This window comes from Yoonia sp. GPGPB17, from assembly GCF_037892195.1.
Classification (GTDB): Bacteria; Pseudomonadota; Alphaproteobacteria; order Rhodobacterales; family Rhodobacteraceae; genus Yoonia.
This window is the reverse complement of record NZ_JATACI010000002.1, coordinates 3,766,321-3,818,915: the sequence shown is the minus strand read 5'-3', so window position 1 is coordinate 3,818,915 and position 52,595 is coordinate 3,766,321. Positions and strand designations below refer to the sequence as shown.

Sequence of the window (52,595 nt, the reverse complement as noted above, 5' to 3'; positions counted from 1 at the left end):
AGGTAAGCTAACGACAATGGACTGCACATCTTGCAGTTGGATGACTTTGAAGGTCAGAATGTAAATGAATGAAATCAACAAGAATGCGAATACTACCCGGCCGGGACGACTAAAGGCGTCCGGTTTGCTTCGATTGTATGCGAAAACTACGATCAAGAACGCGGGAATGATCACGAAATAACTCAGCGTTGAGCTGTTTTTGACATATACTGAAGCGATCTCGGCCATGCCACAAAAACCAGAGAATGCCGTGCTTTCTGGCCATGTCCGAGCCTGAACAAGCATCAGTGTGTTTGTTTCTTGACCTCCGTTCCAGAACATATGGATTGATGAAAACCATTTGTCCAAAACCTCGGCAACTGCCGCGCCTGAACCAGATAGCTCTCCAGATGGTTGAACACGGGTTATCATCCAAAATAGGACAAGCAGTACAAAAAGGATCGTGCTTTCTATTAGAAGGTGACGAGAAATAAAATTTCTCATGGCAAGAATTTCCTATACAAAAACGTTCGGAACCTTGCCACTTAGGCAAGACGAGGCAGTTCAAAAAAGCTATCTATCAGGCTCCCAACCATCGTTGGGCATCAGAATCAGTATGCGATCTTCAATCAATGCATGTACAATGGCTGGATATTCGAGATTTTTCAATCCTTGGTAGTGCTAGGAGCGATACTGACTGTGGCCTCTACAATAGATTGCCATTCTAAGATTTTTGGGGAATTGAGTCTTTCGTTCGAAATAGGAAAAGCCCTTGTGGTGCGCGTGTCACGATCTCAGACTTGTACGCCCCAATCATCGTCTCAACACGTTCCTTTGATGTCGTTACTGTCAGAACACGAAAATTCTTGATGCCAAAGTGCTCGACATGCAGTTTGCGTTCAAATGTGTCGGCGTAGGAGTGCAGCTTACGCGCAAACGAAGTCTGCCTGATGTCGCGGCGTGTGATCGGCATCGTGCCGCGATCTATTTCGACCATGAAGTAGGCCTTGTTCTTCCCTTCTGGCCGGTCGGTGTAGTGCAGTCCAAAGATGATATCAGGCACGATTGCTACGTCATGCCACTGATTGTTCCAGTGGATACGGGTTTGCCAACGAACCGGGTGGCGTTTGCGGCGCGTTGCCTCTGGTGAAGCCGTCAGCATGTCATCTTTCGTGATAATGCGTATGTTCCCTGCATCGCGGCAGGCCGTTTCAAGTGACACCATGAAATCGGATATTCCCAATGTATGCTCGACGAATTTTTCTTTGACCCGCCGATTTTTCTCAGTCCAATAGACGTCTGGAAGGGCCATCTGAAACCGGTTGGAAAGAAGTTCAGCGCCTTCGTTTCCTAGCGCATAGATCATCGGTCTTTTGTCTGCATAGGCCAATGCCATCATCTGGGCGCGAGGGCGGTCGATGTATTTTGCGTCGTAGAGCTCCCTTAGACGTCGAGTAAGCCCTTGGCGGCTCGTACCACCAGTGAGGGCCAGCAAGTGATCGGTGGTTAGGAAGCGATGCTGTTCCAAAGCCCTGAGTATTGTGATGTCCCGCTCGGTCAGCTGGATTGTGGCAGCTTTGCTGCGCCTGAAACGTGATCTCTTCCCTGTCATGGCTGAATTATACCGCAGCGTGTTGGATCCGTTGCCCCCACAGGTGTTGGCATCTGCTGGAAACCAAACCGTGTTTTTCCCGTCACGGCCTCACTCCTTTGAAAATATGGTATAATTATTCAATGAATGAATTTATCAAACACATCTTGGAGCTGGAAAACGAAGAGCTCACATATGATCAGTTTGCTGAGCTACACGAGATCTGGCGTGTCGTGAGCGAAGTGTACTTTACCCAAATTTCAAACAAAGGTGATATTTTGAATGCCGCTGGCTGGTTGGAGCGACAGACGAACAAACCAAGCTAACCGAACATTCTTTTCCATCTGGCAACCGTTGCTGTAAAATCTTCATAGTCGCTATTGAAGGTTAGTGTTTTCCTTCCACACTGAATGCACCGGGTACCTTCTGCTTCTGTTTGCTCGCGCTTGCAGTGTCCGCATAACTCTGTCTGGCGGTCTGAATTGGCCATCGATGATCTTCCTGTTCCAACTGTTATTGGCAGGATAGACATCTTTCGGCTTACCGACCTCCAACACGTGTTGACGGCGCGAAAGAACGTTTAGGTGAGAAACAACGGGCGTTGCCCAAAGCGGGTTCGCGTGTTGCGGACAACGCGGTCATAGCTGTTGGTTGTGATATGTCCGTATGGAACCAATATCTTTTCAGGCTGGCGGCGCTCGCCGTCCTTTAGTGTGACGGCCAATGCCTCTCCCCGTCCTGTGGCACGCAGGCTACTGGCTGTGTGTGGGTTTGTCTCAACGGCAAGTTCTTCGGCGTCTTTTCCCGATAGTGCAAACAGTAGCAGTGATCCGACATTCCCGAGGATCGCTTGTTTGATGCGTGGTGACAATTGATCGAGATATTGATGCGCCACTGTCAAGGAGAGCCGATATTTTCTGGCTTCTGAAACAATGCTGTCGAAGGCGTCCGTCGTGAAATTTTGAAACTCGTCGATATAGAGGTGAAAGTCTTCCCTTTCTTCCTCAACCAATTCAGCGCGTTCCATCGCGGCCTGATAGATCGATGTCGTGAGCAATGACCCCAGTAGGTTTGTCATGTCTTCACCCAGGCGTCCCTTTGATAGGTTCACGATCAAGATCTTCTTGTTATCCATCATATACCTGAGATCAAACCCTTTGCGGGTTTGACCTAGGATGTTGCGCATGATCGGGTTTCGCATAAATGCACCCACCTTGTTCAACACAGGTGCTATAATTTCAGCCCGCAAGCGCGGATCGTAACCGGCAAACTCGACCTGCCAGAAGTCTCGCACGATAGGATCTGAGACGTGAGATAACACGCGCTGTTGAAAAACCGGGTCGGTCAACATCTTGGACACATCCAATAAGGTCATCGGCTTCCCTTCCGGTGCTTCCATGAGGGCAGCAAGGGTGTTGGCCAAGACATGTTCCATACGTGGCCCCCAGCTTTCTCGCCAGATAGATCGCAGGCTCGCGATGATATTAGAGGTTGCGACCGCATGAAGGTGCTTTGGAACACGCCCGAGTGGATTGAACGCAAGTGGATGGTCGAAATCCGACGGGTTGAAGAAAACGACATCTCGCATACGCGACCGAGGGACTGCATCGGCGATTGCCTCTGCCAAGTCCCCGTGCGGGTCGATCAACGCGATGCCTTTGCCCCGTTCGAGATCTTGCAGAATGCAGGATTTCAGGAAAGTTGTCTTTCCGCTTCCGGTTTGCCCAATCACGTAGACATGCCGCCGCCTGTCTTCTTGGGACACCGACAAAAGCTCATCAGCTGTGCTGGCTGTGCGGTATCCGAAATGCAGTTGGCTTGGGGTGTGGTTCATACGCCGAAAACAGCGCAGGGTTCATACCAACGACGGGTTGTCGGTGAACTGCGACTGGCAGATAGCCTGCGCTGGTTTCGAGGAAAGAAGCACACATTGTATCATGTCCACTTACTTAATTCTCCTGAGAGGTTTCGGCTTCACTTAGCGATTACGGTGACTTATTATCGATCCCGCCAAGTTCCTCATGGACGGAGAACCCGGATGCCAGCCACTTCAATTAGTGTCAAAATTCTTGGCAATGCAGTGAAGCAATATGATGATGAGATTGGCAACAATCACTTGACTCTTTTCGCTAGCATGGAAGATGACCAAGGAATACCTCTTCCACCTGGAGGGAGAACGGCTGTTCCATCGGGAATCGCTTTGGATCTCCCTGATCTTTACGAGGCCGTAGTAACTCCCTGCCCAAGTCTAGCCGAAAAATTGGGGGTTACGGTTCTGAACAATCCTGGCACCATCGATCCCGACTTCAAAGGTGAGATACAAGTACTTCTCATTAATCTAGGCGGAGAAAAAGTAACCATAGGTCGTGGAGATAAGATTGCAGAACTTCGCACTAGGCCGTTTGTTCGGGCCGATTTTCAAGAGGTCGATGAGCTGTCGCCATCTGTAAGGGGCTCAGACGGCCTTGGCTCGACAGGCGTCTAGATTCAATTTTGTGAGTCAGTGACAAACAGTAATTAGATTGAATTCATGACCACATTTGGCTGATCTCTTCGATAGTGCTTTCCACCGGCTTCGTGCCCGAAACCAATCTAACGTATGGTAAATCGGCTATGTCATCGACTTGGAATCTCTTGTCGAGCGCTCTTATCTTAGCAATCGACATCGTTTCGTTTTTCTGTGCCTTTATTTCGTTGAAACGGGAGGTTTCTTGGTCGGGTCGAGCCGTACATAAAATAATGAGTAGATCGTCGCCAAGCTCATTCTTAAACCTCTCAGCAAGCTTGAGAGGGCGTAAGCCGTCCAAAACGACTGGTGCGCCAGCCATCATTTTGCCAAGTAGTTCAAGGTAGAGTTCCTCGCCGTCATTGGCATCCATCAGGGACTTCCCGTACTCTCCCAAGTTCTCGCGTTCGGTCAACTTTTCGGGGCTCATTGCCTTCATTGTGTCTGAAACTGACAAATACCTGTAGCCTTGCGCCTGCAATCCCTTTGAAATTGTTGTTTTTCCAGAGAAGGTCCGCCCGGCTACGATAATAAATTTTGGTTTCTTTTTCAGGGGCGCTGGCACTAGCGTTGCTGGCGTCGATGGCCGTTTAATTCGTTCCTTTGCAGGCTGCCTTTAAACATCTTCAGTATGACTTCATTTTCGTCTATGCCAGAAACAACTACAAACGTTTTAGCGTTGGGTCTGTTGAGCACACTCTGTACTCCATCTTTTTCAAAGTACGTCGCACGAGCCCGCTTTAAATTTGAAGCGAAATTCATCCTGCCAGATTGCATCAAGCGATGAATCAGTTCGTTTGTTTTAGGTAGCCGTCCAACCGAAGATAATACTTCTTCGCGAGTTCGTTCCGAGTAGAAACTCAGTTCCCCATGACTTTCCAAGTCTCGGAAGACATCTATTAGCAGTTCCTCATCTTCGAAGAAATCGAAATCACCAGAGAACACAGCAACGCTCCTTGCGCCACTCAAGTAGTTGGCCATGAGATTGGCAGCATCCTTGTTCAGCTCAGTAAGTGTGTGCTTGCGAACAGAGGCTGTTTGGCCAAAGTAGGCCTTAATCTTGTCTGCAAAAACATAGTAAACTGTGCTGGCGGCCAGGAAAGATCCAAGCAATTCGAGTAACCAAACCTTATATTTGGCCAGCTCTTCCGGGTTCGAAACATCAGTTGTGCGAGAAAACTGAGCCAGATTGATGACTATCTGATCAGAAAAACTCATGAATTGTATGGCAAAATATAATACTGCCGCTATTGGCATTAGGACAAATGCAGCAATCGATAAGCTCTTACCAATTATTCTCTTTGCTCCAAGGAGGCGTCTCCGTATTGCCAGTTTCTTTACGCCATTTTGTAGTAGTCTTAGAGCCCAAGGACGTGGGTCTTTGGGGTTTTCTTCTGCGAGCTTCTTATAAGTCTCGCTGAGCCTCTTGATTTTTCCAGCCTCGTCAAACTGAAAGTACATGTACCCAAAAACTACTTGGATGACCTTCTTTTCTTTGTGGTAGAAGCGGCTATAGAAAGCACATGAACTCCAACCTTCGCCAGCTGTGACCAAGTGGTGATCGACCTGGAGGCCAGACTGTCGTTCCCTGTTTTTGTCCCAATAGGCACCCACTTCGGCATGCCCGTTCATGTCTGATTTGTTGCTAATCGAATAGATTAGGTCTTCAGTGGTAATGCTTTTCAGAAGTTCGAAGTCGTGCGACCTCCAGGACGAAAAGTACTTATCTTCCGCTCCGCTTGTGCCCATATGCCCCAATAACCTTTAATGTTTTTTGTTGAAAGAGTTCGGCCAGTTCGTCGCTCAATTCGAATGTGGATTGAACAATATCCGTGCCATAGAAGCGATCACCGGCCTGCCCCAACAGCTCGGTAATAGTTTCTCGATAGTCTGCAATTACGAAGCGGGATGGCAACGCATCGACTATTTCTTGAAAGCTATGATTTTCGGCAAGCAACTCGCATAGGCTAAAGCTCATTAGGGCAATATGTTCGTCAGGTACTTTCCAGTTCGGGAATGATGCCGATAGGAATTGTGGTTGCGTAACAAAGGATGGTTTGTTGCCAAGGCTTTTTTGTTGCTGCAACAATTTGTTCGGCATCGCGATCAAGGCAAACAGAGTTCTTAATATGCTCCGGTCTCGGCCCTACAATCGAAGTCCATGCCAAAGCGGCGGTTCCAGTGCCACAACCGATGTCAACAAATGGTGCAGCAAGGAACTTCACCGGCAATCTATGAAGCACAAGTAGAAATTTTAGATAGTTGCGCTCTGCATAGAGCGAATTGAACATGGACAGCTCGCTGCCCGGTATTGGAGCATAAATGCTATCAGGTTGCTCTACCTTTTTCTGGAAACTTACACGATCATTTTCTGTCAACACGCACGGGTCAAAGACTAGGGGTCTAGTCTTCCAAAAGATGTCTTCGACAGCTCGTGGGATGCTGGTCAGGTGATCAGCTCCAAAGGTTTCTCTCAGATCGCTCAAGTTCGGAGGCCTCATATTCTCCCGAGTAACGGCAAACTTTGGGGATAGCTAGGAATCTGCACTACGCGTGCTCACCTTAGTGAGGAACAATGACTTCTGCTAGTGCCCAATAGTTCTAGCGGTGCGTTAACGGCAAAGCGTGTGTGGTACAATCAGTTGCCCCTTATTTTATGGAGCAATCAACTATGACCTGGGTGAATTTTCAAACCGTCCGTGAGAACTTGGACGTATCCGCGGTGCTGTCGCACTACGGTTTTGATGTGAAACCAAACGGGCAGGATCAGGTTAAGATCTGCTGCCCGTTCCACGATGACCACAAGCCGTCATGTGGGCTCAATCTAAAGAAGGGCGTGTTCAACTGTTTTTCCTGTCAGGCAAAAGGCAACATCTTGGATTTTGTCGCTCGGATGGAAGGGTTTGATCCTGACCAGCCACGTGAACTGCGCAAGGCTGCCGTTCTGGCTTGTGAGCTCTTCAAAATTGATGGTGGATCGAAAGACGTACCAGCGGGTGACCAACCCAAAGCGAAGGCGCGAGGCACACAGACTGGGAAACGTCCAAAACGAACCGACACAGCCGCTGGCGGAAGGGCAGGTCCAACTCCCAGCTCAAAAGCTGAAACGACGTCTCAGGGCGCAAATTTGGGGTCTGAGGCAGATGTCATAAACCCACCGCTGACTTTTGAATTAAAGCTTGAACCGGAGCACTCGTTCTTGAGTGATCGCAGGATAACGAAAGAGCTCGTTCAGGAATTTGGTCTTGGCTTTGCCAAGCGTGGTTCAATGGCGGGGCGGATCTGCTTCCCCGTACACAACGAAGAGGGTGACCTGATCGCATACGCTGGTCGGTTGGCGTCTGACGATCAGGACGACGATAAACCGCGCTATCTCTTGCCCAAGGGGTTTGAAAAATCTTGTGTGCTTTATAACTTGAACCGTGTGATCGCGAAGCGAGAGCAATTGATCGTACAGGGTGAAGATGTCGGCGATGCCGTTGTCATCGTCGAAGGGTACTGGTCAGTGTTGCGACTGCACGCAGTAAGCGTGCCGGTCGTCGCGAGTTTCGGGGCCAGCTTGTCCCCTCAACAAGTCAGCCTGCTTGTTCAAGCAGGCTTCCGAAACGCAGTCTTGATCTTTGATGGCGACGAAGGCGGTCGCAAAGGAAGCGAGCAGGCGTTGCCAGTTCTGGCAACGCGCCTGTTTGCAAAAACCGTGTCGCTCGAAGATGGCGTTAAGCCGGATGAGATGAGCGACGAAATCGTAGCAGAGCTGCCCCGATATGTGCGTTAGCCATATCGCTGGGTTGCGATGAAACGGTGGGGTCTCCATGTGGAGACCCCTTTTCTTTTCCCGCGTGAGCGGGGGCGTTGGGTGCGCCGAGGTTCCTCGGCAAGGGCACCCAACTATTCGCCACCGATTGTCGAAGGTGCCAAAACCGCCGGTGGGTTCATCACCCGTGTTTTGGACTACGCAAAGCGGGATGCAGGCAAAGTCGAGCTGCTGGCGGAACGCTTTGAAATCCAAAGGGTGTTTGACCAAATTCAACAGACATTTGGGCCTCACGCAGATGCGGAAGGCATTCGACTGGACATCAAATGCACCTACGCGGAACTCACCTCCGATGCGCATCTGCTTTGGGAGGCCTTGTCCAACTTGGTTCAAAACGCCATCCGCCTCAGCGCCAAAGGTGAGTTGGTCAAGGTTCAAGCGTTGGAAACCGACGACGTGCTGGTCATCATGATCGCTGATCAAGTCGCCACTGGTTCCAACGTGATCGGGCAAGCTGGCTTTGGATTGGATATCGTCAAACAGATTGCGCAGCTTCTGGACGCACAGTTTGAGCTCCAACCCAATCGTGCCGAACTGCGATTTGCCAAGCAAGGTCATGAGCACGCCTGAGCTGCCGCGAAGAAAAAACACCAAAGAACTTTCCCCAGAAAAGTTTCTGGGGGAATTTTCCTAGGAAATTTCTGCAACCGAGGTCGATTTAGGGGATTTCCGCATCCCATCTAGGGGATATCCGCACACACGGCCCGCAAAAACTCTGCCAACTGTTTCCCCACAAAAATTTCTGTGGAGGGGAAAATGCCCAAAGGATTTTGGACAAGCGCCTATATCGGCGCGGTGGTGGCCATCAATTGGCTGTTCGTTGTGGTGCCCATGATACCCGTGTTGGAAACGATGTTCCCGCCGGTAATGCTGGTCGTGGGCTTTGTGTTTGTGTTTCGAGATTTCGCACAGCGGGAGATTGGGCATTGGGTCGTCATCGCCATGCTGGTTGCAAGTGGCATCAGCTACTTCATGTCAGCCCCGGTTGTGGCTCTGGCCAGTGTGACGGCTTTTCTGATCTCTGAAGCCATTGATTGGGCCGTTTACACGTTCACGCGCAAGCCATTGTCCCAACGCATTCTGCTGTCATCTGCCGTTGCTGTTCCGAAGTGTCGTATCTGAAAGCTCTAAAATATGTTTCCATTGTAATTTTCCTCATTAAAACAGCCTCTTGGCTTACTTAGACTCTGACGCCTTGGCGAAGGAAAATCATTATTCACGTGAAGGTTTTTTCAGGAAAATCAGTGTTTGGTTGGTTCGACCAGATAGTGGTCTGTATCTAGTGTAAAGCACGTGGGCCAAAGCGGGGTTTTCCAAAACACGCGATCCGCAAGCCGGTCTTCACTGACGCGGATTTCCTCGAGGAAACCCATCCAACACAGTGGGCGCAGCACCTCGGATGATAGGAACCAACGATGATCACGATGCTCCCGTTCAAAGGGGTCATCCGGCTCGTCCATCCCATATAGAGCTTTGACCAACTGCGGTTCCGTCATGCCCTCATGGGCTTCAACGTTGATGATGTTCAAAAAGTCCCGCCAATCCCCAGGTGCTTGAAAATCGATACGGCTCATCCGGCCATGATTGTAACGGAACAAAAACTGCTGGGTCAGTTCCCCAAATAGCTGCCCACGATGCTGCGCCAGCTGCTTGATACTTTTGGACAGCTGAAACTTGCCCTTCACGTGCCGACCCCATTTGGCAATGGTCATCACATCATGGATCACCATTACCGGCGGCACGTCCCATTCGTTTAGTACCTTTTGGACCCGCAGCAGTTTTTCCTCTGAATACGTAGGCCAGTTGAAATTCCGCGCACCCCAATGGGCAAACTTGCGATTGAACAGTTTGGTTTGGGTCAAGCCGACGCCGCCGTTTTCCTCAGCATATCGGATTGTCTGTTCCAACGCGTAGAGCAGCTTGGATCGGTCCAGCAGGGGGTCATCATCAGGGATGGGGTTGAGCTTGATCATGTTGGGAAACTGGCGCTAGCTTAACGGGGACGCAAGCAACCAATTCAAAGCGCATGGAAATCGAAATCACAGGGCAAGACGAGCTGATCATTAAACGGTTGTTGGAAACCGGGGCGTATTCGGATCGCGCTTCCGTTGTAAATGCGGCTTTGGAGGCACTGGAGCGACGCGAAAAGCAGACAGCTTTGGATGATGCAATCCAACGGGGTTTGGATAGTGGTGTGGATGAAAGCATCAGCTGGGCTGACTTAAAAGCAGAGGCCAAAACCAGCATGGACAAGTAAGAAAGAACTCGTGAGAACTTTCCGCAGAAAATTATTTGGCAGAATTTTCCCGGGAAAACCTACAGCACCTCAACCGCGCTTCGCTTTTGCTCATCCGAAACATCGATGTACCGTTGCGTGGTGGTCAGCTGTTTGTGTCCAGCAAGCTCCATAATTACTTTCGGCGAAATGCCAGCATGCGCCATGCGCGTGATGAACCAGCGCCGTCCACTGTGTGAGGACGCATCTTCAATCCCAGCGGCATCAAACACACGGGCAAAAGCTTGGACCATGCTGTTGGGCGTGAAGTGTCCACCCTTTTGGGACTCGATCACAGGCCGATCAGGTGCCCTCCAGCGATCCAGCTGCGCCCAGTAGGTGGAAAGCTCCTTCTGCAGCTTAGCGTTCAAGTGCACCTGCCGCGCTTCCTTTGCTTTGGTGTTCTCAGCTTTGAGGTAGAACATTGCTTTGGGTTTGAGGTCACGATCCAGCACATCCGCCCATTTTAGTGAGGCGATCTCGCCCACGCGCATGCCAGCGTAGTGGGAAAGCATAAGCATCAACCTGTTGCGCTTGCCGTTCTGCATGCTTGCGCAGATGGCCATCACGCGCTTCAGTTCCTCAGAAGATAACACTTTTGCCTGTTTCATCTATTCTCGCCAAATAATTGAAACATAACGTTTTCCTGACTGTGTGGGATTTTGTTATGTTGCCATCTGACGAGTAGAGCGACCGTTTTCTGGCGCTCAGTGTTTCCAACTGCTTAGGGCTGAACAGCAGGAAAATTATATTTTGTTATGTTGGGAGGAATTGGTGGTGAGATCGCATTTTTCCAATGCAGCCGTTCACACTGAGCGCGGCGGACTCAACAAATGAGCCCACAGTGCAAAATGCTGCGCCGTGTTCAAATGGCCGTGAAACGCGGAAAGCCGCCATTGGCCTTTGCAAGAGGGGCCCTGACCGGACGTTCGCCCATCTCTCTCAATGCTGCCGCGCGCCCCGCTAAAGCCGCCGTTCGCTGTTATCGGCGACAACAATACCGGCAACAAGCTTTCTGAACCAAGTCTGCATGCGGGATCGGTCTGCGCCACGTCCCCAAATCAGCTTCGATTGGACTGTTGGCACCTCAAACGGCAGTTCAAACAGTGTGACCGGAAGCTCCCTGTCCGCCTTGGCTGCCAAACGCCGTGGCAAGACCGCGATGACATTTGTCTCCACAACAAGCGGTGGGAGCGTCGCGAAGTTGGACACACTGACAGCCACATCGCGAGTCAGGCCTTTGGTTGCCAACACCTCGTCAATGATGCCTTTTCCATCCGATCGGTGCGAAAGAAGCGCGTGTTTGTGCGATAGGAAGCCGTCGAGTGTAACAGGTCCATTCAAGATGGGATGATCGAACCTGGCGATGCCTGCAAAGGGCTCCTCACACAGGACCTGATGATGAAACCGCGTAGGAATGTCGGAAATTGGCGAAAGCGCCAAGTCTGCGTGACCGGCATCCAAGTCGTCGGCGATCTGACCTCGAACCAGTCCCAGGGTCTTAAGACGGATGCCTGGCGCTGACTTTCGCAACGCGCGCACGATTTCTGGCACCACCGTCAATTCCATCAAGTCGCTCGTGAGAAGTGTGATCCCGCCTTCGTGAGTTTGGGGATCGAATGCGGTTGCAGCACTCAAGGCGTCTTCCGCAGCGATAATGGCGGCTCGTACATGGTGTGCGGCGTCCAAAGCCACTTGGGTCGGCATCATGCCACTGGGTGTTCGCACAAAAAGATCATCGTCAAAGAGGGCGCGGAGCCGAGAAAGTGCGTTGCTCATCGAGGGTTGCGCCAGGCCAATCCGTTCTCCGGCTTTGGTGACGCTGCGCTCAGCCATGACGGCGTCAAAAACCACCAGCAGGTTTAAATCTGTATTGCGAACATTCCTCATAGCAATGGAGCTTATGGGAAATATCAATTGGATCAATTCTTTAAGTTGTCGCTAACTTGATTGTGTCCGCCCCAAAGCAAGGAGATGATCGATGTCCGCAAACTGCCGATTTTTCATACAAACATTAACCGGAACTGCAGTCGCCCTGCTCATGAGCCTCTCAGTGACCGGCGCAGCCATTGCCGACGGGGATGAGCCAGCATGGGATGAGTTTTCATATGAACCCTATCCGCTGGCGCGGATTGCCGATGATACGAGCCGCTATGCTGAAGCCACTCCGCAAACCCTGAAGGTAAGCCAACATGGCGAAATCGAGTACCTCGGGTTTGGCGCGTTTGGCACGCATTGGTTTGTGGAAGCGGATGGGCCTGTCTGGCATTTCGTGACTGCAGGTGACCCGGCAGATGAAGTCGTGCTGATGGTCCACGGCTACCCCGACACATGGTGGGCCAACGCCGAGGTTATGGCTCTTTTGTCAGACGAGTATTACGTGATCGCGGTTGATGTCCTGGGCTATGGTCAGTCGGACAAGGGCCCTGAGGTGGACGTGAGCTATGCAGGCGCAGCAGGAAGCTTGGCTGCTCTGCTCGACAAAATTGGGGTCAGCGCCTTCAACCTCATAAGCCATGATCGCGGCACGATTGTGAGCGAAAACCTCCTCGCGATTGACGGCATGAGCGACCGTGTTTCCGCTTATGTGCGGATGCAACAATCGTTTGATAAGCCACACGGTTTGCCGCGTCCCCCTCACGCTGCGATGGCCTCGGTCGAGTTTCAAAGCCAAGAAAACCTCGCTGGCACAGCCTATTCGAGCAATTACGGGTCAGTTCACTTTCCAGAGCGGTTCCTTCAGCGCCTGAATTGGGAGTTTAGCTTTCCTGGTACACCAGAGGCGGCCGCGCGGACCTTTCAAGGCACCAGCTTTGACATCGAGCTCGCTTTCAGGATGGAAAACGTCATTCCAAAGATGACGATGCCTGTCCTTTTGATCCAAGGTACAGACGATCCCGGGCAAAAGGCGGAAGAGTACATGACATCGGCTGATCTGCTTCCAGATGCCCGTGTTGCCTTGGTCGCGGCGAACCACTTCCTGCATGCGGAAGATCCCCACATGGTTGCGGACCTTGCCCGAGAGCTCTTCAGCAGCGGCAATGCCAACCGACCAGACAGGGTCTTCTCGCACCCAGTGAACTTCCAGTTTCCCGCGAAGAACTGAGGTCGCCGATGCCCTACGTTTTCATGGCACTTAGGGTGCTTCTCACCGTGATTTTTGTTGCCGCTGGCGGCGCAAAATTGATCGGCGTCAGCATGATGGTCGAAACCTTTGATGCGATTGGTTGGGGGCAATGGTTCCGTTACCTCACCGCTTCTGTGGAACTGGGTGCCGCGGCAATGCTCTGGGTCCCTTTTCTGAGTGTTCTGGGGAGCAGCATGCTCTTTGCCACAATGATCTGTGGGGCGCTGTTCCACATCTTTGTCATTGGCCCGTCGGCGGTTCCGGCGCTTGTCCTGGCTGTCCTTTGCTGCATCCTGTTTTGGATCGACCGCGCAAGGCTTGAACTCTTCATGGCCCGGTTGGGTTTTGCTTAGTGCCAAGCCCCCGAACACCGGCGTCTCCAAACGCGCATCCGCTGCGCGTTTGGATCGGTTGCCTCGCACTAGCGCGGCGTTTCTCATCTCTGCATCGCCAACCGCAAAATGCGATCTCCACCCCATCACAAGAGGAGCTTTTATGTCCGCACGTAAATCCCTTTCCGCCGTTGCTGCCCTAGCGTTATCCGCAGGAGCCGCGACGGCTGATATGCCTCAATCATTTGGCATTCTTGAGTTTGGTCCAGACAACACCCTGTTTGTGGCCGATTCCGCCGGTGGCGCGATCCACGCCTACGCATTGCCCGGCGGCGGTGACGCGCCCGAACAGGATGCTGCCTTCAACCTCCTAGATGTCGATCAACTGGTGACCGAGACGCTCGGCGCCACCGGCCGCGTGATCTACAGCGATTTGGTTGTACACCCTGTGACGCGCGAGGCGTTCGTTTCTGCGACCACCACCGTCGACGGCGTTGAAACGGGCGCAGTTCTTGCCATCTCGCGCGATGGCACTGTGCGCACGCTGGATCTGGACGCTTACCCGTCGTCCAAGTTCACGCTTCAAGACACTGCCGATGCGGGCGTTACCTTCTGGCGCGATATTCCAGCGCCTTCGCTAACGGTCACTGACCTCGATTATGCAAACGGCGAACTCTTTGTATCAGGCGTTTCGACAGGCGAGTTTGCGTCTACCCTGCGCCGTGTACCGTTTCCCTTCGATGGGAACGCCACGTCCACCAGCATCGAGATTTATCACGCCGCACACAACCAAAACGAAACGCGCGCCCCAATACGAGCCATGGCAGTTGTCGATATCGATGGTACGTCGACCGCCGTTGCAGCCTATACCTGCACGCCGCTGGTGACGATCCCAGTGGGTGATTTGGCCGATGGGGCTCATGTGACCGGCAAAACGATCGCAGAACTTGGGTACGGTAACACGCCCCTTGATTTGATCTCGTTCTCGGCCGCCAACTTTCAGGGTCAGGTGTCGAGCTACGTCCTGGTGGTGAACCGGGAAATGGATGCAGACCTCATCACTCTTGAAAACCTGACTGCCGCCGCCGCTGGTCCGGGGATCACCGAGCCTGTACCGTATCTGGGGGCAACTTCGGGTGTGCAAACCGTGCCACTGCCGCTGTCAGGTGTCGTGCATATGGCCGACCAAGATGGTCAGTTCCTGCTCGCTCTGCGCCGGGATCTGGACACCGGCGCCATGGAGCTTGTGTCCTTCCGCAAGGGATCGTTCTTCCGCCTGAGCGACTTTATCAGCGAGTATAACTTCCCGGACTACGCCTATGCCGATGATGAGATGTCGAACGGCGTCCGTATGTTCCAGAACCTGTTGAAGTCTGACGAAGGCTTCCCGGGGCAAATTCGCCAGTGACATTCCGCGTTGGTCTCATCGTCGCCCTGCTTGGCGGGGCGACGACAGCAGTCGCGGCATGCCCTGAGCCTGAAGCAGGGCGCGTTGACATTTACCCCACCGCGCAGGTTCTGCCGGAAAACTTGCTGCGCGTTTACGTCTATTATCCCCGCGCCATGGCGACTTCTGCTGGGTTGTCAGACATTCGTTTGCTCGACGCCGATGGCACGCCCATGGACGGGGTATTTCTTCCCACGAGAGAAGACCTTTGGTCCCAAGATCGCCGCCGCCTGACGGTGCTGATGGACCCAGGCCGCGTGAAAACAGGATTGGATGCGAGCGAGGCTATGGGTCGCGCTCTCAGGTCTGGTCAGTCCTACACCCTTGAGGTTTCAGGTGGGTCGATGGACGTCGATGGCTGTGTGTTGGGCCAAAACACGACCTTCGCGTTTCAAGTAGGCCCCCAGACTTCGATCCACCAGATCCCAGCGAATGGGTGTTGAACACACCAAAGATCGGGTCGCGCGACCCTTTGAGCGTCAATCTTGGCAGTCCACACGACCACTTGTCTCTCGCATTTCGACTACGCGTTCTTGACGCCGAAGGATCGATTGTCCCTGGGCAAATCGGATTGAGCCCGGGCGAAGACGGTTGGCAATTCATACCGCGCGAAGCTTGGAAGGCTGAATCGTACAACCTGATAATCGAAGACAGCTTGGAAGACTTGGCCGGTAACCGACCTGGTGTTCTCTTCGACCGTCCATCTGGTCAGGCCCCGGAACCTTGGCTGGGTCGCCTGCCGTTCCGTCCGGGGGCTTAGGTGAGGATGGACTTCAGATGTGTGAGCATCGCTTGGACTTTGTCCGAGCGGTGCACATCAACGTGGGTCACCAGCCAGCTTTTGACCGTCCATTCAGGAAGCGCGGGTGATACTTGCTCCAATCCACCCGCACGTTCAGCAACCGATACTGGGATAAAGCCAATTCCGGCCCCATCTCGAACGGCGGTTTCGAGGACCTTTGCGTTGCTTGATTTCAGAACGATTTGTTCGGGATTTATGTTCTTAGCCAACCACGCTTCAAAGGGGGCGGCGCTCTCTTCCCCGGGATTGCCAACGAACCAATGACCCGAAAGATCCAGCAAATCCGGTCGCCCGTACCGATCAATATAGTCCGGATGCGCGAAGAGCGCGAAATCCAGCGTACAAAAGGGCTGGACCACATAGTCACCATGCGTGGGCTTGGCGCCCACACGCAACGCCACATGCGCCTCGGCGCGTTCCAAACTCAGAAGCTTGTTGCCGGTCGTGACCGTGACACGCGTCTTTGGGTGTCGACGACGAAAGTTCAAAATGGCAGGCAGTATAAAATCTGTGAACGGAAAGAGCGTGGTGACAATGACCTCTCCGGCCACATCGGCCTTTTGGACGCGCATACGTGCAAAAAAGTCCTCGAGCATCTCGTGGGAACGCTCCGCCACGGTCAGAAACTCTTGGCCCGCATCGGTCAGCTGGTACCCACGCCGATGACGCAAGAACAGACGCGTTCCCAGCGCGGCTTCAAGCGCGTCGATGTGGCGATTGACCGTCGCGCGGTGCACGCCCAGCTCTGCCGCAGCCTTGCTGACGGTACCCGCGGTCGCCACGCGATAGGCAGTATAAATTTCGGTCCAAAGATTCATCATGCGCCTCTCACGGTCGCATCTATGCACCCATACCCGCAAGTTAAGTCTCTGGTTGTCGCAGGAACGCGCATCCAATGCGCTTATCGAGACATTGAGGCAGCACAACCGAAAGATAGGCTGCGCGCCAGAAACTAAAGGAGCCGCAATGAAAGTTCTCGCGTTCGCTGCATCAAACAGCACCACATCCATCAACCGCGCCTTGGTCAGCTATGCAGCACAGCGGCTCCAAGCGCTGCATCCTACAGCCGACGTGACGTTCGTCGATATCAACGACTACGAAATGCCAATTTATTCGCCCGATCGCCAAAGGGCAGACGGCATTCATCCCCTGGCGCAAAGTCTCTTTAATGAAATCGGTGCCGCCGACGCGCTGATCGTCTCGTTCGCCGAATACAACGGCTTTGTCACCGCGGCTTGGAAGAACATCTACGACTGGATGAGCCGGATCGACCAGAAGGTCTGGCAGGACAAGCCGTTCGTCCTTTTGGCGGCAAGCCCCGGGCGGCGCGCGGGTGCAAATGTCCTGCAAACTCAGGAACTAACCGCACCTTTCTTTGGCATGGATATCAAAGGCAAATTTGGGGTCGGAAACTGGGCTGACGCTTGGGACGGTAGAACGCTCACACGAGACGAAGACCGTGATGGCATCGAGCAGGCTGTCTCCGGCCTACTTGCCTGATCCTCGACACGAATGAATAGGAAAGACGCTATGGACGGAAAACGGATTGCAGTCATCACGGGGTCAACGGGCGGCATTGGCGGGGCAATCGCCGATCAGCTCGCCGCATCCGGTTGGCACCTTGTTCTGGTCAACAGGAATGAAACCAAAGCTCAGGCGCAGAAGGCGGACTTGCAGGCGAACCATCCGAGCGTCGCAGTGGAGACCGTGACTGCCGATTTGATGGATGTGGAGCAGATCAAGGCAGCAGCTCAAACCATCGTTGGCTTGCATCCGAAAATCGATCTGCTCTTCAATAACTCAGGCGTTCTGACCTCTGAACGAGTGATGAGCGCGCAAGGGCACGAGTCAAACTATGCCGTCAACACGTTGGCGCCGTACGTCATGACACAAGGTTTACGCCCAGCCCTGCGGAGCCGAAACGCTACGGCGAAGTCCATGATCGTGAATACAACCTCATCCGCCCAAAACGCTGCAAAGTCTCTGGACACCACAACCCTTTCAGACCCGAAAGACATCGGGGGTCTAACTGGGGCGTATGCAACGACGAAGTTGGCGTTGACGACCATGGGGACCGCTTTGTCCTCAGAATTGGATGCCGATGGTATTATGGTCCGATCCGTTTGCCCGGGTCCGGTCGTGACGCCAATGACAAAAACTAGCGATGCGATGCCGGGCATCCTGAAACTGCTGGTGCCGCTGCTCTTCAAGTCTCCGGACAAGCAAGCAGCGAAGATGATCCATGCGGCTCAAATTGACAGCTATCGCAGCCAAACCGGCATCTACATTACGAACGGCAAGGAGAAGCCTTTGCCGAGCCTCGCCCAGGACGCCAGCGTTCAAGCCAAGTTGATGGCGAAGCTGTCGGAAGATTCCGGTTTTTAGCGTCAGCGTGCTTGGTCGCCGAAGAGTGCAGATTTGAAAAAGAAAGAGAGGATCCGTTTTGAAGTTAGTCCTAAAGATCGCCGTCACCGCTATCACCATCTTCTATGGTTTGGTTCCCGCGATAGCCGACCTGAATGAGACCCACCTGTTCAACCCTTTGTGGAGCGAACACGCCCGGTTTCACGGCGCCTGGTTCCTTGCATTCGCCGCAGGCATTGCATTGGTCGCGCTGTTTTTGACTTGGGTGCGCGATGATGTGTTTCTTCCCATCGCATTTGGCCTGATATTCGTAGCAGGTTTCTGGGTCGCGACGATCTTTGGTCCTGCTTATGGCGGGGCATTGGTCGATGAAAACGGCTATGTGCAGACTGTGCTCGGCTTGGATTCCAACATGTTCTTGTTTTCCGTTGTTGGGGTATTGCTGCTGATCCTCCTTGCCCTGGCCATGCGCGTTTCGCGGACAGACCAATGAACGACAGTAGATCACTAGTCGCGCTAGTGCTGGCGTTCGCCTTCCTATGGATTCCACTGGGACAGCACGACTTTCTCACACAAAACTGGATGAAAGTCGGAACGTTCATGGCGCCGTTCTTGGTCCTGATTGCCCTTTGTTTTTCAGACAAATCAACACGATTGGACGCCCGGGCCGTCTCTCTCGTCCTGCTGGTAACCTACATCATCCATCAATTCGAGGAGCACTGGATCGACATCTACGGGCGAACCTATGCCTTCAAACCAAACCTCAACGAGTTCCTGTCCGGTCTCTTGGGACTTTCAGATGTGCAAGAATTCATGTCCGACACATCGGTCTTCGTGATAAACACATCCTTGGTTTGGCTTGTGGCCGCCCTGGCGATCTGGCGCGGCTCGCAAAACGTGTTTGCCGCGCTCTGCATGGCCTCAATTGTGGTTGTAAACGCCGTAAGCCACATCGGTGCGGCATTGATCGCAAGAAGTTACAATCCAGGCTTGTTGACAGGCGTTGTGCTATTTCTTCCAGTGGGCATTGGGGCCTACGTTTGGCTAGGGCGTATCTCAAAGCCGCCCCTCAGGATCATTGCGGCAAGTCTCGCCTGGGGACTAATGGCTCATGTACTGATGATCAGCGGTGTCCTCGCAATGTCCCACTTCGACCAAATCCCGGAGGTCGCGTACTTTGTAGTGCTGATCGCGTGGTCTTTGCTGCCAGCTTTTGCACCCTGGCGCAGACGGGGTGATTAACCGCTCAGGGCAGCATTGGTTGCCCTTCTCGTGCTAGTGTCTGTCTAAGACGAATAGGACATTGGCAGGAGTGGTACACGCGATATCTCCGGTACGGCTCCATCGGATTGTCTGCTTTGGCAAAGTACTGCTTGCTTGAAAGCGAGTGCAGCGAACTTTCACTTTTCGTCGTTGCGGTTTTTCGCTGATCTCGCAAAGCGTGCAAAGCAACCTTTCGTTTTGAAACGGCCAAAGACCGCTTAGTCCGCATCGTGCCACTTCAGGCATCCTGCAGCGAAAGTCGGCTTAACCAAAGCCAGACAACAAGACTTAATTTAATCAAGTTTCTGAATCGGACTTCACCGAGGAAGAAGTCTCCAAAAATTTCCTAAGGAATCTTTCAGCGAAAATTCCGCTGGGAAAGTCTTACCGTAGGAGTGCTCAACAAATGAATTCGGTGGTCCGCGTGTCGATGCTAATATAGCACATCGCTAGCACAGTTCTTTTTTGACCCAACAATATCAACGGCTTAACCCATCATTACGCGCGTTGAAAATCCTCGTGTCGGTGGTTCGATTCCGCCCCCGGGCACCATTAAAATAAAACGAAATCAGTAACTTGCTGGATTTCTGCGTCGCAGCGCAAATCGCTGAAAACCCGAAAATACCCTATCACAGTGTTAGCACAGTTTGAAAAACACCTGTTAGCACAGTGCGTTGTGAGCGCCGCGCCGTGCACCTAGCACAGTTCTAGCACACCGCCCTAGCAACGCTCCTTGCCGTGCTTATGGTGCTTTGGGAGTGGCTTTATTGGGTTAGTGTGTTGATTTAATTGATTGAAATTTGTGGTTTTAGGCAAAGTGCGTAACACTAAGCGGCTGCTCAAAAAGGCTAGGGGCTAGTTTTGACTGTCAGGTTCAACGGCTTGGCTAAGAGCCTCCTTAAATGCCTGAACTAGAGTAGGAAAATCCGCAGACACTTTTCCCTCTGCCACCGCACAACGGCTTTCATCGGAAAGTAAGCCCGTACCTCGTGCCAATTCCCCTACAGTCCGCTCGATCAAACGCACTTGAGCATGTTCAAGGTTACTCTCGAGTGCGTTGAGCCAAACCGAGATTGCGGTGTCGTTCAGCCCCAGTAGCTTTGTGCAAGAAATTTGCTCAGAGAACAGGTTGGCAGAGCGAAGTGCCTCTCGTTCGATCCCAATTCGCTTGCTGAAGGCCCTCGTTCGACCAAACGCTTCGCTCATAGAACCATCCTTTCAATCGATCTGGCCCAAGACAGGCTATTGTGCAAAACCCTAGTCACATCAATGTCGAGCTCGGGAGGGGACGTGCCTCGTGTACTTGCATGCCGACATTGCGCCAAAAGTTTATATTCATTCAAAGAAATTGGCGGCTCCACCACCGGCAAATTGAACGGAGAAAATCTCCCAAAATCAACGCGCTCAGACAATGCACTTGAAGCCGTCATAGCTATGTTTCGAAGGCAGACATACGCCAAACCCATCTCATATACCAAGTTTTGAGGACTTGAGTTGATCTCTTCTTCAACGGTCGATAAGATTTCCGCCAACCCCTGAATATCCGTCATACAATTCAGATATGGAGCTGGCTCTCCGAACAGTTCGACAAGGGACGGAAATCCAACCAATGGAAAAGACTCGCGGTACAGATGCCAGGCGAACAAATCGCCGGTGGTGAAGAAATGCGTCATCTTTGCGTTTCCGTACCACGAGATCGAAGGCGGTTGTCGAAATTCTTGGGCAACTAGAGAGCGAACAATGGTTTCTGACTGGGTTCCTGCTCCGTCGCGACAAAGGACCAAGACATCAAGATCACTGAAAGCATCCGCGTTGCCACGACCGAATGACCCAAAAATGGCAATGCTCTGGATTCCTTGGTTCGACGTCATCGTCTTGATATCGTTCTAAAAATATACGCGACAAACATGCCACCAAAGATTAGCCGTAGGACCGCTATAACGGCATCGACACCGACTGACTGAGAGGGCGTTGGATTTTGTAAGGCACCCAATAAGTTCAAGAAGTTTTCCTTGGTGTATGTCACGAACCTTGAGACAGCTTCAATCACTGTCAAACTGGGGCTGCTAAGCACATCTGCGCCAACTGAGAAAACAGACAGTAATAAAATGCTAACAAGACACGCAATTGCTAGTCTCGAAATCTTCTCGCCGTGCCCCCAAAGCACCGAGCCTAACCAGAGGCTTAGTGCTCGTCCGCGTAGTTTGATCTTAGCAAAAAATGTGCCGTACTTTTTTCGATAGTATTCACCTTGGCCTTTTATGGCACGTCTCAAGTGTTCACGCTCTTGGTTCACCTCAAGAATCGTAAGGTCACGAACGGCTTTCATTTCGCCTTGTGTAACGGCATTTCTTCTCAATGCATGAAGGATCTCTTGGGCTACGTTGGGTCGGTCAGGCAGGTTTTTGACAACTTGAAGGTAGTCAACTGGAGTGTCTTCGATGGTCAAATAGTCGAAACTGCAGTTCTCAAAAGTAGCTGTTCTAAAGTTGCTGCGTCTAATCTTGGCACCAGTAAAATTGCAGTTTTCAAAGCGCGCGCCATGGAAGTAACAATCAGTCAATTCAGCATAACGGAAGTCGATTCCGGAAAACGTTGCGCCTTTCCCACTCGCGCGGTTCAAAAAGGCGTGTTTGAAATCCTTACTCGTTGAATTTGATATACTGCAATCTTCGAATATACGTCGCGTGAAGTACGCAACTCCTTCCACAATTTTGGGGGACTTTGAACGCTCAGAGGTATTGACCAACTCTCCCTCTACGACGGTCGGCAAATTTTCATCTGTTTTTGTCATGTATCTGCCCGCTGCCCACAAAGGTTTGTCATTGCAGTCTATGATCTACTGGGCAACCAAACAATGGCGCTATAACGAGCGACAAGTTTGCGAGCTCATACGCTGGAACCGCTTTCCAAGTCAGAATATTTCGATGCTGCTGCGCTACAAAGCAGTCACCAAGCTTTTAGCATTGTTCAACTTTTGACGCCCGCCACTCTTCGTTCGCCCTTTGAGCCAGATCGCCATAACGCAGCTGGACCCACGATAAGAGGTCCAAATGGCGTCACAGACAATCCAACGGATAGCCCAACTGAACGATGCTTTCCGCAAGGGCGATCCAACCGTGCCCGGGCAACGGTTTGTCACCGCCGGGGTGGTTCACTTGCTCCAACAGCTTGATCTGCCAACTGAGACGCTGATCCAAAGGGTTGCCCAGTTCGATGACTTCACCGAACACAACGACCCACACGGAGAGCATGACTTTGGCGCATTCGAGTTTCACGGGCATCAACTGTTTTGGAAGCTGGATTGCTATTACCAAGACTATGCTTTGGGTTCAGACGATCCCACCGACCTCGGTAAAACACGCCGGGTACTGACCATCATGCTGGCTCACGAATGGTGATCCGACCCTGTAAAAACTCCGAGAAACTTTCGTGAGGAAAGTTTTGGTGAGTTTTTTCTTTGGGTCCTTGACGACGGCTTGCCAGACTGAGTGAGCTGAACAAATAAAGAACGCTTCACGGATTGACTGGCTCTAGCCAAAGCAGCGTGACCAAAATTTTTAGGAATTATGCGACATCTACTAAGTAGGTTACCGAAAAATTTCAGAGGCTGTGATACTGGCTGTCTTGAAGTGTGTAAAACATCCAAAGGCTTGCTCAGTGATCGATTTGGAATCTAAGCTGAAACCTGCGCTAGCCAGATTCTAGCAACTCGAAGGCGTTGCGCAGTTGCTCTTCTGAGCGGAGGTATGGCGATGTCACATTTTACTTTTACACGGCTATCACTTGTAGGGGCTATCTTGGCTACCTTCAGCCAAGTTTTTACACTGCAAATAGGCAATGCGCTCGCGAGTTTCTTTGTTGCGGTTTGCCTTGGTCTGAATGAGCTCGCGCATTCTCCTAACCGGGCTTATGAGAAAGCAACCAATGCGTTAGGTATGTTTTTTGTCAATGCGTCGAGGGTTGCTAGAAGGTTAGTCTTTGCCATTGCGATTGGAGGATCGCTTCTTGTGATCGATCAGGTTTATGTCATTAACTTTCTGCCTATATTTGAACCACTAGACGATGTAATCAAACGCTTGTCAGTGGCTCTTGTTTGCGTAACTCTTGTTGTTTTTGCGTCTTCGGTTGTTGCCTTGAATACGTCTAGGGTTGCAGTAGCCGCTAAAGACACTGTTATGCGAAACTTTGAGCTCCATTTCTATTTCTCGGCTTTTCTTCTTATGATTTCTGGATGCTCACTCGTCCTAGGTTCTAGGGTTGAGGATATGATTCCAGGTACGCCTAGCTCTACAGGGATTACGCTGCCGGATTGGCCAACAAGCGTTTCGTGGTTCCTTTTTACAGTATCACTGATATCAATCGTTTGGGTGATCGCTGCATCAATGTGTATTTTCTCCAGAAGAGTGGAGCTTGCCGCTGGATCCTCTATCAAGGATTGGGCTGAAATCTCTCAATTGGATAGGGAAACTGATCCATCGGATCAAAACTGATTGTTTGCATGGTCGGACGAGTAAGGCCATTTAGGTATTTGGGGCCGAGTGCAATCCTACAAAACAGTCATGTTTAGCGATTTGGGGTTTTGCAAGACAGAACTAGCCGTATTCTTCCTGCAGCACCTGCCCCAGTTTCAACAGTAGGTGCAGCTGTCGATCATCCATCTGCGAGATCATGGTATTCAACTGCATGAGCAGGCGTTGGCGAGCATCTGATAACTCTGCATCGTCAACGTCGAAGAACTCCCGCATGGGTAGTCCCAACACGTTGGCAATGTCATACAGCGTGGAAAAATTGGGCGCAGTTTTGCCGCGCTCGATGTTGGAAATCGTCTCGAACGCTTTGTCTATGGCTTCCGCCAGCTGAGCCTGTGTGAGGCCCTTTTGTTGCCGTGCTGCTTTCACACGCAACCCGATGTTTTGCTTCAACTGCTTGCTCATAACGCGATTTATAAAGCCGTGTAAAGTTCTTGCCCATGTAATCAGGTTTCGCTTATTGCTGCTGAAGTCGGCTCTTAGAGCCGATTGTTGAATTCAAACCCGTCTTTGAACACCAAGGAGCAGCAGATGAAAACGTATGAAGCCCGTATCCGCACAGCTGATGGCAACTTCACCACCACAACCATTGATGCGCGGGACATGCTGCATGCGAAGCAACTTTTGGAGGCCCAGTTTGGCGCTGGCAAAGTCACCATAGTTGGTGAAATCCGCTGAATGGCCATTGTCGTTGGCCTCGTCGTTGCGCTGATCCTGCTGCTGGCTTTCAATCTGTTGGGTGCTGGCTTTCGCAATCCACGTTGGTTGTTCGTTGGGGCGTTGCTGATCTTTGCCCTCTACAAGTGTGGTTCCGACCAACTGGCTGAGGACAGCGCGGATGTGCTCGTAGTCGCTCAATATTCGGATCAATGTCCAGATCGCCACGTGCGGGTGACGATCCACAACGGTGGTGACACCGCGATTACCAACATGCGGTTCTCAGTCACCAGCTATCAGCCCAATCATTCCGAGCCCGTGGCAACACGGTACGAAACCACGGACCGTATCATTGGAGCGGACCAAGTGTGGAGCCATTGTTGGCGGGTTCTTCAACTCGACAATGTGGATGGCGCCTTACACCCATCACTGCGTTGGGAAGCCGAAATAACCGGCATCACGTTGGCACAATGACGGGCCAACCAAGTAGGAAAATCAAAATCTCATTTGGAGCATCATGAAACGCCTTTTGATCATTACCGCCGTCGCTGCCTTGGGTTTGGTTCAAACGGCCCTGGCGCAACCCACTGATCCCAACTGGCCACGAAGCCAATGGCATGACGACATGCGTTATGAACGCAACCAAGGCTTCACGCGCGATGGTTGGAACGGAAGCGGCACCAAACTGCCCCATCAGTTCAACATAGTTGGTGCACCATATCCTGTTCGTTACGGTGCGCATTCAGAGCGTTTTGAAATCCGCCCAACCGATGACAACGCGATGCGGGATTTGGGTGTCACCGGCGGCAATCGCAGCGAACTCACCCAACGACCAAGCAGGGAGAACCTGCGTATTGGCGAAGATGCTTGGTTCGGTTGGAGTTTCTATCATGAAAATCTGTTTGCTGCGTCACGCAGCTACGGTTGGTTTCCGATGCTGGGCCAATGGAAAACCGATCTGGATGCTCCACCTGTCATTGCCTTCACTCCTGCTTTCGATGGTGGGCCAGTGCGGGAGTACATGGGCATCCACCTCAACGATCTTTCCAGAGGAAAAGATGAGGAATGGATGGCTGAAAACAAGTTTGGTTACCCATGTACAAGGTTGTTCAATATTCGGATTTCCACGGGCAAGTGGATGGACATAGTGGTGAACACAAATTTCTCAGATGCCGATGATGGCTATCTCAACATTTGGATCAACGGCGAGAAGAAATGCAGCTATAAAGGTCCAATCGTGTCCACGCCCGTTGATCGCTTCACATCTTATGGATTTCGCAATCACGGCCCGCTGTTCAAACGAGGCTATTGGTCAGGCAGTCAAGGGTTTCCGACAAGATGGTTGGACAATCATCCTGATGAACCTATCCCAACATTTGTCGTGTATTTTGACGAATGGCGGCAAGGTCGGTCTCGTGAAGAAGTAGACATTCGTTTGATCGAAACAGCTGACGGTCCGCCAGTGGATTGAGCTCACGGCCACCGTTCGAAAAATTCAGAGAAACTTTCGTGACGAAAGTTCCGGTTTGTTCTTCGTGAGAAAATTTCGATGCGAACTTTCCGTGGGAAACTCTTTGAGAGTATTTTCCTGGGGAAAGGCCAATTTCTGGTTCAGCATATCTGGGTGCTGGCTCCAAATCCGCGAACCACAACGCATTGATTTCACTGAAGTCCAGATTCGAATTTCAAGTTCGTTGGTGCAACATGCCGTCATGGCCGCTTGAACTGGGCTCAGTGATTTCGCCGGTCCCACTGGGCTTTATAGCTTTCAGCTTTTTGGGTTTGACCTGCTGGAGCGAAGCTCATCCCAAAAGACGGATATTTGCGGGTTTGATCCTGCTTTGGCTGGGGGCCTACAAATCCGCTGATGTGTTCAATTTCTTTGAAACCTATTCCAGCCTGTGGTTTTTGCCCGCAGGGGTGACGCTTTCCATTGCTATGGTCGCGCCGGTTCGGTTCCTGTTGGCCCCGTTGGTGGCAAATTTGCTGCTGGCCATCCCTGTGATCTGCAGCGTTTTAGGCATTGAACACACAGGTTACCGTGATCCCATCCTGCACAGCTTTCGGCTGTTTGCGGTTTATGGCGGTGCGGGCCTGCTGCTGCGGCATGTGTTTGGCGTTCCCAGCAGGGGTTATGAACTCAGAGACCAAATTGTCATTTTGGTTGTGACAATTCTGGCCGCACTCATTGGCGCGCTGTCCGGGGTATCCTTGCATGCAGTGGTTGGCAATTTTCCTTGGTCAGTGGCCTGGGACATTTTGATGCCATGGGCCGTTGGGGATGCAATCGGTGCGTTCATCGTACCAGCGCTCTTGGTGCCGCTGCTGAAATCCCTGTTTGAACGCGAAACCAAGCTTGGTGAATTTCCCGATTGGAGCGTCATTGCCTTCCAAATCATAGTCATCCTGCTGGCCATGTTCGTTGCGTTTTGGGGCGCACAGCAGGCCTCCAGCTTGGGGCCGCTTTGGTATGTGATTTTGATCCCGCCAGTGTTCTTTGCTGTTCGCGGCGGTCTTCCATCCGCTGCGACAGCCACTGCATTAACCACGCTGTTAACTCCACCAACGGCTTATCTGCTTGGGTTTGAAGGCGACCGCGTGCCACTGCAATTTCTGCTGCTGGTGTCCGCTGGCATCAGTTTGATGATTGGTGCCGCCATTACGGATCGATTGCATGCGTTTGATGCCGTCAAACGCAGTGAGGAAAACTTGGAGCAGCAGGTGCATGATCGTACTGCTGAACTGCGCAAAGCTTATGAATTCCAGCAGCATTTGATGCGGTCGATTGGCCATGATTTGCGCCAGCCGGTTCAGTCCATAAATTTGATGATGCAAGGGCTGGTGCGTGAACACAAAGGCACGGCATCTTCTGTTCGTTTGGAACAGGCACGGGATATCAGTGAAACAGCTGGCGACTTTAAGTTAGAAGGATTTTTGTTCAGCACAACGGTGACATCACAGTGGAAGGCAAGCACTTGGACCAAAGCGGGGTTTTCCAGAAAACGCGATCCGCTAGTCGGTCTTCACTGACGCGGATTTCCTCGAGGAAACCCATCCAGCACAGTGGGCGCAGTACCTCGGAAGATAGGAACCAGCGATAATCGCGGTACTCCCGTTCAAATGGATCATTCGGCTCGTCCATCCCATACAGCGCCTTCACCAGCTGTGGTTCAGTCATGCCTTCATGGGCCTCAACGTTGATGATGTTCAAAAAGTCCCGCCAGTCCCCGGGTGCCTGGAAATCGATGCGGCTCATCCGGCCATGATTGTAGCGGAACAAAAACTGTTGGGTCAGTTCCCCAAAGAGCTGACCGCGATGCTGCGCCAGCTGCTTGACGCTTTTGGACAGCTGAAACTTGCCCTTCACGTGCCGACCCCATTTGGCAATGGTCATCACATCGTGGATCACCATCACCGGGGGCACGTCCCATTCGTTCAGAACCTTTTGAACCCGCAGCAGCTTTTCCTCTGAATACGTGGGCCAGTTGAAATTCCGCGCACCCCAATGGGCAAACTTGCGATTGAACAGCTTGGTTTGGGTCAAGCCGATGCCGCCGTTTTCCTCCGCATATCGGATCGTCTGTTCCAACGCGTAGAGCAACTTGGATTGGTCCAGCAGAGGGTCATCATCAGCTATGGGGTTGAGTTTGATCATCTGTGGTGTCCTGCGTTGCAACGATACGCAGCATAGCCAAACACTTGATCCGCACCAGCCTCAATACTAGTATCTGCTATAAGTTACCGGAGGCCATCATGCCCAAGACAACATCGTTCATCCTCGGTGAGCATTTTGACAGCTTTGTCGCCACACAGGTGGAGGCGGGTCGCTATGCATCGGCAAGCGAAGTGATCCGCGAGGGCCTGCGGCTCGTTGAAGATCGCGACAGGCAAATGGACGCTTTAGATGCTGCGATCCAAGTTGGTTTGGATAGCGGGGTGGACGAGGACTTCTCATGGGATGCAGTTAGGGCCGAAGGCAAGGCACTGGCAAAACAGATCAAAGAAACCTGACCGTTGCTACATCTTAGACTTACGCGCGCTGCACGTGCTGATCTGCGCGAAATCTACGCTTACACATATGTGGAGTGGGGTGAGCAACAAGCTGACAGCTACTTGGATGGTTTGGAGCAGGCAATGGATCGTGTGGCCAAAGGTTTGGCTACGATCCGTCCTTTGCAATCCAAGCATCCAAACATGCTGAAACTGAAACAGGGGCGGCATCTGATTGTGCTGCGGGAAATTGGTGACGATCAAATCTTGGTTATCCGTGTGCTGCATGAACGGATGGACATAGACGCTCATATTGGCGGCCAGTAAGCAACGAATTTCCCCGGAAATAATTGGTGGAGACTTTCCGCAGAAAAGTTCTCAACAGAATTTTCCCAAGTAGACCTACAGAGCCTCCACCGCGCTGCGCTTTTGCTCATCTGACACATCAATGTAGCGTTGCGTCGTTGTAAGCTGTTTGTGCCCAGCCAGCTCCATGATCACCTTTGGCGAAATGCCAGCATGTGCCATGCGCGTAATGAACCAGCGCCGCCCACTGTGTGAACACCAATACCTCTTTAAGTTCATCGTCGACAACGAAGCAAACAACGCCTTTTCCAGCGGTAGGGATTGCCCGGAGGCCGGGTGCGATGTGGTCTCTGATTGAACCCACATGTGGGACCCGCCGCAGTTTTCCTATCGTTTCTTCAATTTCGCCGACCTTCCGCAATGCAATAGCGGCACCCGCATATTCGGCAATCAGCAAAGCGATGGAGATCAGATCTTCAGCCAGTAGAGGATGGCGCACAATTCGATAGGGACTCATTCCGTTTTGGACAGTCGTTGCCGAATGTCATCGAACATTGTGTCGTTTTCGTCCATTTCGATGAACTCAGATCGTGGCGTTTGCAATCGAGCCCTAACTGCCTCAGTCATCCCGGCGAGTACCGCCTCCCGCTCTTGTTCTTCCTGCATCAAACGTTCGATGCCTTGTGCGACCAAGCTGCTTACTGATGCACAAGAACCTTCTTGCACTTTTTGCTTTGCGAATTGGTGGTGACGTTCTGTAAAGCTAACGGCGGTTTTGATGGTCATGATACGAAGCTCCTGGCGCCTGGTAACACTAAGTAACACAGGCCGCCGTGGATTTCAACGTGGTCCGCGTGTTCATGACCCCATTAGCACACCGCTAGCACAGCGTGATTTCGTACCAACTATATCAATGACTTAGCCTACCATGACGCGCATTGAAAATCCTCGTATCGGTGGTTCGATTCCGCCCCCAGCACCAATTAACAAACTGATATATTTGCTTTTAGGGCAACCGCTCAACCTTCGGATACGCGAACCTAGCGAATACTGCCACGCCTCACCATCATTGTCTGCGCCAACAGCAGCCAACACAAGCTTATGTTGGTCAATTTAGTCTTTGGACGACGCTGAGCATTGGTTTGGTTAGGATCTTCCAAGAACGGCAGCCAAACAGCAAGCTCTCCGACGATCGTTGCACCATACATTCTGTGGGGCGATCCTACCGACAATCGTTATTGCTAGGAAGGGATGGTGCTGCAGGGGAGGATTGAACTCCCGACCTCATCCTTACCAAGGATGCGCTCTACCACTGAGCTACTGCAGCAATCTGCACTTTTCAGGCTTTCACCCACGGGCAGTGTCAACCCGTTACCTTCCGAACCATAACAGCGTGCCGCAAACAACACACCAATTTTTGACCCCCAGACGCACCCCTGAAGACCTAAGCCGCTGAAAACTCGGCGTAAAACGGCCCTGGAAACCCTTACCAAGAGTTTGCTCTACCACTGAGTTACCACAGCATCCGGTGATGCGGGGATTAGACCCAATCGCCCTTTGGTGCAAGCCCTCTCTGGACGGTTTTTCCTTTGATTGGTAAGACCGCTGCCATGAACGGCAAAGACCAACAAAACAAAACAGGCAAGACTGCAGTGACCCGCGAGGATCGCTTGAAGGCAGCCCTCAAGGCCAATATGGCCAAACGCAAGGCACAAGCGCGCGCGCGTGCCGCCGCCCCAGAAAAAGAACAGAAAGAGTAGGCAGGTATGGATTCCATTGTGGTCACGGGCGGGACGCCCCTGAACGGGCAAATTGCGATTGCGGGGGCGAAGAACGCGGCGCTCACCCTGATGCCCGCAACGCTGTTGTCCGAGGAGCCGCTGACACTAACAAATGCGCCCCGCCTGTCGGATATCAAGACGATGACGGCGCTGTTGCAATCTTTGGGCGTTGAGGTGACCTCGATGCAGGACGGCAAGGTGCAGGTCCTGTCATCCCACGCGATGACTTCGACAACCGCTGACTATGATATCGTCCGCAAGATGCGCGCCTCCAATCTTGTGCTTGGCCCCCTGCTTGCCCGCCATCATGAAGCCGTTGTCTCGCTTCCCGGTGGCTGTGCGATTGGTGCGCGTCCGATGGATATTCATGTGACCGCACTCGAGGCGATGAGTGCCGAGATCGAACTCAAGGATGGTTATCTGCACGCCAAGGCCCCCGGTGGGTTGAAGGGTGCGAAAGTGCCGCTGCGCTTTGCGTCTGTGGGCGCCACCGAGAATGTGTTGATGGCTGCGACGTTGGCCAAGGGCACGACCGTGATCGAGAATGCAGCGCGCGAACCGGAGATTGTTGATCTGGCGAAGTGTTTGCGCAGCATGGGCGCGCAGATTGAAGGCGAAGGGACCCGCCAGATTACTATTCAGGGCGTCGATCGATTGGGTGCGGCGACCCATCCCGTTGTGACAGATCGGATTGAACTCGGCACCTACATGTTGGCGCCTGTCTTTGCCGGTGGTGAAGTAGAGTGCTTGGGTGGTCGTCTTGATCTCGTAGGCTCCTTTGTTGAGAAACTGGACGCCGCGGGTGTCGATGTGACCGAAACACCGGATGGCCTGAAGGTGAAACGCCGCACTGACCGAGCGAAGGCGGTTGATGTCACGACTGAGGTATTCCCCGGCTTCCCCACCGACTTGCAGGCGCAAATGATGGCAATGCTTTGCACGGCTGAGGGAACATCGGTGCTGGAAGAGAAGATTTTCGAGAACCGCTTTATGCATGCCCCGGAACTCATCCGTATGGGTGCTGACATCGAGGTGCAAGGGGGTGTGGCAACTGTGCGCGGTGTTGAGCGTTTGAAGGGCGCGCCCGTCATGGCGACTGATTTACGCGCTTCTGTGTCGCTGATCCTTGCGGGCCTTGCCGCAGAGGGTGAAACGACCGTCAGCCGCATTTATCACCTAGATCGCGGATATGAGCACATTGAGGAAAAACTCAGCGGTGTAGGTGCAAAGATTGAGCGGGTGTCAGCATGAGCCAAGACGCCACATTTGAGGATGGCCGCGAAGCACCCTTGCGCCTGAAAGCGTTGGATGCCGAAGATTTGGCCGTGATGGCCGCCCTTGTACAGGATGCTGTGTTTCCGGCAGTTGAGATGCAGTGGGACCGCAAAGCACGCCGCTTCGCCATCTTACTCAATCGTTTTCGGTGGGAAGATGCACCGAACGCCGCAGCCCGCAAGCGCAGCTACGAGCGTGTACAATCGGTTTTGGTCGTTGAAGACGTGATGAATGTGCAAAGCCAGGGGATTGATAAATCCGACCTGGACATGGTGTTTTCACTACTTGCCGTGACGTTCATCCCTGGTCAGGATGGGGCGGGCCGGTTGGAACTGACCCTCGCAGGGGACGGTTTGATCGCGATAGACGTCGAAGCCCTGGAGGTCATTTTGCAGGATGTGACACGCCCCTATGTCGCCCCATCAGGGCGGGCGCCATCGCACCCCGACTAACCGGGCAGCCGCGTCCGTGAGGTGCCAGGAGCCATCTCCAAAGGGCACCCATTGTTCGCCACGCCTCCAGAAAGGAACGCACGGAATGATCGCCTATGTCACTGTCGGCGCTGATGACATTGCACTTGCGAAGCGGTTTTATACGGCATTTCTACCCGCGCTGGGATATGGATTGGAAGAAGGCCCCGAAGGCCTGAGTTTCGCGCTGCCCGTAGAACGGGGACAGGTACTCGTCATGCCTGAGTTCTACGTCAAACCGACCTTTGATGGAAAGCCGGCCTCGGCCGGGAACGGTGCGATGGTTGCATTTGAGGCGCGCAATCAACGCCAAGTGCGTGACCTTCACGCCGCAGCGCTTGCTGCTGGCGGGTCTGACGAGGGCGCGCCGGGCTTTCGGGCGTCATACGGCCCAAAATTCTATGTGGGCTACCTGCGCGACCCGCAAGGCAACAAGATCGCGCTCTTCTCCAGCAATCCGGACGAACCCGGGCGGGACGGATAAGCCGGGTTATCCAGTCACCCCCAACTCACCATTGAAGCCCTCTGCCTGCCCCGCTATGTCGTGGCCTCGCAAGGAGTGATGTGATGCCACAGTTTCTATCCACCGTTGACGCCGACTTCGAGGCCCGCTTTACCGCCCTTCTGGGCGCAAAACGCGAGGATAGCCCGGATGTGGATCATGTGGTGGCCGAGATTATCGCAGATGTCCGCGCACGCGGTGATGCCGCAGTGCTGGAGCTGACGGCCAAATTTGATCGGCTGGAGCTGACACCCGAGACCATGCGCTTTAGCGAGGCCGAGATCGCGGCAGAATGCGCCAAAGTTTCGGACGCGGATCGAGCGGCGTTAGAGATGGCGGCGGAGCGTATTCGCGCCTATCACGCGCGCCAGATGCCTGATGATGCGATGTGGACGGATGAGGTTGGGGCAACGCTCGGCTGGCGTTGGACGGCTGTATCTGCGGCTGGGCTCTATGTGCCGGGCGGGTTGGCATCATATCCGTCGTCCCTTTTGATGAACGCGATCCCGGCGAAGGTGGCGGGCGTGGAGCGTCTGGCGATTGTCGTGCCGACGCCGGATGGTGTGACCAATCCGCTGGTTTTGATGGCAGCACAGATTGCAGGCGTGGATGAGATTTACCGGATTGGTGGTGCGCAGGCTATTGCGGCCCTCGCCTATGGCACCGAAACGATTGCGCCGGTGGATAAAATCACCGGCCCCGGCAATGCCTTTGTCGCCGCGGCCAAGCGCCGGGTTTTTGGCAAAGTTGGCATTGATATGATCGCTGGGCCGTCCGAGATTTTGGTGATTGCGGATAAGGACAATGATCCGGATTGGATCGCGCTCGATCTGCTGAGTCAGGCCGAGCATGACGAGAGTGCGCAATCGATCCTGATGACCGATGATCCGGGCTTTGGTCAGGCCGTCGCGCAGGCGGTCGAGAAACGGCTTGAGACGCTGGAACGCCGCGCCATTGCAGGTCCGAGCTGGCGTGATTTTGGGGCCGTCATCACTGTGAGCGACTTTGACGAAGCTGCAACTCTTTCAGATCGTATCGCGCCGGAACACTTGGAGATTTGTACCGCTGATGCCAACGCCCTTTCCGACAAGATCACCCATGCCGGTGCGGTCTTTATTGGGGGTTGGACACCCGAGGCGATTGGTGACTACATTGGCGGTCCAAACCATGTTCTGCCCACCGCCCGGTCGGCACGGTTTTCGAGTGGATTGTCAGTGATGGACTTTATCAAACGCACGACCCTGTCACGCATGACACCCAACGCTTTGGCCGCGATCGGCCCATCGGCGGAACGCCTTGCCATTTCCGAAAGCCTTGAGGCACACGGTCTGTCCGTGCGCGCCCGTCTGGACCGTTTGAACCGAGGTGAGCCATGAGCAAAATCACCCACATCGCGATTGATGATCGCAATCTGCCACCCCCACCCCTGAGATTGATCAGGAGCGTAAAGTGGCGATGTTTGATCTGTTGGAAGACAACAGCTTTACCATGCCCGCCCGCGATGGACGTGATGTGCCAGCCGGTCCCTACAAACTGAACCTGTCGATCAAGGAACGCCGATTGGTGTTTGACCTCAAGCAGGAAGATGACAATCCGGCGGGTGAGTTTCATCTGTCGCTTGGCCCGTTTCGGCAGGTCGTGAAGGACTACTTCCAGATCTGCGAAAGCTATTTTGATGCCGTCAAAACCCTGCCCCCAGCCAGATCGAGACGATCGACATGGCGCGTCGTGGCATCCACAACGAAGGCGCGCGGGTGTTGCAGGAACGGCTTGAGGGCAAAGCAGACGTCGACGTCGATACGGCACGCCGCCTGTTCACCCTTATCTGCGTTCTGCACTTCGGGGGCTGAAGATGGCGGAGGGGGCAAATACGAAGACCTTCCGCAGTCGGTGCTGTTTTGCTGTGACCACAACTCAGTCCGTTCGCCGATGGCCGAAGGGATCATGAAAAAGCTCTATGGGACCGAGTGCTATATTCAGTCGGTCGGCGTGAAAAACGACCTTGAGATTGATGGCTTCTCCATCGCCGTCTGCGCCGAGATTGGCGTGGAACTGTCGCGCCACCGATCACGTTCCTTCGATGAGATGGAGGATTGGGGCGATGACCTGTCATCCTTTGATCTGGTGCTGGCGCTGTCGCCTACCAGTCAGCGGCGCGCGCTGGACCTGACGCAGTTTTACCATCTGGATGTCGAGTACTGGCCCATCCTTGACCCCACCGGCCTTGGCGACAACCGCGAAGCACGACTGGATCTTTACCGGCAGGCACGCGACCAGATCAAAGAGCGGTTGATCGCGCGCTGGGGTCCGGGGGTAAGCGCCGAGATGGAATGAAGCTGACAAGACATGACGGCACCATCAATAGGCTGCTTTGAGGCAAAACCGCTTTAGCATTTTTCAGAATCAATGTCTGCTTCGGTAGCTTTGTGATGCGATTGGCAATTGCGTAGATGGGCGTGCGGACAGCTTGCGCGTTGCGACTTGCCACTATTACCAATGCAAAAGGCTGTCTGCGGGCGATTGAAGGGTAGGAAAGCACACATGAAGGTTTCGGATGAGCTACAAGGATTGTTCTCACGGCTCGGCGTTTCCAAGACGTTTCCGAAACACTGCACGCTTCTACACTTCGGCGATGTGAGCTAAGACGCCTACTTCATTGAGTCTGGTTGTATTCGGCTCTGGCACAACAAGGATGGTGCGGATGTCTCAGTAAAGTTCTTCCTGCCCGGCGAACTCTGCGCCTCTTTGCAGAACATGCACACCGAAGAACCAAGTAAATACGAACTTGAGACCATTACACCTTGTGTGGTGCGTTTGCTGGGCAAAGCCGAGTTCGAGCGGGAGGCAGCGCGAACTCCTGGCCTGAAGGATTACATGGAATCAGTCATGGTCCACTGCTTGGTGAACTATCAAGACCTTTTCGTGGACCGTATTGCGAGAACGCCGGAAGAGCGGTACCGGGCCTTGATCGCAGAAGAACCAGACATTCTGGATTTCGTTCCACTGCACTACATAGCGTCTTATCTTGGGATAACACCGGTCTCGCTCAGCAGAATTCGCAAGAAAGCACACCTCTCTTAACAAAAGATAAGGCGTGAAGCCCCCGCCCACGATACGGCAGGCCGGAGAAGGTGCTGTTCCCTCCTTCGATGGGCATAGTTTTCACTTTGCAAGAGCGTGAATTGCACTTGAATGACACTGCGGTTACGTGCCGCCACAAAGGAAACGTGAAATGAACTCAAGAATTTTGGTCGGTCGGCTTTTGCTTTTGCTTGGCCTGATCGGGGGCTTCATCAGCTTTTGGTACACAATCAACTTTACCTGGAACCCAGAGTTTCAGTCTGTGAATCTGCCCGATGCGCCGACCCATTCAAATTACCATGCGTTTCGCGGCGCGATGCTGGCGCTAGGGGTCAACCTGCTGCTGGTTTGGGTCGCTGTCAGGGCTGCGAAACTCACTGGCGAGGCCTGGGGCATCGTGACCTTCATGGCCGTATTCTACTATCTTGGTTGGTGGGCGGCTTGGCCGGTCTGGGGTCTACACGCGCCGGACGTCGTCGCAGAGATGAACCATGTGATCGGCACGATCGGAGGCTTGGGGGGCCTGTTCCTTCTCCGTCCACGCGACACCGCGTGACTTAGGCGATGTGGTTGGCTGTTTTCAGAATGGCCAACTCAACGCGGCGAGCGGCCATTTCTTCATTCAACAGTACTAGATGGGTTGGTATCAACCGAACGCGTGACATGGCGCCCAACCGACGAGGAGGATTGAAAATCGGCGCTTATTACTGCGCTTTGCAAGATGACGCCGGACGGGTTGGAACGACTGGCGCAGCGCCTTCCGCGTCAGGCGGGGTGCACCAAAGATGAGGTAGGTGGAAAGTCAGGCGGCACTCGATCTGCGGCATTGAGCTGCGGGGTAGTCAATTTGATCAGTTGCGGCATCATCAGAATTAGGCATGATGCAGTTCGAATGCGCTCCGTGTGAGCGCACCGCTACTCAATATTTTACAAATAAAATCATATTCTTGTGTTTAGATCCACGCGCGTTTGACCTGAGTCAATGACGCGGCATACCCCCGATTGTTAAGCTTTGCACATCACATTCACTGGAGTGATCCCAATGCTGCGTCTTGCATCCATGCTTTATTCATTCATCGGCACAACAATGGCCGGTATTCTGGTTATCGCGGCCCTGACCGCCGGGTATGACACATTGGTGCCCATCGTGATTGCGGCGGGTGTTGGGGCCGTGCTGGCCATGCCTGTCAGCTACTATGTGGCGCAGGCCATCACGACCAACAAAGGCTGATAGGCGCGCCCTAAAGTGAGCGGTCGATCGCGGCCCCGGCGTTGGTGATATCGCGGCCCACCCCTTGTACGGTTTCACATGCGGCCAAGCCGAGGATGGCGATGATCAGGGCGATACGGGTCATGATGGGTCTCTTTCGTTAGACGATTTCACCGCAGATTAGCGGGCCGCGCCGGGGCGGGCAAGGCTGTGTCTGTCAGCCAAGGAAAGCGCTGACTGCAGCCTCAAACTCGCGCGGTTTTTCGGCGTGCAGCCAGTGGCTAAGCGCCGGGGATTTTGGCGAATTTGGCGTTGGGGAAAAGGGTTTTGATTTGGGGCCGCGCTTCGCGTTGCACATAGTCGGATGCGCCGCCTGACAGGAACAACGTCGGTCCGTCAAACCGCCCCGTGATGTCGGGGAATCCGATGATCTTATCCATTTCGGCCCTGAGGATATCAAGGTTCAGCCGCCAGCGCCCCTCTTTCATATCAAGGCTTTGCAGCAGGAAGTCGGCGACACCCGGTTCCAAAGTGCCGAGCTGTGTTTTCGCATTGCTTCGGTTTTCGATGGTTGCCAGATCAACGCGGCGCATCGCCTCAATCGGTCCCATCTGGCTGTGCCCATAGCTGACCGGCGCGATATCGGCGACGATCAGGCGGTTGACCAAAGCGGGGTTCTGCAACGCCAGCACCATCGCCGCCTTGCCCCCCATCGAATGCCCCAGCACATCCGCAGGTTCGGTGATCACGTCGGCCAGATCACCCGCCAGATCGGCGTAGCTGTGGCTATCGGACCAATCGCTGCTGCCATGGTTCCGCATATCCACTGCGATCACGGTCCGCGCGGCCGACAACCGCTTCGCAATCACCCCCAGTTGCGCGCCGACCCAAAGAGCCCATGCGCGATCAGCAGCGGTGGGCCAGCAGGCCCGTCATATGTCACCGTGTTCAACATGCATCTACTTGCTACCCTTCCGCGCCGCCGGGGACCAGAGGGATTGAGCAAATCGCCCCGAGCCTTTACCCGGTGCGCCATGGCAAAGACGTTGCAACAGATGGTGGACGAAGTGCGTGCGGCGATGGAGGGTCAGCTACGCGTGCGTGGCAAGTCCCTTGACGCGCAGATCCGCAAGGCGGGGCGGCTGCTACCGCGCCGGGTACGCCAGGATGCGAGCTATCTGGCGCAGGGCGTTGCCTTGGCCGCAAATCCAAAGCTGGCCAAAATGATTGATATGGCAAAGGCGCAAAGGGCGCACCGCAACGTCATGGCCCATCTGGGCAGTGTTGATATCGCGACACAACGGCGCGATGCGGCGCTCAATCTGGTGGCGTCGATTGCACTTGCCTTGCTGGTAACGGCCGTTTTACTGCTATTCGTGCTTTGGGTGCGGGGGTTCGTCTGAGATTTAGTGTCGATGAGAATGCGCTCTCTCTGCGGCTGTCGTCGTAGTTGAGTATTATAGTCTCGTCGGGTTCATGGCTTTGTTTGATGTCGGGTGCCCGCCGGTCGTCAACGCGCAATCAACCTCGGCTCGGCGGCGACTGGCACGTCGTTGCCCGAAGTCGACACGCTGGTGGCCGAGGTGGAGGTGGTGAAGCGCGACGCGAAAGCGGCGCTCCGGGCCGAGGCGGAAGCGGCGCTCAAGCGGTTGAAGGCGGTGGATGAGGATGGATGGCGGGAGGTACGGGGTCATTCTTGAGTTCCTCTAGCGAAAGACGCGACATCTATACTTTGGAGTTCGAGGCGTTATCGTGTCGTTAACCTTAAACTATGACACTTTTCTTAGTTTTTGCTTGGGAGGAACGGAATGACCGACGTTAGACTTGCGATCGCCATAACCTTGCTTTCTGCGTCGCTCTATCTCGTGGGATATTCCTTCCTTTACGGATACTATCTATATTTTGACGTTGGACTTTGGGAAGTTCCTTCTAGTGTCAATGAAATCCTCTCTCACTCAGTTATCGCTATTGTGTCCGGCTTTAGGGACGACCAATTGCTGTATGCCTTGGCGGCGTTTTTGGCACTGCTAACAAAGGCGGTTCGGTCCGGCGTGGGCGACTCAGACGAATGGCTCAAGTTTGTGATAGTCCCTCTCGTTTCCTTTTGCATACTGTACTCTTTGGCTACCAGCAGGTCGGCAGGAATGAGATTGGCTGAGTCGCAAACGGCACATCTGAACCACATAGCTTTATCGCAACAGCAACAAACAGAATTGGAACGTTTGTTTGGCACCGGGGGGTTCCACCGTTATTGCATCTAGTTACAACCGCAGATAGCGTAATAGTCGTCGGCACAATAACGGGAAAAAAGGAAAAATGGATAATCCGCATTCCTTTGCAAACCGGGCAAATTACGGTGACGTACTTAGATCCTTAGTCACACGCGGACTGCTCACGGCAGCAGTTTGTCTGGGCCAGACTGTCGCTGCCGTGGCTCAAAGTTCGCAAACTGAGGCGGATCAGAGGATCGCGACCCACTACAGGCTCCTAAGTAATATCCGCCCGCGGCTTGGATACTTTCTAACAGGACCCGAAGCGGTAATGACTGGCCAGAATTTCGAGTTTTGTGATGGTACACGAGTCAGCATGGAGCTTTCCGAAGTGCGCGCAGTCGAAGATACATGTGACTCTCGAAACAACGGCACATTCACTCTCGCAGCGATAACCGAATCTGCGCGCAAGTCGATCTTCTTCAACGAAGATGGCAGCTCATTTGGCCAGCTGGAGTCAATTTCACGAAACGAAGACGGCACATATCGGATACGGGGATTTGTTGACCCAAACCTACTTGGTTTTCAGGAAGGTACCGAACAAAATCTGATTGGCCCTAGTATGGTTCCAGTGACGACTAGCTATGAAGAACTCTTTTTCACCCCTAATCCTGAAGGGTCAATTGATACTCTTTTCGAAGAAGAGGCAATTCGCCAGATCAAAGATGCCATAAAGTAGGTCTGTTTCAGGAGTAGTTCATTGCAGGATGAACCCGAAGTGCAGTCCATTTCCGTCAAGCCGACAAAGCATCAAAGATAACCCGCGACTTCCGGACCATAAACTTGGAGTATCGCAAAAGATGGTGACTAGACTGCTCACTTGACACAAAACAACGTTGCTATGTTGAAACTAGTTCGTCCAACCTACCCATCCATCTTCAACGCCGAAATAAACGCTTCCTGAGGGATATCCACTTTCCCGAACTGCCGCATCTTTTTCTTACCGGCCTTCTGCTTGTCCAAGAGCTTGCGTTTCCGCGTCGCGTCGCCGCCATAGCATTTGGCCGTCACGTCTTTGCGCAGTGCGGAGAGCGTCTCGCGCGCGATGACTTTGCCGCCGATGGCCGCCTGGATCGGGATTTTGAACATGTGGCGGGGGATCAGATCTTTGAGCTTTTCGACCATCGCCCGTCCGCGCATCTCGGCCCGGTCACGGTGCACCATCATGGACAGCGCATCGACGGGTTCGTCGTTCACCAGCACCGACATTTTCACCAGATTGTCCTGTTGATACCCCGTCATCTGGTAATCAAAAGACGCATAGCCCTTGGTCACGGATTTCAGCCGGTCATAGAAGTCAAATACCACCTCGTTCAGCGGCAGGTCATAGACCACCATCGCGCGGGAGCCTGCATAGGTCAGGTCCTGCTGTACCCCCGCCGATCCTGACAGAGTTTCAGCACATCGCCGAGGTAGTCATCGGGCACAAGGATTGTGGCCTTGATCCGCGGTTCCTCCAGATGGTCCACATGGGTCATGTCAGGCATGTCGGCGGGGTTGTGCAACTCGATCATCTCTCCATCGCGCATGTAGACGTGGTAGATGACCGACGGCGCCGTCGTGATCAGCTCAATGTTGTATTCCCGCTCAATCCGGTCGCGGATGACTTCGAGGTGAAGAAGCCCGAGGAAGCCGCAGCGGAAGCCGAAGCCGAGGGCCGCTGACGTTTCCATCTCATTGCTGAAGGACGCATCGTTGAGCGCCAGCTTGTCGATGGCATCGCGCAGGTCTTCGAATTCGGAGCTGTCCACGGGGAACAGCCCGCAGAACACCACCGGCTGTGCGGGCTTAAAACCGTCCAGCGCCACCTCGGAGCCTTTGCGTTCCGAGGTGATCGTATCCCCCACTCGGGTATCGCGCACCTGCTTGATGGAGGCCGTAATGAACCCGATCTCACCCGGCCCCAGTTCGGCCACGTCCTGCATCTGCGGGCGGAACACGCCGATCTTGTCGATCCCGTGGATCGTGCCGTTCGACATGAACTTAACCCGGTCGTTCTTTTTCATCACCCCGTCGATGACGCGGACCAGAACGATGACGCCGAGGTAGCTGTCGTACCATGAATCCACCAGCATCGCCTTGAGCGGCGCATCGCGGTCACCCTCAGGCGGGGGCAGCAGGTTGACGATAGCTTCCAGCGTGTCCTTAATCCCAATGCCGGTTTTGGCGCTGACCTGAATCGCGCCGGATGCGTCGATGCCGATCACGTCTTCGATCTGTTCGGCCACCCGGTCGCATTCCGCTGCGGGCAGATCGATCTTATTCAGGACGGGTACGATTTCATGATCGGCATCAATGGCTTGGTAGACATTGGCCAGCGTCTGCGCCTCCACCCCCTGGGTGCTGTCCACAACCAGCAGGGAGCCTTCAACGGCCCGCATGGACCGCGATACCTCATAGGCAAAGTCGACGTGGCCGGGGGTGTCGATCAGGTTAAGGACATAATCCTCGCCATTGTCGGCTTTGTAGTCGATGCGCACCGTGTTGGCCTTGATCGTGATCCCGCGTTCGCGCTCGATATCCATACTATCGAGAAGCTGCGCCTTCATATCCCGATCGGCCACCGTGTTGGTGGATTGGATCAAGCGGTCAGCAAGCGTCGATTTGCCGTGGTCAATATGCGCCACGATCGAGAAGTTACGGATATGCGAAAGATCAGTCATGGCAGGGATATGGTGGGGTTTTCAGGGTTGGTCAAGCGAGATGGTGTGGTGGCCAATCCACCAGCGCCACGTGACTATCCCGGTCAACCGGGATAGCAACAGGATCTGCATCAGGTCGGAGCCCTAACCCACGCGAACGACATGGATCTAACTGGTCAGGTTGAACAGTTGCTTTTGGTTCTTGTGATGCCGGAGCGCCAGCTCTTTTTGTTTCTTGGTGGCGGGGATCAGTCGCGCGGGTACCGGCGCATAATCTAATGCGCGCAAAGCCGGGAAAATCTCGGATATTTCTTCCCGTGCATCCGGACCAAGCGCTGACAATGCCTCAGGTCCGGTAAACAGGCTTTCGGTTGGCGCGCCTTCTGCAAGAATGATTTCGTGATCATCAAAGAGCAGGTGATAATAAGTGACTGATCCGATACCGTGATCGACAAAGATACCCGGCAGATGGGTTAGCTTATTTGCCGCGATCAGAACCTCGGGCGACCCGAACATCCGCATCGCAATCATTGACCGCACAAGCATCCTGTGCTGCCGTGAGACAAGCATATCCCGTTGGGGCAACCCTTCGCCCAGCGCCCCTTGCACAATCCGGATCGGCAATAGTTTTGGTTTTGACTTCAGCTCTGACGGGCCAAAGGTGCGCGCACCAATCCAGCGCAGCGTGGCGTATCCTTCGTCAAACAGCGCAATGGAATCGCCTTTCTGCAAAGTTTCAATCGCCCGCAACCCATCAGCCGTTTTGATCAGCGTGCCCCGGGTCAGGCATGGTGTGTCGGGAACGTCAGCGGGGTCAAGGTTATCTGCACCCTGATCTTTGTTATTGGTCGTGAACACAACACCAGCCTCGGGTATCTCCGAGACGGCAAAAAGCCTTAAGCCATTGTCGAGTTCAAATCGCCAAACCTCAATAACCTGGCCGTTCGCCCCGGTATATGTCGCAGTCCACTCGATATAGCAGGCGTCGGTAGAGACGAGATTTCCGTCAGAATCCGTAACAGTTGCAATCTGGTTGCCGTCGTCAGGCACCTCATTGGTGATCGTGTCGCCATCAATTACCGTATCATCGTCATCAATAGAGACGTTCAAGAAATCATCAGCATTGTCATTCGCTAAAACGAATGGATCGTTGCCACCGGCCGGAGGATTGCTGAACGCACCAAACTGTATCGCTTTGAATGTCGCGATGACTGGCATGTGGTTCTTCCTTCACCTCGGTTTGCTGTCAGGTTCTGAACACCAAGACTTTCGCTGACAGGTTCAAAACTCACTACAATCTTTATTCATCCGACACGTTCTATTCTGTTCCCAACGCAACATACTCGCGAAAGGCGTATTTTAGATCAACTTACAAGCTATACATGAATGCCTGATCTTCAGGCAAGTTTCACTTCATTCGGGTTGGGAAGGCGGCCACCCCAACCGCAGCCCTTTGTAGATCGGCTAGACGATATTCCCCAATTGCATCGTTGCCCTCACCCCGGCATACTCACCTTTGTGGGGCGCAACCTTAATGGATCAACCGGAACAAACCGGGGGCCGGGCAGAGGATAGGCGAATGCGGTATTTCTTATTGGCGGGTGCTTTGGCATCGGTGGCGGCCTGTGGTGGCGGCAGCGGCGGCGGTGGCGCGACGGGTGATATCTCACGCGCCTGTCTAGAGGCAGACCGCCGGGCGGCATCGCCTGCGTTATGTTCCTGCGTTCAACAGGTCGCAAATCAATCTCTTTCAGGCCGGGATCAGGCGCGCGCTGTCACCTTCTTTGAAGACCCGCAGCTGGCACAGGACACCCGCCAATCCGACCGCAGCGCCGATGAGCGGTTTTGGGATCGCTATCGCGCCTTCACTGATCTCGCATCTGAGATATGTCGGCCAGTAGACGCCTAGCAGCCGCTTCGATCATGTCCAACGCTCCATCGAAATCCCGCGTATAGTAGGGATCGGGCACATCTGTCGCGGCCATCAGTTGCGCAGGCGTCGCATTGCCTGCTGGACGAAGCCGCTCGATATCCGCCTTGTTTTGCCGATCCATCGCGACGATCAGGTCAAAGTCTTCAAAGTCCGAAATTGTGAACTGCCGCGCCCTTAACGCGCTCAGGTCAATGCCCCGGGCCTTTGCCGCGTCTTGCATCAGACCATAAGGCGCATCACCAACACGCCACCCACCGGTGCCAGCGCTGTCAATCGTCAAATCAGGTGCAAGCTTATGCATCACCCCTTCAGCCGCAGGCGAGCGGCAGATGTTTCCCAGACATACAAAAACGATCCGCATTAGCGTAAAACGCCGCGCCGGGTCATGGCCCGCGCGTAGATCCAAAGCAAAACAAGGATCACAGGAATAGCGATGGTAAAGACAATCGCCGCCGTTCCCGCTGCGGCAACCATGCTGCCGCCGTCCGCAATGACGTAGGTATAAATCGACGACCCGATCAGCCCGATCAATGATAGCGCGAAAGCCGCACCAGCGAACCGAGAGCGTAGCAACAGCAGCAACGATCCAATTACGGAAAACCAGACTCCCACCGCCCAGGCGACACCAAACCACATTGGCGCGTCTTTCAACATCGTCAGTCGTTCAGGCGGTTGAGCCGCCAGATATTCAGCGGCATTTGTCCGTGTCATTACATAGTCCATTGCCCCGCCAACGTTCCAGAACAGCGACACAATTCCCACGATCCATAGGTGTATTGGCGTTTTCGCCATGGTCGTCCCTCCCTTTCTTTCTTTTTGTGGATCATAGCTAAGATCACGCGATCACGCCAACTTGGCGCAAATGGCTTGCCGCGACGCCCACTTGAAGGCCAGACTGGGCGCATGAAGATAGCGATTTTAACAGGTGCCGGTGTATCGGCGGAAAGCGGTTTGGGCACCTTCCGGGATAAGAATGGATTGTGGACACGTTATGATCTGAACGAAGTCGCAACGCCCGAGGGGTTTGCCCTCAACCCGGCCCTTGTGCATGACTTCTACAACGCGCGCCGCGCCAATTGCGCAGAGGCCTCACCAAACGCGGCCCACGTGGCTTTGGCGCAATTGGCGGAAACTGCCCATGATATCACGCTGATCACCCAAAACGTTGATGATTTACATAGCCGCGCCGGATCGCTCAACGTGGTCCATATGCACGGTGAGCTGATGCGTGCCCTTTGTGCGTCCTGCGGGGCGCGATGGGATGCGCCCTTAGTGATGGACCCGTCTGATGCTTGCCCGTCTTGTGGGGCCGCAACGACCCGGCCGGATATCGTCTGGTTTGGCGAAATCCCCTATCACATGGACGCGATTGCCGAGGCTGTTGAACGTGCCGATCTATTCGTGGCAATCGGCACGTCGGCCGAGGTCTATCCTGCCGCAGGCCTTGTTGAACTGGCACGCGGTCAAACGCTCGAAATCAATCTGGAAGCGTCAGCGCGGGCAAATGCCTTTGATGACCACCTCTTTGGCCCGGCAACTGAGGTTGTCCCGTCCTGGGTCGCAGAACTAAGCTGAGGGCTGGACCTTTGGCCCCGGCCCGATAAGAAGGTGTGCATGAGCAAGACCACAGATATCATGGCTTTGGCTGCGGGGGTAAAGGCCGGCGACCGCCGCGCATTGGCACAGGCCATAACGCTGGTGGAAAGCGGGCGTGCTGATCACCGTGAAGATGCGCTGCGGCTGCTGGATACCCTTGGGACAGAAAGGCAATCCTTGCGCATCGGCTTGTCTGGAACGCCCGGCGTCGGCAAATCGACTTTCATTGAAAGCTTCGGTCTGATGCTGACCGGCATGGGCAAACGCGTGGCTGTCTTGGCGGTTGATCCGTCGTCGGCCCGGTCGGGCGGGTCCATTCTGGGTGACAAGACCCGGATGGATCAACTGGCACGCGATCCCAATGCCTTTATCCGCCCCTCCCCCAGCCAGACCCAATTGGGTGGTGTCGCCCGCCGTTCGCGTGAGGCTGTAGCACTCTGCGAGGCCGCTGGCTTTGACGTGGTGCTGATTGAAACCGTCGGCGTTGGCCAATCCGAGACGGTCGTTGCCCAAATGGCTGACCTCTTTGTGTTGCTTTTAGCTCCGGCTGGTGGGGATGAGCTGCAAGGCGTGAAACGCGGCATCATGGAAATGGCTGATCTGATCCTTGTAAACAAGGCTGATGGTGACCTGAAATCACAAGCCACGCGAACCTGTGCGGATTATGCCGGCGCGCTACGATTGTTGCGCAAGCGCGCGCAAGATCCGGATGGGTTTCCCAAAGCGCTCACGATTTCGGCACTTGAAGCAGAGGGTTTAAAGACGGCATGGGACGAGATGGAAACGCTGGTTGCGTGGCGGCGTGAGACCGGTATCTGGGACATGACACGAGAGGCGCAAGGGCGTTACTGGCTTGATCAGGATGTTCGCAATGGTTTGCTGGCGTTGTTGTTGGACGACCCGCAGACGGCGAAACGCATGGAAGCGGCGCAAGCGGATGTCAAAGCCGGGCGCAAGACCCCAACCGCTGCCGCTGCTGAGGTGCTAAACCCGATGCGCGATCGTCTGCGCTAGCATTCCCCTCAGGAGAGACAAAAATCCTGCGTCAGGCATCGGCAAACCGGGTTGACGGGATCAAGGAATCCGCCTATCTGGCGCTGATCTTATACATGACCCTGCAGATGCGGGGTTTAACCCCGTATCACTGGATACCCTGCCAACCGGGCAGGTGCTGTCCCAAAGACAAGGAAAACGCTCATGTCGCGCCGTTGCGAACTGACTGGAAAAGGCCCGATGTCTGGCAACAATGTCAGCCATGCCAAAAACCGTACCCGCCGCCGCTTTCTGCCGAACCTGCAGGATGTGACATTGCAGTCTGACGTGCTGGGCCGGTCTTTCAAGCTGAAAATCTCGAACGCAGCCCTGCGCACCGTCGATCACCGTGGTGGTCTGGATGCATTCATGGCGAAGGCAAAAGACGCTGAGCTTTCCGAAAGCGCGCTTAAGATCAAAAAAGAGATCGCCAAGGCCACTGCTGCTTAAGCTGTCCTGATCATGAAGAGTTTGAAACCCGGCTGCATGGCAGCCGGGTTTTTCTTTTGTGGGCAGCAGGTCTTGACCCACCCATGCCTCGTGACAGACACAGGTTTCTATGGCCGCCCTTCCTATTGATGCAATCCTGCCCGCACTGACCGCCGCGCTCGCCGACGCAGGCCGTGCCGTACTGCAAGCCCCGCCCGGTGCAGGTAAGACAACGCGGGTGCCGCTCGCGATGCTTGAGGCAGACCTCACGCGCGGTAAAATCATCATGCTCGAACCCCGTCGCATTGCTGCCCGTGCGGCGGCTGAACGTCTGGCAGAAGGGCTGGATGAGACGCCCGGGCAGACCGTCGGTTACCGCATGCGGGGCGACAGCAAGCCCGGTGCCAGGATCGAGGTCGTGACCGAAGGCATCCTGACCCGCATGATCCAGTCTGATCCTGATTTATCGGGGGTGGGCGCCATCATCTTTGATGAATTCCACGAACGATCACTTAACGCCGACCTCGGCCTCGCGTTGGCTTGGGAAAGCCGCGCGGTGCTGCGCCCCGATCTTATCATTCTGGTGATGTCCGCTACATTGGATGCAAAATCGGTGGCAGACATGCTTGATCAAGCGCCGGTTTTCACCTCCGAAGGGCGCTCCTTTCCAGTGACCACCCAGTTTCTGGACCAAGCAGTCCCCAAAAGGCAGCGATTGGAACAGGCAACTGCTGAACTCATCGGCACCGCAGTGGACCAAACCACAGGCGGTGTACTGGTCTTTCTGCCTGGTGAGGGTGAAATCCGCCGGACAGCGGCGCAGCTCGATGGCCAACTGCCGAAAGATTGCACCATCCGCACACTCTATGGCGCACTGCCCTTCGCAGAGCAACGCAAAGCCATTGCTCCAGTACAATCGGGTCGCAAAGTTGTTTTATCCACATCCATTGCAGAAACATCACTGACCATCGAGGACATTCGCGTCGTGGTTGACGCAGGCAGGGCCCGACGTGCCCGGTTTGACCCCAGTTCCGGCATGTCCCGACTTGTGACCGAGCGTGTGAGCAAAGCCGAAGCCACCCAGCGGGCAGGCCGGGCCGGTCGCGTCGCGCCGGGGCACGCCTTTTGTCTTTGGACCAAAGGAGAGCACGGGGCGCTACCTGCTTTTGCACCTGCAGAGATTGAAGTAGCCGATCTGACGGGCCTTGCTCTGGAGTTGGCAAATTGGGGCAGCGACAATGATGATCTCGCCTTCCTGACACCTCCACCGGAGGGCGCACTGGCTGAAGCGCGCAAACTGTTGAGCGAACTGGGCGCGCTGGATAACAGCGGGCGGATCACATTGCATGGGAGAGCACTCGCAACGATGCCATTGCATCCGCGTCTTGCCCATATGCTGCAAACGGCTGGTCGGACCGCCGCCCCGCTGGCCGCACTTTTGGCAGCGCGTGATCCGCTGCGCGGCGCGCCTGTTGACCTGTCCTTGCGCGTTGCGGCCCTCTCCGGCCGCTATGATGGGCCAGGTGAGAAAAACCATGCGACTCTGGCGCAGATCAAATCCGAGATACCGCGCCTGATGAAAGATTTGCCTGATACTGCCCCACTGAGCTTGGGTCAGCAGGCGGCTCTGGCCTACCCCGACCGTGTCGGCTTGCGTCGCAAAGGGGATGATCCCCGCTATGTCCTGTCAGGTGGCAAAGGCGCAGTGATGGATGCGGCTGACCCTTTGGCCGGGGCGCGTCTGATCGTAGCCACGGATCTGGATGGCGACACGCGTGAGGCACGTATCAGACAAGCCGTCACAATCACCGAGCGCGAGCTACGCGATATCTTCGCAGACCAGATGGACTGGCATAATGTCTGCATTTGGTCCAAGCGCGAAGGCCGCGTGCTGACCCGCCAGCAAGAGCGCTTTGGTGCTTTGGCGCTGGATGACAGGCAATGGTCTGATGCGCCAGAAACGGCCATCGCAACTGCCATGCTGGAGGGCATAAGGCAGATGGGGCTGCGCCCCGCACCGGCTGCGCAGCGGTTGCGCGCGCGCATTGCGTTGGTCGACAACTTGCCAGCAATGGATGATGCCACATTGCTTGAAACGCTTGAAGACTGGCTTTTGCCGCATTTGCAGGGCGTGCGCAGTGCTGCGGATTGGAAAAGGTTCGATGTCCTGCCCGCTTTGCGCGCGATGCTGGACTGGGATCAAACCCAACGGCTTGATCGGATCGCACCAGCACATTTTGAAACCCCGCTCGGTCGCAAGATACCAATTGACTACGATGGCGCGGCCCCGGCGATCACCCTGCGCCTGCAAGAAATGTTTGGCGTGACCAAACACCCCGTTGTCGGCCGCACGCCGCTGCGTGTCACGCTGCTTTCACCCGGGCAAAAGCCCGTACAGGTGACCCAAGACATCGTGGGGTTCTGGGCGACGTCCTATGCCGACGTCAGACGCGATATGCGCGGTCGCTATCCGCGCCACCCCTGGCCCGAAGACCCAACCCAAGCTGACCCCACGTTACGCGCCAAACCGCGCGGCACATGAGGTAGATTTGCGCTTTGATTCGGCATGTGTTAGAAGAAATTCAATAAAAATAGCCTATTGGCGGGTATATGAGCAACTTAGATCGTTCCTTTTGGACGGGCCGTCAGGTTCGTTTGGTTGATCCGACTGCAATTGCGCAGGTCGGCGCGCTCTGCTTGCGCGATGATAAATCGGGGCCAGAGGTGCTTTTGGTGAAATCCTCGCGCGGGCGCTGGATCATTCCCAAGGGCTGGCCGATGGACGGGCATACCGATGCCGAAACCGCCAAAATCGAGGCTTGGGAAGAGGCTTAGCGTCTACAAGGGCAAAGTCAGCAAAGCACCGGTTGGAGGCTATGTGACGGAGAAACGCTTCGATGATGGCCGCGTTGCGACCTGCCATGTCAGTGTCTACCGCATTGATGTGAAAGAGACGACTAAAACCTATCCCGAGGCCGCATTGCGCAGGCGCAAATGGATGCCGCTCAAGACGGCAGCCAAAAAGGTTGATGATGTGGGTTTGCGGGCGCTGTTAAAGGTCTTGCAATAGGCGTCATATGTCGCCGCTGCGCAACAAAACTGCTTTTGGCATCGGCCGTACTGGTATGCCTTACAGCTTGGTCGACGCAACGCCATCATCGTGCATGAACGCCTAACAGCAACGTTCTCGGATCCCCTTTTGATCTAGCAATCAGGTAGATCAGATATGGCGCAAGAAACAGGATGCCTAAGGGGGGGCCAATACGCCAAGCGTAATACTGCCAACCGTGAAGCCCCCACGCCAGGCCATCCAGACACCTGAGAGGATCAAGTAACTGGTGAAGTCCACGTTGAACTGCCCCTGCCAAGTCAGCGCGAAAATTGGAATGAAGAAATGGGGCAAAAGATTGAGCCCTTCGTTTGCAACGGCTGCGATTGTAAACGCGACAATCACAACGGCGATAACAGTAAGAAGCATGCGAAACTGAGCCATATGTTGATCCCTTTCGTTTAAACTGAAGGCCGCGCCGGGCGCCACATGGGGCCAACTACTGCGAGCAGAACGAGGATATTCCAAAGCGCGTTCGGCCAGTGCCCCGAGGTGATCGAGCCAAAACTGTCGAAAACAAACCACGCACAGGCACCGTACACGACAGATTTTCGCACCGTTTCCGGGGCGTGGTCGTAAACCAATGTCGAAAGCATCCAGATTGTGACAGCCCATCCAACGAGGAAACCGCCGGTCAGGGCCGACAGAAACCTGATCTCTTGTGACTGGTAGTTCGGAAAACCGTCGATCGGCCAGGTCAGTATGTCGAGACCAAATCGGGCGAGTTCGTTTGTCGCGGGGATGGTTCCCAACGTAAGGACCGGCCCGAAAAAACCAATGACAATAGCTGAAACCTTCAGCCAGAATTTATGAGTCGTATGTCGTTCCATCAAACTGATCCCAATAAAACTAAATGCATCCATACGAGCCTAGCCGGGATCATTTCAATTACTTCGGAGGTAAGTGCGCATAGAGAACGAATGCGCTAGGGTCAGGCATGACCCAGTTTGCACGATCCCTCAAAACTTGGCGCACAGCGCGTCGTTTCAGTCAAATTGAGTTGGCGTTAGAGGCTGACATCTCCGCCCGCCATCTGTCATTTCTCGAAACGGGGCGCGCAAATCCCAGCCGACAGATGGTCGCGCGCCTTGGTGAAGCATTGCAAATGCCGCTTGACGCGCGCAACCAGATGTTGACCCACGCAGGCTTTGCCGTCCGCTATAAGGGCCGTGACTGGGACGATAGTGAGATGGCACCTGTACGCCGTGCGATTTCATGGCAGTTGCAACGGCACATGCCCTATCCAGCACTGGCAATTGATCGGCTTTGGACGATTCAAGAGGCCAACGCCACGGCCCGAACCCTTTTCGGCGCTTTCGGGATCGGAGTTGGCGGTAGCCTGCTTGATCTAATGACGATGGAGACGTTGCCGCAGGTGATCGAAAACTGGGCCGAGGTTGCTCACCATGCAGCGATCCGTCTAAGGACGGAAAGCGCAGCCTTGGGCGGTGTTCCGGAATTCGAGGGCGTGATCAACCACTTGTCAAACGTTCCACAGCCTAAGAAAATAACGCCTGGCCCCGTGATCCCAACCATCCTGAAGCAGAAGGACTTGCGTTTAGCGATGTTTGCGACGATCACACAATTTGGTACGCCCGAGGATCTACTACTCGATGATCTGAAGGTAGAACTGTATTTTCCACTCGATGACACCACCGAAATGGCCTTCCGCATGATGGGTGCATCCTGAATTGCAAATGATTTAGAACCACCGCACCGGCCGCCTAACCCGGTGTCAGGTAAACAACCTTCGCCCTCACACACCCAGGCAGTGTCGCATGATCGCCTTTTGCGCATGTAGTCGGTTTTCCGCCTCGTCGAAGATGACAGAGTGCGGCCCGTCCATCACGCTGCTTGTTGCCTCATCATCGCGGTGCGCAGGCAGGCAATGCATGAAAAGCGCATCGTCTTTCGCCTGCGCCATAAGCGCATCGTTCACCTGATAGCCGCGCAACTGGTTGTGCCGCCGTTCCCGTGCGGACTGCGGATCGTGCATGCTGACCCAGGTATCGGTGACCACCAGATCAGCTCCCTGCACGGCCTCATTCGGATCGCGCACAGTGGTGTAGAGCCCATCAAGCGCGGGCTCAGGATCAAGCGGCGGCGGGCCTGTAAAGACCAGATCAAACTCAAACTGCTTAGCCGCATGGGCAAAGCTGGCAAAGACATTGTTGCCGTCCCCTGACCAGACAACCTTTTTGCCTTTGATCGGGCCGTTATGTTCTTCGAACGTCATGATATCGGCCATGATCTGACAAGGGTGTGTGCGGTTCGTCAGAC

The 52,595-nt window shown here is 54.1% G+C and carries 67 protein-coding genes, 1 tRNA gene and 5 pseudogenes (2 of these 73 only partly in view); 45 read left to right on the top strand and 28 right to left on the bottom strand.

All coding sequences use genetic code 11. From position 1 onward, the window contains the following. Positions 1–483: the 5' portion of a hypothetical protein gene (locus QTO30_RS20205; RefSeq protein WP_340425822.1), read on the bottom strand. Its footprint begins 228 nt before the window's first position; only the first 483 of its 711 coding nucleotides appear in the window; it begins with the start codon at positions 481–483; its stop codon lies beyond the left edge, outside the window. A 220-nt stretch (positions 484–703) separates the two neighbouring features. After that, the gene (locus tag QTO30_RS20200; RefSeq protein WP_340425821.1) at positions 704–1,591 is read right to left on the bottom strand and encodes a replication-relaxation family protein; all 888 of its coding nucleotides are present in this window, start codon (positions 1,589–1,591) and stop codon (positions 704–706) included. Positions 1,592–1,713: 122 nt separating this feature from the next. Between QTO30_RS20200 and QTO30_RS20195 the strand changes: the two genes are divergently transcribed. Continuing rightward, entirely contained in the window at positions 1,714–1,896 is a 183-nt protein-coding gene (locus QTO30_RS20195) for a hypothetical protein (protein ID WP_340425820.1), read from the top strand. 254 nt (positions 1,897–2,150) lie between these two features. On the opposite strand, the gene QTO30_RS20190 is transcribed toward QTO30_RS20195, so the two are convergent. After that, on the bottom strand, positions 2,151–3,404 hold the full coding sequence (locus QTO30_RS20190) for a type IV secretory system conjugative DNA transfer family protein (protein WP_340425819.1): 1,254 nt from the start codon (positions 3,402–3,404) through the stop codon (positions 2,151–2,153). 204 nt (positions 3,405–3,608) lie between these two features. Here QTO30_RS20190 and dut point away from each other — a divergent pair, with 204 nt between their 5' ends. Further along, positions 3,609–4,055 (top strand): dUTP diphosphatase, encoded by a 447-nt coding sequence (gene dut / locus QTO30_RS20185; RefSeq protein ID WP_340425818.1) that lies wholly within the window; start codon positions 3,609–3,611, stop codon positions 4,053–4,055. A 43-nt stretch (positions 4,056–4,098) separates the two neighbouring features. Here the strand turns inward: dut and QTO30_RS20180 are convergent, their stop codons facing one another. Continuing rightward, complete coding sequence (locus tag QTO30_RS20180) at positions 4,099–4,641, bottom strand: hypothetical protein (RefSeq protein ID WP_340425817.1); 543 nt, start codon at positions 4,639–4,641, stop codon at positions 4,099–4,101. Then, complete coding sequence (locus QTO30_RS20175; protein ID WP_340425816.1) at positions 4,641–5,708, bottom strand: hypothetical protein; 1,068 nt, start codon at positions 5,706–5,708, stop codon at positions 4,641–4,643. The genes QTO30_RS20180 and QTO30_RS20175 overlap by 1 nt, the downstream gene beginning before the upstream one ends. Before the next feature lie 145 nt (positions 5,709–5,853). Between QTO30_RS20175 and QTO30_RS20170 the strand changes: the two genes are divergently transcribed. Next, a complete protein-coding gene (locus QTO30_RS20170; protein WP_340425815.1) occupies positions 5,854–6,042 on the top strand; it encodes a hypothetical protein in 189 nt (62 codons plus the stop codon). A 28-nt stretch (positions 6,043–6,070) separates the two neighbouring features. Here QTO30_RS20170 and QTO30_RS20165 read toward each other — a convergent pair whose 3' ends face one another. Further along, positions 6,071–6,562 (bottom strand): hypothetical protein, encoded by a 492-nt coding sequence (locus QTO30_RS20165; RefSeq protein ID WP_340425814.1) that lies wholly within the window; start codon positions 6,560–6,562, stop codon positions 6,071–6,073. Between the two features lie 185 nt (positions 6,563–6,747). Between QTO30_RS20165 and QTO30_RS20160 the strand changes: the two genes are divergently transcribed. From QTO30_RS20160 to QTO30_RS20150, 3 genes are all read left to right on the top strand, one after another. Further along, on the top strand, positions 6,748–7,851 hold the full coding sequence (locus QTO30_RS20160; RefSeq protein ID WP_340425813.1) for a CHC2 zinc finger domain-containing protein: 1,104 nt from the start codon (positions 6,748–6,750) through the stop codon (positions 7,849–7,851). An 81-nt stretch (positions 7,852–7,932) separates the two neighbouring features. Then, a complete protein-coding gene (locus tag QTO30_RS20155) occupies positions 7,933–8,460 on the top strand; it encodes a sensor histidine kinase (RefSeq protein WP_340425812.1) in 528 nt (175 codons plus the stop codon). Between the two features lie 186 nt (positions 8,461–8,646). Continuing rightward, the gene (locus QTO30_RS20150) at positions 8,647–9,012 is read left to right on the top strand and encodes a hypothetical protein (RefSeq protein ID WP_340425810.1); all 366 of its coding nucleotides are present in this window, start codon (positions 8,647–8,649) and stop codon (positions 9,010–9,012) included. Between the two features lie 119 nt (positions 9,013–9,131). On the opposite strand, the gene QTO30_RS20145 is transcribed toward QTO30_RS20150, so the two are convergent. After that, positions 9,132–9,863, bottom strand: coding sequence for a hypothetical protein (locus QTO30_RS20145; RefSeq protein WP_340425808.1), 732 nt, complete (start codon positions 9,861–9,863; stop codon positions 9,132–9,134). Positions 9,864–9,916: 53 nt separating this feature from the next. Here QTO30_RS20145 and QTO30_RS20140 point away from each other — a divergent pair, with 53 nt between their 5' ends. Continuing rightward, on the top strand, positions 9,917–10,147 hold the full coding sequence (locus QTO30_RS20140) for a hypothetical protein (protein WP_340425807.1): 231 nt from the start codon (positions 9,917–9,919) through the stop codon (positions 10,145–10,147). A 59-nt stretch (positions 10,148–10,206) separates the two neighbouring features. Here QTO30_RS20140 and QTO30_RS20135 read toward each other — a convergent pair whose 3' ends face one another. Together QTO30_RS20135 and QTO30_RS20130 are read right to left on the bottom strand one after the other, a co-directional pair. Further along, on the bottom strand, positions 10,207–10,776 hold the full coding sequence (locus tag QTO30_RS20135; RefSeq protein WP_147124209.1) for a tyrosine-type recombinase/integrase: 570 nt from the start codon (positions 10,774–10,776) through the stop codon (positions 10,207–10,209). Positions 10,777–11,128: 352 nt separating this feature from the next. Beyond that, positions 11,129–12,055, bottom strand: coding sequence for a LysR family transcriptional regulator (locus QTO30_RS20130; protein WP_340425804.1), 927 nt, complete (start codon positions 12,053–12,055; stop codon positions 11,129–11,131). A 163-nt stretch (positions 12,056–12,218) separates the two neighbouring features. Between QTO30_RS20130 and QTO30_RS20125 the strand changes: the two genes are divergently transcribed. From QTO30_RS20125 to QTO30_RS20110, 4 genes are all read left to right on the top strand, one after another. After that, complete coding sequence (locus QTO30_RS20125; RefSeq protein WP_340425803.1) at positions 12,219–13,271, top strand: alpha/beta fold hydrolase; 1,053 nt, start codon at positions 12,219–12,221, stop codon at positions 13,269–13,271. An 8-nt stretch (positions 13,272–13,279) separates the two neighbouring features. Continuing rightward, positions 13,280–13,645: a DoxX family protein gene (locus tag QTO30_RS20120; protein ID WP_340425802.1), complete on the top strand. Its 366-nt coding sequence runs from the start codon at positions 13,280–13,282 to the stop codon at positions 13,643–13,645. 142 nt (positions 13,646–13,787) lie between these two features. Beyond that, on the top strand, positions 13,788–15,032 hold the full coding sequence (locus QTO30_RS20115; RefSeq protein WP_340425801.1) for a hypothetical protein: 1,245 nt from the start codon (positions 13,788–13,790) through the stop codon (positions 15,030–15,032). Further along, positions 15,029–15,514: a hypothetical protein gene (locus QTO30_RS20110; protein WP_340425800.1), complete on the top strand. Its 486-nt coding sequence runs from the start codon at positions 15,029–15,031 to the stop codon at positions 15,512–15,514. Before QTO30_RS20115 ends, QTO30_RS20110 begins: the two co-directional genes overlap by 4 nt. Before the next feature lie 313 nt (positions 15,515–15,827). Here QTO30_RS20110 and QTO30_RS20105 read toward each other — a convergent pair whose 3' ends face one another. Beyond that, positions 15,828–16,694, bottom strand: a complete 867-nt coding sequence (locus tag QTO30_RS20105) for a LysR family transcriptional regulator (RefSeq protein WP_340425799.1) — start codon at positions 16,692–16,694, stop codon at positions 15,828–15,830. A gap of 145 nt (positions 16,695–16,839) precedes the next feature. On the opposite strand from QTO30_RS20105, the gene QTO30_RS20100 reads away from it, so the two are divergent. The 4 genes from QTO30_RS20100 to QTO30_RS20085 are packed head-to-tail and all read left to right on the top strand — an operon-like array spanning position 16,840 to position 19,479. Continuing rightward, complete coding sequence (locus QTO30_RS20100) at positions 16,840–17,373, top strand: NADPH-dependent FMN reductase (protein WP_340425798.1); 534 nt, start codon at positions 16,840–16,842, stop codon at positions 17,371–17,373. A gap of 12 nt (positions 17,374–17,385) precedes the next feature. Next, positions 17,386–18,258, top strand: coding sequence for an SDR family NAD(P)-dependent oxidoreductase (locus QTO30_RS20095; RefSeq protein ID WP_340425797.1), 873 nt, complete (start codon positions 17,386–17,388; stop codon positions 18,256–18,258). A 58-nt stretch (positions 18,259–18,316) separates the two neighbouring features. Next, complete coding sequence (locus QTO30_RS20090; protein ID WP_340425796.1) at positions 18,317–18,730, top strand: DUF6640 family protein; 414 nt, start codon at positions 18,317–18,319, stop codon at positions 18,728–18,730. Next, a complete protein-coding gene (locus QTO30_RS20085; RefSeq protein ID WP_340425794.1) occupies positions 18,727–19,479 on the top strand; it encodes an HXXEE domain-containing protein in 753 nt (250 codons plus the stop codon). Before QTO30_RS20090 ends, QTO30_RS20085 begins: the two co-directional genes overlap by 4 nt. Positions 19,480–20,355: 876 nt before the next feature. Here QTO30_RS20085 and QTO30_RS20080 read toward each other — a convergent pair. The 4 genes and pseudogenes from QTO30_RS20080 to QTO30_RS20070 form a co-directional block, all read right to left on the bottom strand. Then, on the bottom strand, positions 20,356–20,706 hold the full coding sequence (locus QTO30_RS20080; protein WP_340425793.1) for a hypothetical protein: 351 nt from the start codon (positions 20,704–20,706) through the stop codon (positions 20,356–20,358). Beyond that, positions 20,703–21,173 carry a hypothetical protein gene (locus tag QTO30_RS20075; RefSeq protein WP_340425792.1) on the bottom strand — a complete coding sequence of 157 codons (471 nt, stop codon included), beginning with the start codon at positions 21,171–21,173 and terminating at the stop codon, positions 20,703–20,705. The genes QTO30_RS20080 and QTO30_RS20075 overlap by 4 nt, the downstream gene beginning before the upstream one ends. A gap of 99 nt (positions 21,174–21,272) precedes the next feature. After that, a pseudogene (locus QTO30_RS22165) lies at positions 21,273–21,371 on the bottom strand (nucleotidyltransferase domain-containing protein); the annotation flags it as partial. Then, positions 21,368–22,294, bottom strand: coding sequence for a pentapeptide repeat-containing protein (locus QTO30_RS20070; protein WP_340425791.1), 927 nt, complete (start codon positions 22,292–22,294; stop codon positions 21,368–21,370). The pseudogene QTO30_RS22165 and the gene QTO30_RS20070, both read right to left, overlap by 4 nt. Positions 22,295–22,553: 259 nt before the next feature. Here QTO30_RS20070 and QTO30_RS20065 point away from each other — a divergent pair, with 259 nt between their 5' ends. Together QTO30_RS20065 and QTO30_RS20060 are read left to right on the top strand one after the other, a co-directional pair. Then, positions 22,554–22,901: a DUF3768 domain-containing protein gene (locus QTO30_RS20065; RefSeq protein ID WP_340425790.1), complete on the top strand. Its 348-nt coding sequence runs from the start codon at positions 22,554–22,556 to the stop codon at positions 22,899–22,901. A gap of 354 nt (positions 22,902–23,255) precedes the next feature. Continuing rightward, on the top strand, positions 23,256–23,993 hold the full coding sequence (locus QTO30_RS20060; protein ID WP_340425789.1) for a hypothetical protein: 738 nt from the start codon (positions 23,256–23,258) through the stop codon (positions 23,991–23,993). A gap of 102 nt (positions 23,994–24,095) precedes the next feature. On the opposite strand, the gene QTO30_RS20055 is transcribed toward QTO30_RS20060, so the two are convergent. Further along, positions 24,096–24,425, bottom strand: coding sequence for a helix-turn-helix transcriptional regulator (locus tag QTO30_RS20055; RefSeq protein ID WP_340425788.1), 330 nt, complete (start codon positions 24,423–24,425; stop codon positions 24,096–24,098). A 138-nt stretch (positions 24,426–24,563) separates the two neighbouring features. Here QTO30_RS20055 and QTO30_RS20050 point away from each other — a divergent pair, with 138 nt between their 5' ends. The 4 genes from QTO30_RS20050 (at position 24,564) to QTO30_RS20035 (ending at position 27,719) form a co-directional block, all read left to right on the top strand. Then, complete coding sequence (locus QTO30_RS20050; protein ID WP_340421701.1) at positions 24,564–24,710, top strand: hypothetical protein; 147 nt, start codon at positions 24,564–24,566, stop codon at positions 24,708–24,710. Beyond that, positions 24,711–25,163, top strand: a complete 453-nt coding sequence (locus QTO30_RS20045; RefSeq protein WP_340421700.1) for a hypothetical protein — start codon at positions 24,711–24,713, stop codon at positions 25,161–25,163. It begins immediately after the preceding gene. A gap of 43 nt (positions 25,164–25,206) precedes the next feature. Then, positions 25,207–26,160, top strand: a complete 954-nt coding sequence (locus QTO30_RS20040; RefSeq protein ID WP_340421698.1) for a heparin lyase I family protein — start codon at positions 25,207–25,209, stop codon at positions 26,158–26,160. Positions 26,161–26,393: 233 nt separating this feature from the next. Beyond that, the gene (locus QTO30_RS20035) at positions 26,394–27,719 is read left to right on the top strand and encodes a hypothetical protein (RefSeq protein WP_340425787.1); all 1,326 of its coding nucleotides are present in this window, start codon (positions 26,394–26,396) and stop codon (positions 27,717–27,719) included. Here the strand turns inward: QTO30_RS20035 and QTO30_RS20030 are convergent. Beyond that, on the bottom strand, positions 27,628–28,344 hold the full coding sequence (locus tag QTO30_RS20030; protein WP_340425786.1) for a hypothetical protein: 717 nt from the start codon (positions 28,342–28,344) through the stop codon (positions 27,628–27,630). The genes QTO30_RS20035 and QTO30_RS20030 overlap by 92 nt on opposite strands. Before the next feature lie 98 nt (positions 28,345–28,442). On the opposite strand from QTO30_RS20030, the gene QTO30_RS20025 reads away from it, so the two are divergent. Both QTO30_RS20025 and QTO30_RS20020 read left to right on the top strand, forming a co-directional pair. Beyond that, positions 28,443–28,700: a type II toxin-antitoxin system ParD family antitoxin gene (locus tag QTO30_RS20025; RefSeq protein ID WP_340425785.1), complete on the top strand. Its 258-nt coding sequence runs from the start codon at positions 28,443–28,445 to the stop codon at positions 28,698–28,700. 3 nt (positions 28,701–28,703) lie between these two features. After that, complete coding sequence (locus QTO30_RS20020; RefSeq protein WP_340425784.1) at positions 28,704–29,006, top strand: type II toxin-antitoxin system RelE/ParE family toxin; 303 nt, start codon at positions 28,704–28,706, stop codon at positions 29,004–29,006. 75 nt (positions 29,007–29,081) lie between these two features. Here the strand turns inward: QTO30_RS20020 and QTO30_RS20015 are convergent, their stop codons facing one another. The 3 genes from QTO30_RS20015 to QTO30_RS20005 form a co-directional block, all read right to left on the bottom strand. Beyond that, on the bottom strand, positions 29,082–29,264 hold the full coding sequence (locus tag QTO30_RS20015) for a site-specific integrase (protein WP_340425986.1): 183 nt from the start codon (positions 29,262–29,264) through the stop codon (positions 29,082–29,084). 234 nt (positions 29,265–29,498) lie between these two features. Next, positions 29,499–29,771, bottom strand: coding sequence for a hypothetical protein (locus QTO30_RS20010; protein WP_076618640.1), 273 nt, complete (start codon positions 29,769–29,771; stop codon positions 29,499–29,501). 466 nt (positions 29,772–30,237) lie between these two features. Continuing rightward, positions 30,238–30,312 (bottom strand) — tRNA-Thr (locus QTO30_RS20005). 283 nt (positions 30,313–30,595) lie between these two features. On the opposite strand from QTO30_RS20005, the gene QTO30_RS20000 reads away from it, so the two are divergent. The 10 genes and pseudogenes from QTO30_RS20000 (at position 30,596) to QTO30_RS19955 (ending at position 37,325) form a co-directional block, all read left to right on the top strand. Next, on the top strand, positions 30,596–30,745 hold the full coding sequence (locus tag QTO30_RS20000; RefSeq protein ID WP_340425782.1) for a hypothetical protein: 150 nt from the start codon (positions 30,596–30,598) through the stop codon (positions 30,743–30,745). 6 nt (positions 30,746–30,751) lie between these two features. Next, complete coding sequence (gene murA / locus QTO30_RS19995; protein WP_340425781.1) at positions 30,752–32,017, top strand: UDP-N-acetylglucosamine 1-carboxyvinyltransferase; 1,266 nt, start codon at positions 30,752–30,754, stop codon at positions 32,015–32,017. Then, a complete protein-coding gene (locus tag QTO30_RS19990; RefSeq protein WP_340425780.1) occupies positions 32,014–32,493 on the top strand; it encodes a DUF2948 family protein in 480 nt (159 codons plus the stop codon). Before murA ends, QTO30_RS19990 begins: the two co-directional genes overlap by 4 nt. Positions 32,494–32,578: 85 nt before the next feature. Further along, entirely contained in the window at positions 32,579–32,995 is a 417-nt protein-coding gene (locus QTO30_RS19985) for a VOC family protein (protein WP_340425779.1), read from the top strand. Positions 32,996–33,078: 83 nt separating this feature from the next. Next, entirely contained in the window at positions 33,079–34,389 is a 1,311-nt protein-coding gene (gene hisD, locus QTO30_RS19980) for a histidinol dehydrogenase (protein WP_340425778.1), read from the top strand. Continuing rightward, positions 34,386–34,863 (top strand): annotated as a pseudogene (locus tag QTO30_RS19975) (UPF0262 family protein). The gene hisD and the pseudogene QTO30_RS19975 overlap by 4 nt, the downstream one beginning before the upstream one ends. Positions 34,864–34,903: 40 nt before the next feature. Beyond that, entirely contained in the window at positions 34,904–35,347 is a 444-nt protein-coding gene (locus tag QTO30_RS19970) for an arsenate-mycothiol transferase ArsC (RefSeq protein WP_340425777.1), read from the top strand. 321 nt (positions 35,348–35,668) lie between these two features. Then, the gene (locus QTO30_RS19965; protein WP_340425985.1) at positions 35,669–36,094 is read left to right on the top strand and encodes a Crp/Fnr family transcriptional regulator; all 426 of its coding nucleotides are present in this window, start codon (positions 35,669–35,671) and stop codon (positions 36,092–36,094) included. 151 nt (positions 36,095–36,245) lie between these two features. Further along, positions 36,246–36,650: a hypothetical protein gene (locus tag QTO30_RS19960; protein ID WP_340425775.1), complete on the top strand. Its 405-nt coding sequence runs from the start codon at positions 36,246–36,248 to the stop codon at positions 36,648–36,650. Between the two features lie 486 nt (positions 36,651–37,136). Further along, positions 37,137–37,325 (top strand): CTP synthetase, encoded by a 189-nt coding sequence (locus QTO30_RS19955; RefSeq protein ID WP_340425774.1) that lies wholly within the window; start codon positions 37,137–37,139, stop codon positions 37,323–37,325. Between the two features lie 10 nt (positions 37,326–37,335). Here the strand turns inward: QTO30_RS19955 and QTO30_RS19950 are convergent, their stop codons facing one another. Together QTO30_RS19950 and QTO30_RS19945 are read right to left on the bottom strand one after the other, a co-directional pair. After that, the gene (locus tag QTO30_RS19950; protein ID WP_055291933.1) at positions 37,336–37,449 is read right to left on the bottom strand and encodes an entericidin A/B family lipoprotein; all 114 of its coding nucleotides are present in this window, start codon (positions 37,447–37,449) and stop codon (positions 37,336–37,338) included. A 72-nt stretch (positions 37,450–37,521) separates the two neighbouring features. Beyond that, a pseudogene (locus QTO30_RS19945) lies at positions 37,522–38,259 on the bottom strand (alpha/beta fold hydrolase). Positions 38,260–38,338: 79 nt separating this feature from the next. Here QTO30_RS19945 and QTO30_RS19940 point away from each other — a divergent pair. The 4 genes from QTO30_RS19940 (at position 38,339) to QTO30_RS19925 (ending at position 40,253) form a co-directional block, all read left to right on the top strand. Next, positions 38,339–38,707, top strand: a complete 369-nt coding sequence (locus QTO30_RS19940) for a hypothetical protein (protein ID WP_340425773.1) — start codon at positions 38,339–38,341, stop codon at positions 38,705–38,707. 150 nt (positions 38,708–38,857) lie between these two features. Further along, on the top strand, positions 38,858–39,004 hold the full coding sequence (locus QTO30_RS19935) for a hypothetical protein (protein WP_340425772.1): 147 nt from the start codon (positions 38,858–38,860) through the stop codon (positions 39,002–39,004). A gap of 108 nt (positions 39,005–39,112) precedes the next feature. Continuing rightward, positions 39,113–39,565, top strand: a complete 453-nt coding sequence (locus tag QTO30_RS19930; protein WP_340425771.1) for a hypothetical protein — start codon at positions 39,113–39,115, stop codon at positions 39,563–39,565. A 55-nt stretch (positions 39,566–39,620) separates the two neighbouring features. Then, positions 39,621–40,253, top strand: a complete 633-nt coding sequence (locus QTO30_RS19925; protein WP_340425769.1) for a hypothetical protein — start codon at positions 39,621–39,623, stop codon at positions 40,251–40,253. Positions 40,254–40,438: 185 nt separating this feature from the next. On the opposite strand, the pseudogene lepA reads toward QTO30_RS19925, so the two are convergent. Then, positions 40,439–42,237, bottom strand: a pseudogene (gene lepA / locus QTO30_RS19920) (translation elongation factor 4). A 147-nt stretch (positions 42,238–42,384) separates the two neighbouring features. Continuing rightward, on the bottom strand, positions 42,385–43,434 hold the full coding sequence (locus QTO30_RS19915; RefSeq protein WP_340425768.1) for a Hint domain-containing protein: 1,050 nt from the start codon (positions 43,432–43,434) through the stop codon (positions 42,385–42,387). A gap of 361 nt (positions 43,435–43,795) precedes the next feature. Between QTO30_RS19915 and QTO30_RS19910 the strand changes: the two genes are divergently transcribed. Continuing rightward, a complete protein-coding gene (locus tag QTO30_RS19910; protein WP_340425767.1) occupies positions 43,796–44,125 on the top strand; it encodes an arginine transporter in 330 nt (109 codons plus the stop codon). Here the strand turns inward: QTO30_RS19910 and QTO30_RS19905 are convergent. Both QTO30_RS19905 and QTO30_RS19900 read right to left on the bottom strand, forming a co-directional pair. Then, entirely contained in the window at positions 44,082–44,510 is a 429-nt protein-coding gene (locus tag QTO30_RS19905) for a low molecular weight protein-tyrosine-phosphatase (protein ID WP_340425766.1), read from the bottom strand. The genes QTO30_RS19910 and QTO30_RS19905 overlap by 44 nt on opposite strands. Beyond that, positions 44,510–44,941, bottom strand: coding sequence for a hypothetical protein (locus QTO30_RS19900; protein ID WP_340425765.1), 432 nt, complete (start codon positions 44,939–44,941; stop codon positions 44,510–44,512). Before QTO30_RS19900 ends, QTO30_RS19905 begins: the two co-directional genes overlap by 1 nt. A 111-nt stretch (positions 44,942–45,052) precedes the next feature. Here QTO30_RS19900 and QTO30_RS19895 point away from each other — a divergent pair, with 111 nt between their 5' ends. The 6 genes from QTO30_RS19895 to QTO30_RS19870 all read left to right on the top strand — a co-directional run bounded on the left by QTO30_RS19895 (position 45,053) and on the right by QTO30_RS19870 (position 50,276). After that, positions 45,053–45,724, top strand: coding sequence for an NAD-dependent deacylase (locus tag QTO30_RS19895; protein ID WP_340425764.1), 672 nt, complete (start codon positions 45,053–45,055; stop codon positions 45,722–45,724). A 39-nt stretch (positions 45,725–45,763) separates the two neighbouring features. Then, positions 45,764–46,759 (top strand): methylmalonyl Co-A mutase-associated GTPase MeaB, encoded by a 996-nt coding sequence (gene meaB, locus QTO30_RS19890; RefSeq protein ID WP_340425763.1) that lies wholly within the window; start codon positions 45,764–45,766, stop codon positions 46,757–46,759. Between the two features lie 183 nt (positions 46,760–46,942). Continuing rightward, a complete protein-coding gene (gene rpmB, locus QTO30_RS19885) occupies positions 46,943–47,227 on the top strand; it encodes a 50S ribosomal protein L28 (protein ID WP_340425762.1) in 285 nt (94 codons plus the stop codon). A gap of 109 nt (positions 47,228–47,336) precedes the next feature. Next, positions 47,337–49,748 (top strand): ATP-dependent helicase HrpB, encoded by a 2,412-nt coding sequence (gene hrpB / locus QTO30_RS19880; protein ID WP_340425761.1) that lies wholly within the window; start codon positions 47,337–47,339, stop codon positions 49,746–49,748. A 68-nt stretch (positions 49,749–49,816) separates the two neighbouring features. Further along, entirely contained in the window at positions 49,817–50,041 is a 225-nt protein-coding gene (locus tag QTO30_RS19875; protein WP_340425760.1) for an NUDIX domain-containing protein, read from the top strand. 43 nt (positions 50,042–50,084) lie between these two features. Beyond that, positions 50,085–50,276 (top strand): hypothetical protein, encoded by a 192-nt coding sequence (locus QTO30_RS19870; protein WP_340425759.1) that lies wholly within the window; start codon positions 50,085–50,087, stop codon positions 50,274–50,276. A 177-nt stretch (positions 50,277–50,453) separates the two neighbouring features. On the opposite strand, the gene QTO30_RS19865 is transcribed toward QTO30_RS19870, so the two are convergent. Together QTO30_RS19865 and QTO30_RS19860 are read right to left on the bottom strand one after the other, a co-directional pair. Further along, on the bottom strand, positions 50,454–50,699 hold the full coding sequence (locus QTO30_RS19865) for a hypothetical protein (RefSeq protein WP_340425758.1): 246 nt from the start codon (positions 50,697–50,699) through the stop codon (positions 50,454–50,456). Positions 50,700–50,716: 17 nt separating this feature from the next. Next, positions 50,717–51,145 carry a hypothetical protein gene (locus tag QTO30_RS19860; protein WP_340425757.1) on the bottom strand — a complete coding sequence of 143 codons (429 nt, stop codon included), beginning with the start codon at positions 51,143–51,145 and terminating at the stop codon, positions 50,717–50,719. Positions 51,146–51,252: 107 nt separating this feature from the next. Between QTO30_RS19860 and QTO30_RS19855 the strand changes: the two genes are divergently transcribed. Continuing rightward, on the top strand, positions 51,253–52,005 hold the full coding sequence (locus tag QTO30_RS19855; RefSeq protein ID WP_340425756.1) for a helix-turn-helix domain-containing protein: 753 nt from the start codon (positions 51,253–51,255) through the stop codon (positions 52,003–52,005). Positions 52,006–52,071: 66 nt separating this feature from the next. Here the strand turns inward: QTO30_RS19855 and argF are convergent. After that, a pseudogene (gene argF / locus QTO30_RS19850) lies at positions 52,072–52,595 on the bottom strand (ornithine carbamoyltransferase); it runs 383 nt beyond the window's last position.

What these genes read in the sequence shown, in the direction of transcription:
- QTO30_RS20000 (WP_340425782.1), top strand. Translation starts at nt 30,596, where the DNA reads ATGAACGGCAAAGACCAACAAAACAAAACAGGCAAGACTGCAGTGACC.
- QTO30_RS19860 (WP_340425757.1), bottom strand. Translation starts at nt 51,145, where the DNA reads ATGGAACGACATACGACTCATAAATTCTGGCTGAAGGTTTCAGCTATT.
- QTO30_RS20075 (WP_340425792.1), bottom strand. Translation starts at nt 21,173, where the DNA reads ATGACGCATTTCTTCACCACCGGCGATTTGTTCGCCTGGCATCTGTAC.
- QTO30_RS19990 (WP_340425780.1), top strand. Translation starts at nt 32,014, where the DNA reads ATGAGCCAAGACGCCACATTTGAGGATGGCCGCGAAGCACCCTTGCGC.
- QTO30_RS20130 (WP_340425804.1), bottom strand. Translation starts at nt 12,055, where the DNA reads ATGAGGAATGTTCGCAATACAGATTTAAACCTGCTGGTGGTTTTTGAC.
- QTO30_RS20010 (WP_076618640.1), bottom strand. Translation starts at nt 29,771, where the DNA reads ATGACCATCAAAACCGCCGTTAGCTTTACAGAACGTCACCACCAATTC.
- hisD (WP_340425778.1), top strand. Translation starts at nt 33,079, where the DNA reads ATGCCACAGTTTCTATCCACCGTTGACGCCGACTTCGAGGCCCGCTTT.
- QTO30_RS20070 (WP_340425791.1), bottom strand. Translation starts at nt 22,294, where the DNA reads ATGACAAAAACAGATGAAAATTTGCCGACCGTCGTAGAGGGAGAGTTG.
- QTO30_RS20060 (WP_340425789.1), top strand. Translation starts at nt 23,256, where the DNA reads ATGTCACATTTTACTTTTACACGGCTATCACTTGTAGGGGCTATCTTG.
- QTO30_RS20135 (WP_147124209.1), bottom strand. Translation starts at nt 10,776, where the DNA reads ATGAAACAGGCAAAAGTGTTATCTTCTGAGGAACTGAAGCGCGTGATG.
- QTO30_RS20150 (WP_340425810.1), top strand. Translation starts at nt 8,647, where the DNA reads ATGCCCAAAGGATTTTGGACAAGCGCCTATATCGGCGCGGTGGTGGCC.
- QTO30_RS20065 (WP_340425790.1), top strand. Translation starts at nt 22,554, where the DNA reads ATGGCGTCACAGACAATCCAACGGATAGCCCAACTGAACGATGCTTTC.
- QTO30_RS20015 (WP_340425986.1), bottom strand. Translation starts at nt 29,264, where the DNA reads ATGAACTTAAAGAGGTATTGGTGTTCACACAGTGGGCGGCGCTGGTTC.
- QTO30_RS19900 (WP_340425765.1), bottom strand. Translation starts at nt 44,941, where the DNA reads ATGGCGAAAACGCCAATACACCTATGGATCGTGGGAATTGTGTCGCTG.
- QTO30_RS20085 (WP_340425794.1), top strand. Translation starts at nt 18,727, where the DNA reads ATGAACGACAGTAGATCACTAGTCGCGCTAGTGCTGGCGTTCGCCTTC.
- QTO30_RS19940 (WP_340425773.1), top strand. Translation starts at nt 38,339, where the DNA reads ATGGCAAAGACGTTGCAACAGATGGTGGACGAAGTGCGTGCGGCGATG.
- QTO30_RS19865 (WP_340425758.1), bottom strand. Translation starts at nt 50,699, where the DNA reads ATGGCTCAGTTTCGCATGCTTCTTACTGTTATCGCCGTTGTGATTGTC.
- QTO30_RS19955 (WP_340425774.1), top strand. Translation starts at nt 37,137, where the DNA reads ATGCTGCGTCTTGCATCCATGCTTTATTCATTCATCGGCACAACAATG.
- QTO30_RS20105 (WP_340425799.1), bottom strand. Translation starts at nt 16,694, where the DNA reads ATGATGAATCTTTGGACCGAAATTTATACTGCCTATCGCGTGGCGACC.
- QTO30_RS19910 (WP_340425767.1), top strand. Translation starts at nt 43,796, where the DNA reads ATGCGGTATTTCTTATTGGCGGGTGCTTTGGCATCGGTGGCGGCCTGT.
- QTO30_RS20175 (WP_340425816.1), bottom strand. Translation starts at nt 5,708, where the DNA reads ATGAACGGGCATGCCGAAGTGGGTGCCTATTGGGACAAAAACAGGGAA.
- QTO30_RS20080 (WP_340425793.1), bottom strand. Translation starts at nt 20,706, where the DNA reads ATGAGCGAAGCGTTTGGTCGAACGAGGGCCTTCAGCAAGCGAATTGGG.
- QTO30_RS20160 (WP_340425813.1), top strand. Translation starts at nt 6,748, where the DNA reads ATGACCTGGGTGAATTTTCAAACCGTCCGTGAGAACTTGGACGTATCC.
- QTO30_RS19895 (WP_340425764.1), top strand. Translation starts at nt 45,053, where the DNA reads ATGAAGATAGCGATTTTAACAGGTGCCGGTGTATCGGCGGAAAGCGGT.
- QTO30_RS19950 (WP_055291933.1), bottom strand. Translation starts at nt 37,449, where the DNA reads ATGACCCGTATCGCCCTGATCATCGCCATCCTCGGCTTGGCCGCATGT.
- QTO30_RS19855 (WP_340425756.1), top strand. Translation starts at nt 51,253, where the DNA reads ATGACCCAGTTTGCACGATCCCTCAAAACTTGGCGCACAGCGCGTCGT.
- dut (WP_340425818.1), top strand. Translation starts at nt 3,609, where the DNA reads ATGCCAGCCACTTCAATTAGTGTCAAAATTCTTGGCAATGCAGTGAAG.
- QTO30_RS20120 (WP_340425802.1), top strand. Translation starts at nt 13,280, where the DNA reads ATGCCCTACGTTTTCATGGCACTTAGGGTGCTTCTCACCGTGATTTTT.
- QTO30_RS20195 (WP_340425820.1), top strand. Translation starts at nt 1,714, where the DNA reads ATGAATGAATTTATCAAACACATCTTGGAGCTGGAAAACGAAGAGCTC.
- hrpB (WP_340425761.1), top strand. Translation starts at nt 47,337, where the DNA reads ATGGCCGCCCTTCCTATTGATGCAATCCTGCCCGCACTGACCGCCGCG.
- murA (WP_340425781.1), top strand. Translation starts at nt 30,752, where the DNA reads ATGGATTCCATTGTGGTCACGGGCGGGACGCCCCTGAACGGGCAAATT.
- rpmB (WP_340425762.1), top strand. Translation starts at nt 46,943, where the DNA reads ATGTCGCGCCGTTGCGAACTGACTGGAAAAGGCCCGATGTCTGGCAAC.
- meaB (WP_340425763.1), top strand. Translation starts at nt 45,764, where the DNA reads ATGAGCAAGACCACAGATATCATGGCTTTGGCTGCGGGGGTAAAGGCC.
- QTO30_RS19925 (WP_340425769.1), top strand. Translation starts at nt 39,621, where the DNA reads ATGGATAATCCGCATTCCTTTGCAAACCGGGCAAATTACGGTGACGTA.
- QTO30_RS20035 (WP_340425787.1), top strand. Translation starts at nt 26,394, where the DNA reads ATGCCGTCATGGCCGCTTGAACTGGGCTCAGTGATTTCGCCGGTCCCA.
- QTO30_RS20050 (WP_340421701.1), top strand. Translation starts at nt 24,564, where the DNA reads ATGAAAACGTATGAAGCCCGTATCCGCACAGCTGATGGCAACTTCACC.
- QTO30_RS19930 (WP_340425771.1), top strand. Translation starts at nt 39,113, where the DNA reads ATGACCGACGTTAGACTTGCGATCGCCATAACCTTGCTTTCTGCGTCG.
- QTO30_RS20140 (WP_340425807.1), top strand. Translation starts at nt 9,917, where the DNA reads ATGGAAATCGAAATCACAGGGCAAGACGAGCTGATCATTAAACGGTTG.
- QTO30_RS19985 (WP_340425779.1), top strand. Translation starts at nt 32,579, where the DNA reads ATGATCGCCTATGTCACTGTCGGCGCTGATGACATTGCACTTGCGAAG.
- QTO30_RS19915 (WP_340425768.1), bottom strand. Translation starts at nt 43,434, where the DNA reads ATGCCAGTCATCGCGACATTCAAAGCGATACAGTTTGGTGCGTTCAGC.
- QTO30_RS20095 (WP_340425797.1), top strand. Translation starts at nt 17,386, where the DNA reads ATGAATAGGAAAGACGCTATGGACGGAAAACGGATTGCAGTCATCACG.
- QTO30_RS19960 (WP_340425775.1), top strand. Translation starts at nt 36,246, where the DNA reads ATGAACTCAAGAATTTTGGTCGGTCGGCTTTTGCTTTTGCTTGGCCTG.
- QTO30_RS20190 (WP_340425819.1), bottom strand. Translation starts at nt 3,404, where the DNA reads ATGAACCACACCCCAAGCCAACTGCATTTCGGATACCGCACAGCCAGC.
- QTO30_RS19875 (WP_340425760.1), top strand. Translation starts at nt 49,817, where the DNA reads ATGAGCAACTTAGATCGTTCCTTTTGGACGGGCCGTCAGGTTCGTTTG.
- QTO30_RS20040 (WP_340421698.1), top strand. Translation starts at nt 25,207, where the DNA reads ATGAAACGCCTTTTGATCATTACCGCCGTCGCTGCCTTGGGTTTGGTT.
- QTO30_RS20115 (WP_340425801.1), top strand. Translation starts at nt 13,788, where the DNA reads ATGTCCGCACGTAAATCCCTTTCCGCCGTTGCTGCCCTAGCGTTATCC.
- QTO30_RS20030 (WP_340425786.1), bottom strand. Translation starts at nt 28,344, where the DNA reads ATGATCAAACTCAACCCCATAGCTGATGATGACCCTCTGCTGGACCAA.
- QTO30_RS20025 (WP_340425785.1), top strand. Translation starts at nt 28,443, where the DNA reads ATGCCCAAGACAACATCGTTCATCCTCGGTGAGCATTTTGACAGCTTT.
- QTO30_RS20045 (WP_340421700.1), top strand. Translation starts at nt 24,711, where the DNA reads ATGGCCATTGTCGTTGGCCTCGTCGTTGCGCTGATCCTGCTGCTGGCT.
- QTO30_RS20145 (WP_340425808.1), bottom strand. Translation starts at nt 9,863, where the DNA reads ATGATCAAGCTCAACCCCATCCCTGATGATGACCCCCTGCTGGACCGA.
- QTO30_RS20200 (WP_340425821.1), bottom strand. Translation starts at nt 1,591, where the DNA reads ATGACAGGGAAGAGATCACGTTTCAGGCGCAGCAAAGCTGCCACAATC.
- QTO30_RS20100 (WP_340425798.1), top strand. Translation starts at nt 16,840, where the DNA reads ATGAAAGTTCTCGCGTTCGCTGCATCAAACAGCACCACATCCATCAAC.
- QTO30_RS19905 (WP_340425766.1), bottom strand. Translation starts at nt 44,510, where the DNA reads ATGCGGATCGTTTTTGTATGTCTGGGAAACATCTGCCGCTCGCCTGCG.